The sequence below is a fragment of the Ponticoccus sp. (in: a-proteobacteria) genome, from assembly GCF_048381735.1.
Window position 1 is genome coordinate 1 of sequence record NZ_JBLXGL010000015.1, and the last position, 57671, is coordinate 57671.

Consider the following 57671-nt stretch of genomic DNA (forward strand, 5'->3'; position numbering starts at 1 on the left):
GGCGCTTGCCATGCGCACGCCTGCCGAGGCATTCAGATTAGCGGCCTAACCTGAGCAGATTCCGCTGGGTCGATACAATTCTGGGCGGCTGGACGACGAGAACCGGCTGCGTGACCTGGTTCACGCAAGCGGGAGTTGGTTCGCGCAGAAGACCGAACTCCGCCATCGCAGCGACCGGTATCTCTGCGCCACGCTTTGGACCAGCTTCGAGCTACTGGGGGATCAGGAGGCTGCCAAGAACTACGCACGCCGGTTCATGCGCGACTTCGACATGATCTCCATCGAAGCGTCTGGTCATGAGTTGCTTGACCCGGACGAGGTGCTGCCGCGCCGCATTGTCCCGGTTACACCTGAGGACATAATCGCCGTGCATGGGGAACACCGCGCTTGGCTGGAAGAAAGACTGGCGACCCCACATTTCGCCGGCAATGGCCGGACCTTTGTCGTCACGCACCACGGCCCGCACCCGTCCGCCGCAGGCCCGGTCGATGGTCTCACACCAGCCTTCCACTCAGACCTGACCGAAGTCATCGAGCGGAGCGACATCGACACATGGTTCTTCGGGCATTCCCACCGGCGGCTGTCCTCCGTGGTTGCAGGAACACGTATTCAGAACATCTCGATCGGCTACCCCGACGAAGATCATGGCGCCGACGAGGATGACCTGGCGGAGGTCTGCTTCATTGCAGCGGCGCTGGCCACGCAGCCCTCGAGTGAGCTTAGAGACCTGCCGGCTGATAGACAGGCACTCGAGCGAGACTTCGAGTACGCGCTTCGGTGCAGCGAAACCGTCATTCCTGTCCTGGTGGACAAGCTCACACCCTCAACGGGCACCTTTCTGGGCCACGCGTTGAGGGGGTGCGCCTGCCCTGTCGTGCCGGAAGGAGACGCGTACTACGCAACCGATGTCATCGTCGCGCTCGGCCGGACAGCGACACCCGAGCCTCCGGACGTAAATGGGGGCGATCAATGACCATGGGCGCCCTTCTAGGAATTGCAGGCATGGTGATCGGCGCGAGCGCCATCATCCGATCGCTGATGATTTACAGGGAGAGCATCGGCTCTGCCGAGACCGGTCCGGAACGCGTCCGTCGTTTCATCGAAACCGCTCCTCCCCTGCCGAAGCACCTCCTTCGGGTCGACCACGAGAGCGCTGGCACCGACGCGCAGGACCCTTCGACGACGAGAGCCGGCCCAGAAGCATATGGTCACGATCCTCAGGGCGGAAGTCGATGACTATGCTCTCACTGGCACGAGAGTGGTCCGGATTGTTGAGCATGGATGCACTGATCTCGATCACCGGGATGCTCGTCTGCCTGTTCGGCCTCGTCCGTGTCATAGTCGCCTATCGTGGGACTGCACGCTCGGCCGCCCCTGATCCGGACAGGGTGAAGCGCTTCATCGAAAGCGCCCCGCCAATTCAGGCTCCCCCGATCAACGACTCTCTCGCTCCCAGCCCCGGGGGGAGGCGCGCTCGGGCGCAGGACCCGGCCCGCACAAGGTCACAGCATTGCGGTAGATCTGAAACAAGATCCCGAAAAGCCTCCGGCAATCCTAATTCACCGCACCAAAAGCGCAAACCTCACTGAAATCTGCACCAGGCTCCATCCCTGGCCGACGGTGTCACACCCCCACATATCGCACTACCGAAAATGAACTATGGAGAAAACGAACATGGACTATTCACCTGACGACTGGGTGATCCTGAGAGTTTCGTTTGTGACGAGGGACAGAACTTTCACTCAACTCAGAGTGTTGGGCGGCTGGCGCGGGGGGGTATCTCAGTGGGGATGGCTGGCGCATAAACTCCGGCATCCAAGCCATTCATGCGGATGACATCGAATACCGCTTCCTCGGTCAATCAGGTTCCCTCTATCTATGCCGACGCGGCGGATATCGAATGTCACGCATCATGGCGTCTGGCCTGGAAGAGCTGAAGCGGCAACCGACCGTTGTCGACGCAGAGGTTCTGGAAGACCGGAATTGGTTTGAACCAGGGCTCCTTGAAGCACTTCTCTCGACGGCGGCTGACGATACAGCGGCGAAGTGACTTCGCCTCGAGACCTTCGCGAGTCGGCTAGGGGCTTGATGTGCAGGTGTGGGACCTCAGCCGGAAGCGCCGCTGCTCCCGGCCCGAAGGAGACCTTCAGTGCTGGTTCCAATACTGCGTTGCGACTTTCCCGAAAGCAGACATTGCCATGCCAGCGGTCGACTCCATTTTCTTTTGTGTGGAGATGAAGGATTTGAAAAGCTTTTTATAATCGGCTACTCAGTCCGTGGGGCAGCAGGACGACATGGTTTAAGGCGCGAGTCGCGTCTACCTATACGGGACCACTTGCTTTCGTGTGTTTTGCTGTCCCACCATTTCAGGTGCATGCCATGGCTTTCAAATATGATCTCACGCAGGTAGCAAATCGTGACCAGCTCCTGACATTCCTAGGAATAGACGAAGACGCGTTCGGTAAGGTGTTGGCGTTCGATACCGAAGACTATGCTCGAGCCATCAGCTCCGCCAATCTCGAAGCTTACCTTGCCTCTCCGTTTCACCAGCACAAAATTCCCAAGAAAGGTCGAAAAGACCTCTCGGACCGTACTCGGATCGTATGGGAAGCGACCTCGATCTTTGACCGTCAGTACAAATCTACTGCTCGAAGGTTGGACGCGTTTTTCACGTTTAGAGCCAACGGCTTTCCCCATGACAACGCATACGGTTACGTCCGCAGCAGAAACATCCGACAAAATGCAACGCGCCATCTTGGCCAGTCGAACATCTTGAAATGTGACATCAAGAACTTCTTCGGCTCGATATCAGCGCAAACAGTCGCGACGCTCTTCGAGCATTATGGCGTGAAACAAGAAGTTGCTGATACATTTTCTCGCTACCTTACGATTGGAGGGTTTCTACCACTTGGTCTTGCAACGAGCCCCATCATTACAAATGTCCTGTGCATTGGACTAGACAACGAAATGACCGATCTCGCAGGCCGATCTGAAGCGGTTTACACGCGATATGCGGATGATCTGACCTTTTCAGGAAATGGGGACCTTCCTGGTATTGCATCAATCCGTCAAATCGTCAGAAGTTACGGCTTTGATTTAGCTGAGGCCAAGACGCGATACACTAAAATTGGCCAATCGCACTACGTAACCGGCCTAAGTGTTTCAGATCCGTTGGCCCCGCATGCGCCTCGAAAGTTAAAGAAACGGCTTCGCCAAGAACTATATTATTCCAACAAGTTTGGTCTCCACGATCACTTAGCTCGTGTAGGAATTGAAAGCAGCGAACACCAATATGCGATCAACAGCATAGATGGCATGGTCAAATACGTTGCGCACCACGAGCCGAACCAGGCCACAGATCTGCATGATAAGTGGGCTAAAATTATGAAAGATAATGATGCAAGGCCATCATTCAAACCCAAAAACCGTTTCCAGGCCGCTGTCGATGTACTTGTGGATGAGACAGAGTTTATGTGGGGTGGCGAGAGCTACCTCGGGTTAGCTCTCTGTGTAACACAACACGCACAGACGATCGCTAACATCGTAAATGAGACGCTTGCAAATCACCTCGCGAACCCATTGGCTGATGGCGACTTGAACATGATCAGAAAGAACGGCCTCCATTTTAGCGATGCAACTGAGGACCTTCGCAAGACCTTTGTCTCAAGCATGCAGAAAATGCCGTTTAACGGGTATGTTGCTATCGCGCGATTGACAGATCTTGAGGCGTATCAAAAAACCTATCTGAGGTTACTACAATCACTTATCAGGCGGCGGTTGATCGGATGCGATGGTATGTTTGCGTCCTTCCAGTTTGAGAAAACCGACAAGGTTTCCGAATCCGCGATCAAAAGTGTTGTTGAGGATGCTTTCCAAAAGCTTGTTGCAGAGAATAACCGAAGGCCATTCGCGTACAATGTAGAGATGGTCTCAAAGCAGGATTTGTGTATAGCCCTACCCGACTTTCTGCTTGGTACACTTCGGCGGTTTTTGATGATGAAGCCGCGCAAGAACCCGAAAATCCCAGAGCGCCCGGAGATCATGTTCGAGCACCTGCGGGATAAACTGGTAACATTGCTAGACTTGGACGCGGGCGAGGAATTCTCGCGCCGTAAACCCGTTCGTCCACTGTTCGATCGCCAATAAGAAGCAACAGGCGTGACCTGCTCCCTTGCGCGCCCGGACCAAGGCTTCGCCGCCGTCTGTCCTGAATCCGCGCACTTGCCAAGCGCTACTAGCGCGTAGTGTCGGCCCACAGCGGTCTTCCAGTGCGACCGTCAGTGCTGCACCGCAGCTTCACCGGACCCGCCATTCGCTGCGCTTGCAAACCCTGCCGAGAGCGGGAGGGCCGGAGCGCCAGGAAAGCAGCCGCTCGCTCGAAGACGGAAAAGAACGCAAAGCGGAGCAAAAGCGCTTTCTTACTACTTGACGAATCCCCGTTGCACTCGGCTGATTTCTGCATGGATTATGAATATGTGCTTTATGTTGATGAGGCTGGTGATGACGGGCTCACAAAGGTCAAGCCGATTGACCAGAACGGTGCGAGCGAGTGGCTCGTCATAAGTGGATTGATGATCCGGGCACATGATGAGGGCAACTGCCGAAAATGGCTTGATCAGATTCGCCAGGACATTGCTGCTACGCAATCACCAACACTGCACTTCCGAAAGTTAAGTCCATCGAAACAACGACGCGCGGCTGAAATGCTCGCGACGTTTCCGATCAGGGTGTTTTCCGTCTGCTCGAACAAGAAAAACATGCGCGGATACAATAATCAGCGCGCCTCTCAGGCAGGAGGAAAGCAGTGGTTTTATAACTGGGTTGTCAGGATCATGATGGAACGCTCCACGAATTATTGCGCTGACAACTCCTTCCGAAAGCTCGGGAAGCACACCAAGATGAAAGTGGTCTTCAGCGCTAGAGGCGGACACTCCTACGGGCAAACGAAGGCCTATTGGGAGCTCCTACGCTTCCAGGAGATGACCGGACGAACTTACCTCAATTGGCACACTATGAACCACGAAGTGCTCAGTTTCGACTTGGTGGACTACGTCCCGCACTACATGCATGCGGGCCTCCAACTCGCTGACGTAGCGGCAAGCGCTTTCTATCAAGCCGTTGAAACCAGCTCGTCCAGATGGTCTCCCGAGCCAGCCAAGGCACTGTCGCCATGCATGGCAAGACATGAAGGTGAGGTCTGTGATGTCGGTCTTGTTCTTCAACCACATGCGATCGATAAGATTGGCCTATCACGCGATCAGCGATCGATATTCGAACACTATGGCTATAAATTCAGGAGTTAGGTGCGGGTCCCGGCTTGTGTTGATCTGCCGCTAAAGGCCGAAATCCGATGCCCGACCGTCAGCAAACCCGAGCTTCAGCTATCGTGTAGCTCACCAAGGCCCCGGCGCCCCCGCGCTTGCCAAGGTAGCTGTGAGATTTGACAAACTCAACAGGTTATCTACTTGCTTCAGGAAAGGAAGGAGAGCTTCCTCTATGCGTCAGAGCGGCCGCAACGCCTCCATGATCGAGCCTAACAACCAGTCTCGGCTTGGTTCCGGTCAAGCAGTTTCGCGCAGAAAAGGAATGGTTACCCTGCGAGACTACGCCGGGGCCTGGCGCCACGCGTCCGGCCCAAACCTGCCGTTCAGTCCTTGGCCGATCGCTGCGGTGCAGCTTCAACAAACCAGGCTTTCGTCCATCGCGCAGCATTTTCGGAGGATGAAGGTCGGCAGTGCGGACGACGCGGACGATCAATGGGCTAATAACGCTTAACCTGATACCCATTCACTGTCACATAGAAGATTCTCAGACACTTCTTGAATTGCATATTGTGGTCCTGAAACGTTCCAAAGATGTTCCCAGCCACCGGTTGAATATTCGGCAACAATGATCTGCCCTTGCCACCTTTCCAGCCAAGCAATTACCCACTCATAGTCTTCGGGATCCGCTTCATCGGATGGAGTTAAGAAGATGGTAGCTCTTTGAATCATGCATGTCATGACGAGTGAGCCTACATTACCCACGATCGTCCGCAACGGGCTCGAAGCCGACTTACGGCGGTGCAGCGTGCTGGACACCCTGGCGGGTGGGGCTGCCCGGCAGAGACGGCCCAGAGCCGACATTCGCGCCAGGCGCGGCGGATGACCGGTGTCAGCCCAAAGGGATGCTCGTAGAACTGCCAAATGCTGAAGAACGCGATCTATGGGGGGGGGGGGGGGGGCACCAAATGCGGGGACGGAACATCAAGCCCTATTCCCAGTTGTTTCGGGGTCGCAATCAGTTGGGGAGTAGGGCGGCGTTCGTTTCAGGCGCGACAACGTTATAGGGCTGGGCGATGATTTTCTCAAAAGCCGAACTCACACCCTTATCTAGCTCATCCCGTACTCACCCCTCCCTATACTCCCTATGGCAGTTGGCCCGGTATCTAAGCCAAGAGATTTGAGAGGAAAGTCTTTCCTAAATATCGCGAGATACAGCGCTGACAAACAAAAAATCACAGAAGAAACTGCGGCTTGAACGTCCACCTCCCGAAGCTGATGGATCTCCTTAGGGTGTACGAGCTTATTTCTCAGACTGATGGCCGAAGACAGTTCAGACCTCCAAGTTCCTTTCAGGGCATCGCGAAACCCTGAAAAGCGTACAATCAAAAAGTCAACCCTCTCTTCAAGACGGTAATATTTGTCTCTGTCTGTAAGCTTGAATTCCCCCTTGCGAAGGGAAACTTCCTTTTCTGACAGAATGGATCGCTCGCTCAGATCAAAATCGCGATTATCCTTGAAGTGTCCCGATAGATAGTTCAGCTCCGCCTCCAGAAAAAAGAACGCATGAGTTAATGAGGCGCGCAAAAGCTTCTGCCGATTGAATTCATCTAATCCTTCAGCCTTCGACTCCAAGAGAAAAGTTTTGGATGACAGCAACAACTCACGTGAGTACGCTTCAAACTCACTCATCCAAGTTTGGCCCTCATTGCCTTTGCGCGCAAGGAAGCCTGCTTCGCTTCGTAAGTCTGAATAGCCAAATCAACAGTCGGCTTCGAAATGCCCTGACCCTTCTCGGCTTGAAGCCAAAACAACTCCGCAAAACGCCCACGCTCTTTGGCGTCTGTTCGCATTCCAAGCCCACGATAATTTGCAGCATCGGTAGCGTGCCTTCCAGACGCCAGAACTTCCGCACGTAGCGGGTCTTTCGATTTTCCAGATTCTGCGAGAGCGAAATGACGTGCTAGCCGGATATTGTTGTCCTTTAAGCATCCGGCAACGAACGCCCATCCAGCCAATAGTGCTAGGTTCTTCGCTTTGTGACGAGCGTCTGGCGCGCCTTTGTACTTTTTTGTCTTTGCGTCATAAAACGCATTGAGCTGGTTCGTTCGGAGCTTTGCGAAAGCTGCACCGGCCGCTCGAAGCTTCTCATCGCTCCAAAGCTTGGGGTGCTGCCTTTTAACATCGCCCCACAGCTTGGGCTCGCGCTTTCCACTTTCCACCAACTGAGGAGTTGTGTCGACTTTTTCAAAGTCAGTGTCTTTAATCATACCCCCTAGGAAGTAGTTGACGATAAAGGTCCTGCATTCCTTAACAGTGAGAGGATTTGACCGTCCGGGCTTATCTGCGAAATCCTGACCTTCCTCAAGCAAGCCGCAATCTTGAGCCCAATCTCGCAACTCGGCTCCAGCTATTGTTTCAAACATCCTATCCAATAGCTCCTTCGAAACAGAGATATTGGTATTCGATATAATTTGAACATCAAGGCGCTGCTCGTTGTCTAGCTGAAAATACACCTTGACGCCATGCTGAGTATTTACTCCTTCCTCAAGAGCCTCCTCGATCGCCTTGAATCTGTGTTGCCCACCGATTATTTTTAGAGGGTTCTCCCCTGGGGAAAATTCCGCCACAATATTGCTAAAACGCCGTCCTTCATAGGCGTCAGAGCACATCTGTTCGAACGAAGCGTGGTCAGTAACTAAATCCCTATTGGCTCTATATTCTGAAGAATTTTCAGCATCCAATGACACATCCGCTGTTCCATGCTCAATCAGCTTATCAGCAGGTATATGACATTCTATAAAAATAGCTTGTGTTCGACGATCTCGGAGGATTGTCAAATTGTATCTCTCGAGTGGCTCAAAGATATTGGAGAATTTCTCGATATCTCCAGAGTAATCCTCCCAGTCCAAGTCAGCTTCAAAGACGGCCACTCTGAACCCGGTCGCTTCCAAGTCTGTGTCATCCATCGGCGTGCCTTACCCTTTCAGCTTTATAGCCTTTCATTGATGGCAGATGCTGCAGAAGGATGTCCAGCTAGTTTTAGGTATGAAACTCGCTGACTGGGCAGGACGAATATCACATTCGCGGCCTGACTAGCTGCACCGAAAGACAGTGCAAAGGTGGAGGCAGACGGCTGTGAAAGTCAGAAGGTCACAAAATTCAGCGCTGATCGCAAGCGTCCGCTTCATAGGTCACGGGACGACTGCCCCGTTCGCAGCAAGGCCGAGTCCGCTTCCTGCGCACCGCAGACCGTTCGCCCAAGGCGCAGCGAAGGGCGGCTCTCCGCCCTTCGAGCCAGGGCAGATCATCAGTCAGCGCCGGGCGTGAGCGGTGACTATGGCCCCTCGAAGCGAACCATGCGCTCCCAAGAGCGATGACACTTCGTGTATTCCTATCTGGTGTTGAGCCCAGTACCCCAAGAAAGCCTCGGGAGGCGTCACTCAGGTCTGATCTCGCGCTGATGGCGAGCAAGAAGCGTGACCAGTCTTCGGCCGGAAATCACCTTCTGGCGCTTGAGGTGGATGAGGCCCCTTTCAAACGGGTCGAGGTCAACTTCGTCTCCACAGACGCGAGTAATGGCGTCGGCGTAGGCATCTGTTGCTCTGAAGGGCACCTGACAATTTCTCCAACGCTGATATCGGTTCAGTATCGTAGCGACAGTGTGCGTTGACTGCATGGTCTTCATCGGAGTTCCCACCGCTTCCAAGCGACCTCGTGTCCAGGGGCTCACTATCGCAAGCCAGCCCCACTGCGCCATGCTAAGACTCATACGGGGAGAGCACAACGGCACTCAGCCGGATCCGTGGCCCCATGCCACCAGCCGCAGAACCCTCTCCATACGCGAAAGGCGCCGGAGCATCAGCGCCAGCGCCAGCGCCTCCATCACCGTCTTTCAGAGAGCAGCCCAGAGACACCAGGCGGTACGTTTCGCCCCTGACACCCCTTGCGCTGCGCAGACTTATGCTTCCGTTTGCGTATTCATTTGCTTTCTCTGACTACGCCTCGCCGAAGCGATCGGCCTCTCATTCCAGTGGCTTCAACGAGCGCAGCATGCGCACCGTCCAAGCCAGTCCATGCGAGAGCCGATGGTCGGTCGAAGCGTCTCACTGGACCAGATGCCGAAAGGAATAACCGCGAAGCTGACTGAAAGCGGGTGCATCAACGTCCTTCAAAATAGACCTCGGCCGGATCTTGTGGCCTATTCGGCCGCAACTTGATCCCGATTTACAACGGTCAGTGGGTCCAGGCAGAGCGCCGGTCCACGGCGAAATTCTCGGCGTAGCCGCGGGCACGGATGTTGGGCTTGCGGGTCTTCGGCTCCAACACCTGCGCGTCGATGCCCTTGTCCTTGGCATAGGCCAGCGCCGCCTCGCGGCTGTCGAAGCGCAGCCGGACCTGGGCCTGGGTGTCGTCTGACGAGGTCCAGCCCATCAGCGGATCGACCGACCGCGCGCTGGCGGGCGTGTATTCCAGGATCCAGTGCTTCGTCTTGCCCTGACCGGATGACATGGCGGTGCGGGCTGGCTTGTAGATGCGTGCTGGCAAGGCTCGGTCTCCCTTGAACGGGATATGTATCGGAGATTCCCGCGGGATACGCAACGGGGGCAGCGGGCAGGATGGCGCGAATTTTCGGCGCAGGCCTGGGGGCTGGGTGCAAGCAGCCGCGCGTCAGGTCCGACCGCGGGAGCGAGGGGTGGGCACTGACGGTCCGGACACGGTGCACAGGCTGCTTGCGACATCAAAGGTACAGGTCGTTTGTATCTTTCACCAAGTCAAAAACAGGTGTCCATGGCAGCAACGCCAAGACGTGACGTGGTCAAGCGCGCTTGGCCCCCTGCCCCTTCCGGGCTGCAAAGGTCTGTTCGGAACAGCGCCCCCGCGGAATAGACAGCCGTTGTTCCAATCGCTCGCCCCAGACACGACGCCGACGGGCAGACCGACCGGCACGCCACCGCCTCGGTCAGGCGGCCCACCTGCCCTATGACCCTGTCACAGGACACAGCCGCCGCCGCCCCCGCTGGTCCGCAACACGGGCCGGGCCGCCGCGCAGCCAGGCCGCCGGCTCGTGACATCCTGTCAAATTCTGTCGGCAAATGCCGCCGCGGCCTTTGCCCCCCTTGCATCCCCGGCCCCGCGCGACATCTTGGGGGGCAAGGAGTCGGCCGATGCACAACAATTCCCCCGAACAGATGCCCGTCCTGCACGCGCCCGCGCCGGATGTGCGCAGGCGCGAGAAACTGGAGGGCGGCAAGCGCTTCCGGATGCAGACGGAATTCGCCCCGGCAGGCGACCAGCCCACCGCCATCGTGGAACTGTCGCGGGGCGTGAAGGACGGCGAGCGCGATCAGGTGCTCTTGGGCGCCACCGGCACGGGCAAGACCTTCACCATGGCCAAGGTGATCGAGGAAACCCAGCGCCCGGCCATCATCCTTGCCCCCAACAAGACGCTGGCCGCTCAGCTCTACGGCGAATTCAAGGGCTTCTTCCCCGACAACGCGGTGGAGTACTTCGTCAGCTACTACGACTACTACCAGCCCGAGGCCTACGTCCCGCGCAGCGACACCTATATCGAGAAGGAAAGCCAGATCAACGAACAGATCGACCGGATGCGCCACTCGGCCACCCGGGCGCTTCTGGAACGCGACGATGTGATCATCGTGGCCTCGGTGTCCTGCATCTACGGCATCGGTAGCGTCGAGACGTACGGCGCCATGACGCAGGACCTGCATGTCGGGCAGGAATACGATCAGCGCAAGGTCATGGCCGACCTCGTCGCCCAGCAATACCGCCGCAACGACGCGGGCTTTGCGCGCGGCTCTTTCCGGGTGCGCGGCGACGTGCTGGAGATCTGGCCCGCCCACCTCGAAGACCGCGCCTGGCGCCTGTCCTTCTTCGGCGAGGAACTGGAGGCGCTGACCGAGTTCGACCCGCTGACCGGCAGCAAGACCGACAGCTTCGAGCGCATCCGCGTCTATGCGAACAGCCACTACGTCACGCCGCGCCCGACGATGAACCAGGCCGTCATCGGCATCAAGCAAGAGCTGCGCCAGCGGCTGGACATCCTCGTCGGCGAGGGCAAGCTGCTGGAGGCGCAGCGGCTGGAACAGCGCACCAACTTCGACATCGAGATGCTCGAGGCGACCGGCGTCTGCAACGGGATCGAGAATTACTCGCGCTACCTGACGGGCCGCGCGCCGGGCGAACCGCCCCCCACGCTCTTCGAGTTCATCCCCGACAATGCCATCGTCTTCGCCGATGAAAGCCACGTCAGCGTGCCGCAGATCGGCGGCATGTACCGGGGCGACTACCGGCGCAAGTTCACGCTGGCCGAGCACGGCTTCCGCCTGCCCTCCTGCATGGACAACAGACCCCTCAAGTTCGAGGAATGGGACGCCATGCGCCCGCAGTCGGTCTTTGTCTCCGCCACCCCGGCAACCTGGGAGATGGAGCAGACCGGCGGCGTCTTCACCGAACAGGTCATCCGCCCCACCGGCCTTCTGGACCCACAGGTGGAAATCCGGCCCGTCGAGATGCAGGTCGACGATCTGCTGGACGAGGTCCGCAAGGTCACCGCCGACGGCTTCCGCACATTGTGCACCGTGCTGACCAAGCGCATGGCCGAGGACCTGACCGAATACATGCACGAACAGGGCATCAAGGTGCGCTACATGCATTCGGACATCGACACGATCGAGCGTATCGAGATCCTGCGCGACCTGCGCCTTGGCGCCTTCGACGTGCTGATCGGCATCAACCTCCTGCGCGAGGGGCTGGACATCCCCGAATGCGGGCTGGTCGCCATTCTGGACGCAGACAAGGAAGGCTTTCTGCGCTCGGAAACCTCGCTGATCCAGACCATCGGCCGCGCCGCGCGCAACGCCGAGGGCCGCGTGATCATGTACGCCGACCGCGTGACCGGGTCGATGGAGCGCGCGCTGGCAGAGACCGACCGCCGCCGCGCCAAGCAGATCGCCTACAACGAGGAACACGGCATCACGCCCGAGACGGTCAAGAAGAACGTCGACGACATTCTGGCCGGTCTCTACAAGGGCGACACCGACCAGAGCCGCGTGACGGCGACGATCGACAAGGGCCTCGCCGGGGGCAACCTGCAAGCGGTGCTGGACGGCTTGCGCGCCGACATGCGCAAGGCCGCCGAGAACCTCGAATTCGAAGAGGCCGCGCGCCTGCGCGACGAGGTGAAGCGGCTGGAAGCGGTAGACCTTGCGGTCTCGGACGACCCTCTGGCGCGCCAGCAGGCGGTCGAGCGCGCCTCCGAGGCGGCGGTCAAGGCAAAGGGGCGCTCCACCGCTGGCAAGCCGGGACAGCGCGGCGGCAACGTAAAGCGGCGGGGACGGTAACCCCCCACCCTGCGCATGGGCCGGGCCCGGCTTCGTTCTGCCCGGCCCTGCCGACACGGCAGCGCCCCGGCCACCGGTGCGCCGCTGCAAGGCCGGCCCCTGCACCGGCGACCGGCCCGGCACGGCGTCCCATGCCGGACCTCTGGGCAACCGCATCCTGACAGGCTGCGGCCCGTCTTCCGACCGTCCTCCGCCTTGACCTGCCCCCCGCGACATCCCGCCCCGCGATGTCGCGACTGCCTCCCCCTGAAGACGTGGACGCATGCGCAGGGACCATTCTGTCGGGGCACCGATGATCCGCTGCCCGGCACGGCTTTGCGCAGCGATGTCCCGGGCGAGGGGGGCACGGAACAAGAGGCCGCCCCGCCGATCGCAGAGGCCTGCCCCGGCACAGGCGGCGGTTCAAATGGCACGCAACGCTCCCGTCTTGCGCCGGGGCCGGAATCCCATGTCAGCCACCGCGCCGTTTCGGCTAATTTCGTCGGGACCAGAAACCGGCGCCGCCAGCGGTGCGCGACGGAATCGTGACGGCTTTCCGAAAGCAGGCAGGCCAATGTCACAGATTTTCAGCGCAACCGTCACCGGCACGTCATATGCAGGCGGTAGCAGAAATTCATTCGGATGATTGAGACATGACCAGAGAACGCTGGCGCGAAATCCGCGCATTGATCGAACAGGACATCATGGACGGCCTGCTGCAACCGGGAGCCAAACTGCCCACCGAGCCCGAGCTCGCGGCGCTTTACGGCGCGGGCCGCCATTCCGTGCGCCGCGCGGTGACGGCATTGGCCAAGACCGGGCATCTCAGCGTCGAGCAGGGGCGCGGCACCTTCGTGCAGGCGCGCCCGATGATCGACTACGCCATTGGCAGACGCACCCGACTGCGCCGCAACCTCGACCCCAAGGGCATTGACGTGTCCGGCGAAACCCTTGGCTTCGAACGCATTCCCGCGCCGCGCCGCGTGGCGGAGCTGCTGCAGATCGCAGCCGGAGCCGAGCTGATCGCCACCCAGCGCCGGTCTCTGGCCGATGGTCTGCCGGTGAGCATCGGCACGATCTACCACGAGGCCGCCCGCTTCCCGGATTTCGCCGAGCGGCGGCGGGCCATGGACTCGACCACCGCGGTCTACCGCTCTTACGGGATCGACGACTATCTGCGCGGCGACACCCAGATCCACGCCCGCCCCGCCCAGGGCGACGAGCCGCAACGCCTGCACCAGCACCCGGACATGCCGGTCCTGGTGGTCCGCGCGGTGGACACGCTGCTGGATGGCACGCCCATCGCCACCTCCAAGGTGATCTGGTCGGCGGCGCGGGTCAAATTCACGATTTCACCCGGAGAGGATTGATGGATCCACAGGCCCTGCCCGACCACACGCACGAAGAGATGCTCTGCATCCTCGCCCGCGCCGATGCCGCCCGGCTGAAGGCTTTTGCCGAGCCGTTGATTGCGTCGCTTGGCGCGCTGGAGGTGCTGGAGAACCGCACCGGCCTTGTGATGCTGCCCATGCGCGACACCGCGCAGGGCACGCATTTCCACCTTGGCGAGGTGCTGGTGAGCGAGGCCCGGCTGACGGCCTGCGGCCAGGCGGGCTACGGTATGCGCCGGGGGCGCGACCTCGAGGCGGCTATGGCCATGGCGCTGGTGGACCTGTCGGTGGCCGCGGGGCTGAACCACGCCGCCTGCAGCGATTTCCTGTCAGAGGAAGCCGGACGGCAACGTGATGCAGACTGCGAAACCCTGCGCCGGGTCGAGGCCACCCGCGTCGACATGGAGACCTTCTGATGAGCGCCGCCCCCCTTCTGTCCGAGGCAGACAGCCGCACCATTGCCTGCTTCGACGCCCTGATGTGGGCCCTGTCGCGTCCCGGCCTGCCGCGTGACCTGCCGGTGCCCGACATGGCAGGCATCGCAGAGGCGCTGCTGGACCGCGAATGCGCTGCCTATAGCGACGATCCCGCGCTGGCGCAGGCCATCGCCCGGACCGGCGCGGCCCCGGCGGATGCCGCGGCTGCCGATCACGTCTTTGTCGCGGATTTCGTTCCGGCGAAGCTGCGCGCTCTGCGCCAAGGCTCGGACCTGCATCCCGAGGACGGCGCGACGCTGATCACCCGCGCCCGGTTCGACCAGGGCCCGCGCCTGCGCCTCAGCGGGCCGGGGATCGACGGACACGTGGACATCGCGGTCGACCTGCCCCCCGAGACATGGGCGATCCGCCGCGAGATCATGCGCTACCCCATGGGGTTCGAGCTGTTCATCCTGCATGGCACGCAGATCATCGGCCTGCCGCGCACCACGCATGTGGAGGTTCTTTGATGCCCTCAAGCAGCGAAGCGGTAGGGCACCCTGCGTCCTCAAGCAGCGAAGCGATCGGACAGACCGCGTCCTCAAGGAACCAAACCCCGGGACGGCTCCCGTCCTCAAAAAACGAAGCGATCGGACAAGCCTAATGGCCTACGTTGCAACCCGTGGCGGTGCCCGCGCCATCGAACAGTCCCAGCGTCTTTACCGCGAAGATCTGGGCGACATCACTCCTGACCGCGTGGCCGAGCTGCGCCGCGCCCTGCCCTACCTCGTGGATCGCGTGATGGGCGAGGCCTCGCTTTACGACGAGGACGTGGCCGCGCTGGCCCTCGCCCAGACCGGCGGCGAGCTCTACGAGGCGGTGCTGCTCTTGCGCGCCTGGCGCACGACGCAGCCGCGCCTTGCGGTGGCCGACCCGGTGACGCAGGAAAGCCTGTTCACCCATCGCCGCATCTCGGCGGCGTTCAAGGATATTCCGGGCGGGCAGGTGCTTGGCCCGACGCTGGACTACGCCCACCGCATCCTTGCGACAGAGGTGCTGCAGGGCGAGACGCACGCGCCCGTCCCGGTCGAACCGGCGGACGAACCGGCCCCGGCCCAACAGCCCTCTGTTGCCGCATGGCAGGCGGCCAATGGCCTGCTGAGCGCAGCCGACCCGGATGAGACCACCGGCAATGCGATCCCCGACATCACCCGCGAGCCCCTGCTGTTCCCGGCGAAACGCGCCCACAGCCTGCAATCGCTGGCCCGCGCCGAAACCGGCGGCGTGCTGGCGCTTGGATATGCCGCGCAGCGCGGCTACGGGCAGGCCCACCCCACGGTGAACGAGCTGCGGCTGGCAGAGGCCGAGGTCGTTGTCACCCATCCGCGCGGCACACGGTTCAGCGCCGGTCGGGTGAAGCTGTCCCAGGCCGAGGTGGTCTCGAAGAAGGGCACCCAGCTGGGGCTCGGCTTTGCCGCGACGCTGGGCTGGAACGAGGTCAAGGTCATCGCGGCCGCAACGCTGGACCTCAACGCCCCCGGCGCCAGCAAGGGGTCGGCGACGGAAGAGGAGTTCTTCCTCTATCACACTGAAGGCGTCGAAAGCTCTGGCTTCTGCATCCACTTCAAGCTGCCGCATTACGTCACCTTCCAGTCTGCGCTGGACGCCATGCGCGACGCCCGGGCGAAAGGCGCTGCGAATGGCCCGACCCCCGGCAGCGACGCGGCAAGACAAGACAAGCCCTCAGGCAGCGATGCTGCCCGGCCCATCACGAAAGAGCCCGCCGAATGACCCTCGCCAGCCTCACCAAGCCATGGCAGCCGATGTCCTATGGTTTTCTCGACGGATCGGCCAAGCGCGAGATCCGGCGCAAGATGCTCAAGGCCATCGCGGTGCCTGGTTGCCAGATCCCCTATGCCTCGCGCGAGGTGCCGATGGCACGCGGCTGGGGCACCGGGGGCTTGCAGATTTCCTGCACGTTGATCCAGCCGAAAACCCGTATCAAGGTCATCGACCAGGGTGCCGATGATAGCGTCAACGCGGCCTCGATCCGGCGGTTCCTCGCCCGTGTGTCCGGCGCCCCGACTACGACCGACACGCTGGAGGCCGACCTCATCCAGTCGCGCCATCGCATTCCCGAGGAACGGCTGCGGCAGGATCAGGTGCTGGTGTTGCAGGTGCCGAACCCGGAGCCGCTGCGCCCGGTGCAGCCCAATATGTCCATCGCCCGGCAGATGCACGCCGATGCCGACTACGGTCGGATGTGGCTGCAGCTTTACGAACAGATCGTGCGCGCCGGTCGGGTCATGCAGGGCGCGTCCTACCCCAGCCTCGTCAACGGGCGCCATGTCATGACCCCCTCGCCGATCCCGCGCTGGGACGTGCCCAAGCTGCACATGGCGCAGCACCTGACGATCCTGTCGGCGGGGCGGGAAAAGCGGCTGCACGCCGTCCCGCCCTTCACCCGGGTCGAGCCGCTGGTCTTCGACGATGTGCCCTATGCGGTCGAGGATCACGCGCGGCTGACCTGTCACCGTTCGGGGGCGACCGGGTTCTTCATGAACGAGATCCCGCAGGCGGACGGGACGTCGATCCACGAGGTCTCGGACAGCGATCTCGGCGTGAAGGTGATCAACCGCCGCGACGGCGATCCGGTGCACATCGGCGAAACCTGGTATCAGCACGGAGAAATGTCATGAGCCTGACCATGGAAGCGCCCCGGCTGGCGACGACCCAGCCCCTGCTGACGGCGCGCGGCCTGTCGCTGACCTATGGCGCGGTGCAGGCCCTGCGGGATGTATCGGCCACGGTCTACCCGGGCGAAGTGCTGGGCATCGTCGGGGAAAGCGGGTCGGGGAAATCGACCTTCCTGCGCTGCCTGAACCTGGAAGAAACACCCGACGAGGGATCCTATACCCTCGACCTGCCGGATCTGGACGGCAACCTCTTCGACCTCGACCGCTTTGCCCGCCGGATGCTCTGCGCCACGAGGATCGGCATCGTCTACCAGAACCCGCACCTCGGCCTGCTGATGAAGCACTCATCCTCGGGCAATGTGGCGGAACGGCTGCTGGTTGCCGGGGAACGGTCCTTTGCCACCCTGCGCGAAAAGGCCCGGGTGGCGCTGGACGCCTCCGAGTTCCCGCTCGATCGCATGGACGCGCCGCCGATGGAACTGTCGGGCGGGATGCAGCAGCGGGTCCAGCTGGCCAAGGCCATCGCGCTGGAACCGGCGCTGCTGCTGCTGGACGAACCGACAACCGGTCTCGATGTCAGCGTGCAGGCCCTGGTGCTGGACACGCTGAAGCGGCTGCAGCAGGAACGGCGCATCACCATGGTCATCGTCAGCCACGACCTTGGCGTGATCCGCACGCTGGCGGACCGCGTGATGGTCATGCGGCGCGGCCAAGTGGTGGAACAGGGGCTGGCCGATCAGGTGTTCCAGGACCCGCAACACGCCTACACGCAACAACTTGTACAGGCCAAGCTATGACCCGCATATTGGAGGTTCGCGCCCTGTCCAAGGGCTTTGACATGCATCACCTCGGAGCGTCCATGCAGGCGTTCGAGGCGATCTCGCTGACGCTGGACGCCAGCGAGTTCCTGCTGCTCAAGGGCCGGAACGGCGCGGGCAAATCGACGCTTCTGCGGACGCTCTACCGCAGCTACCTGGCGCAATCGGGCGAGATCCTGTTCCATTCCTCGCACGGGGTGATCGACCTCGCCCGCGCGGCGGACGTGGACATCACGCTGCTGCGCAGGACCGAGATCGGCTTTGTCACGCAGTTCCTGCAGGCCCGGCCCCGCGTCAGCGCCGAGGCGCTGGTCGCGGAACCGCTGCGGCTGGCGGGATGGACGGCGGAGGCCGCCCTGGACGAGGCCCGGCACTGGCTGGATGCCTTCGGGGTGAAACGCACGCTCTGGCCCGCCTATCCCGCGACATTCTCCGGTGGCGAACAGCAAAAGGTGAACCTCGCCCGCGCGCTGATCCTGCCGCAGCGGCTGTTGCTGCTGGATGAACCCACCGCCTCGCTGGACGCCTCGGCCCGTGCGGCGCTGATCGACCGGCTTGCGGCGCTGAAGGCGCAGGGCACGGCGATGATCGGCGTCTTTCACCACCCCGGCGACGTGGCGCAGCTGATCGACCGGACCATCGACCTGACCCCCGACACCACCCCCGACACCCCCCAACAGGAGGACCGCACAGATGTGGTTGTCTGATGCAACGCTTGTCCTGCCCCATCGCGTGACGCGCGGCTCTTTGTTGATCGAGGACGGGCGCATCGCCCGCATCACCGAAGGCCCGCAGGGCGGCTTCGACGCCAGCGGCCACACCGTCTTCGCGGGCTTCATCGACATGCATGGCGACATGATCGAGCAAGAGCTGGAGCCGCGCGCCAATGTCGACTTTCCCATGTCCGTCGCGCTCAATGCGCTGGACGCCCGGCTGGCGGCCAGCGGCGTGACCACGGCCTATGCCTCGGTGTCCTTCTCCCGCGGGGCCAAGGCCGGCGAGCGCCGGTCGTTCGAGCATACCTCGCAGATCATCCGCGCGCTGCATGCGGCGCGCGGCGATTGCCGGGTGGACCATCGCATTCACGCGCGTTTCGACATCACCTTCAACAATGCAGTCGAGGTGCTGGAACGGCTTCTGGACGACGGCCAGGTCGACCTGGTGTCGCTGATGGATCACACCCCGGGCCAGGGGCAGTACCGCAACCTCGAAATCCATATCCGCAACAAGGCCACGGCCTTGAACATCTCGGAAACCGAGGCGCGGCAACAGGTGGCCAGCACGATTGCCGCGCGCAGCCGCCCGCAAGAGGTCTTGCTGGGCAACATGCAGGCGGTGGCGCGCATGTGCGCGGCGCATGGCATCGCCATCGCCAGCCACGACGATGACACCCCGGACAAGGCACATCTGATGGCCGATCTCGGCGCGGTGATCGCCGAATTCCCGGTGACGCTGGAGGCCGCGAAGGCCGCGGTGGCGCGCGGCATGATGACCGCCATGGGCGCCCCGAACGCCATGCGCGGCCAAAGCTATTCCGGCAACCTCTCGGCCCGGGAGGCCCATGCGCGCGGCCTGCTGTCGATCCTCGCGGCGGACTATCACCCGGCCGCGATCCTGCCCGCGATCCGGGTTCTGTCGAGGACCGATCCCGAGGGTCTGGCAGGGGCGGCGCGGCTGGCCACGGTGAACCCGGCGCGGGCGCTGGGGCTGACCGATCGCGGCGCCCTGGAAGTGGGCAAACGCGCCGACCTGATCGTGGTGGATCCGCAGGATCGCGTCGGGCTGACCATGGTCGCGGGCCGCACGGTCTATTCCAACGGCACGCTGGCCCCGGTCGGACAGCCGCTTGATACCGTTGCCTAGGGTGGCTGGCCGATATGTCAACAAACCGTCACGTCCGGTTTGTGCGCCTGTTACCCGACTCTCCTAAACCTCTGGTCATAAATTCATTCGAATGAATCACACATTCGACCTCGACCAGAGGAGCCTGCGAGATGACCGCGACACTCAGCCTGAAAGGCGTCAGCCGCCAGTTCGGCACCACCCGCGCGGTGGACGATGTTTCCCTCGACATTCAGCCCGGCCAGTTCGTCGGCGTGATCGGACGCTCCGGCGCGGGAAAATCGACCATGCTGCGGCTGGTGAACCGGCTGATCGACCCAAGCGAAGGGTCCATCCACTTCGGCTCTGTGGATGTGACCGCGCTGAAGGGCCGCGCGCTGCGGCAATGGCGGCGCGACTGCGCCATGATCTTTCAGCAGTTCAACCTGGTGGACCGGCTCGACGTGCTGACCAACGTGCTGATCGGACGGCTGGCCGAGCATGGCTTTCTGTCCTCCATGGCCATGCGCTTCACCGACGAGGAACGCGCTCTGGCCATCGAGGCGCTCGACCGCTTCGACCTGGTCCCGCAGGCGCTGCAACGCGCGGGCACCCTGTCCGGCGGCCAGCAGCAGCGCGTCGCCATCGCCAAGGCGCTGCTGCAACGGCCCAGGATCATGCTGGCGGATGAACCCATCGCCTCGCTCGACCCCGCCAACGCCACGCGCGTCATGGACGGGCTGCGCCAGATCAACACCGAAGACGGGCTGACCGTGCTGGTCAACCTGCACACGCTGGATACCGCCCGCGCCTATTGCGACCGGATCATCGCCATGCGTCTGGGCCGCGTCATGTTCGACGGCACACCCGCGCAGCTGACCGATGACGTGGTGCGCGACATCTACGGGCTCGACGGCTTTGCCGAGTTCAACGAGGCCGTCACATCGACCAGCGCGCGGGCCACGGGCCGCGTGATGGAACAGGCCTGACACCCAACTGCCCCCCCGACAACGCGACCACAGGGAGACCCAGAATGCGTTTCGTCACCACCACCGCGCTGCTCGCGCTCATTGCTGCACCCGCTCTGGCCGAAGGCTGGAAGGACGACTACCAGGTCCTCAAGTTCGGCATCCTCTCCGGCGAGAACGAGAAGGATCGCCTGATGCGCAACGAACCGCTGCGCGTCTATCTCGAAGAGACGCTTGGCGTCGCGGTCGAGATCTTCACCGCCGGCAACTACGACGGCGTGATCCAGGCAATCTCTGCCGACCAGATCGAAGTCGCGCGCTTCGGCTCTTCGGCCTATGCCGCGGCCTTCACCGCGACCGATGGCGGCGTCGTGCCGACGCTGACCTCCCTGAAGCAGGACGGCTCTTCGGGCTACTACTCGATCGTCGTGGCGCGCTGCGACAGCGGCATCAAGTCGCTCGCCGATGCCAAGGGCAAGGTCCATGCCTTCGCCGACCCGGACAGCACCTCCGGCTATGCGGTGCCCTACTACAACATGATCACCCGCGAAGGGTTCGAGCCCGAGAACCACTTCGGCACCGTGACCTTCGGCGGCAGCCATGAGGCCGACGTAACCGGCGTGGTGAACGGCACCTTCGACACCGCCTCCGCCTACCAGAACAACGATGCGGATGGCGTTTACCAGCGCATGGAAGACAAGGGGATGATCGACAAGGGCATCATCTGCAAGATCTGGGAATCCCCCGAGATCACCTCTGGCCCCTGGACCTTCCGCAAGAACCTGCCCGCCGAGATGATCGAAGAGGTCACCGCCGCGATCGAGGCCTTCCCCGCCGCCGACCCCGAGGGCTACAAGCTTTATTCCTCCTGGACCGCCGACGACCCGAACCCGGAGACCGGTTTCAAGCGCGTCGATGCCGATCGCTACCAGTGGATCGTCGACATGCGCTCCTGGATCAAGCAACAGCGCCGCTCCGGCTCCTGACCTTTTGACTGTCGAAGGGGGTGGCGTGGCTGCCCCCTTTTGCCTTGTCTGCAAGGGGACGCGACATGACCGCCATCGACCAATTCGAAACAGACTACGCCGCACGACGCCGGCGCGCCCGCATCGGCTGGGCCGTCGGCACGGTGCTCTTCGTGGCGCTTTTCGCTGTCACCTCGTGGATAGGGGACTTTTTCAAGGTGACCCAGGTCACCCTGCCGGACGGATCGCGCGACTGGCGCTGGATCATCCCGGCGGGCCTGCCACGCCTTGGCGAATACATCGAAAAGACCCTGCCCGTGCTGCGCTGGGACAGCCTTGCCGCGGATCTCGGCAACTGGTTCTGGCGCTGGCAGATCTGGCTGGAGCTGCTGCTGGAAACCGTGCTGATCGCCTTCATGGCGACGACGCTGGGCGTCATCGGCGGGTTTCTTCTGTCATTCCCGGCGGCGCGCAACCTGTCGCCCAATGCCTGGGTGCTCTGGCTGACCCGCAGATACCTGGAAATCACCCGCACCGTGCCGGAACTGGTCTGGGCGCTGATCTTCGTCTTCTGCTTCAGCGTCGGCCCCATGGCAGGCGTCATGGCGATCGGGCTGCATGCCACCGGCGCGCTTGGCAAGCTCTACTCGGAAGTGAATGAAAACATCGACATGAAGCCGCTGGAAGGCGTGAAGGCCGCAGGCGGCACATGGTTCGACCAGATCCGCTACGGGGCGGTTCCGCAGGTGCTGCCCAACATCGTCAGCTACACGCTGCTGCGGTTCGAGATCAACGTGCGCGCCTCGTCGATCATCGGCTACGTCGGCGCGGGCGGGCTGGGCCAAGAGTTCCGCACCGCCATGTCCTTCCAGGAATACACCGACCTCTCGGCGCTGTTCCTCATCGTCTTCGTCACCGTGATGGTGATCGATTACGGATCGGAAAAGCTGCGCCACCGCATCATCGGCCTCGACCGGAACACCGCCCACCGCCGCGCGGCCAAAGCCGTCGCCGCTTGAGGAACATCGCCATGCAGATCACCGCAGACCGCATCGCCGCTGCCCGCGCCCGCGTGCCCGAGGCCTTTCAGGCACCCCTTGCCACGCGGCTTCGGCGCGCGCTCCTCTGGACCCTCTTCATCGGGCTCTTCGGCTGGTGCCTTGTCGACTTCAACATCAGCCCGGCGCGTATCTGGGAAGGGCTGGGCCGCCTTGGCCGGGTCTTTTCCTTCATGTTCCCGCCGCATGTCTGGACCAGCTGGGCCGAGTTTTCCGAGATCGCAAAGGGGCTGGGCGAGACCCTCGCCATTGCCTTCCTCGGCACGCTGCTGGGGGCGCTCTTTGCCTATCCGCTGTCCTTCCTCGGGGCCAGGACCATCAACCGCCTGACATGGCTGCGTCACGGAGCGCGGCGCGGTTTCGACCTGATCCGCGCCTTCGAGACGCTGATCCTTGCCCTGATCTTCATCCGCGCCTTCGGCCTTGGCCCCCTGCCCGGCATCCTCGCCATCGCCGTCTCCGAGATCGGCACCTTCGCGAAACTCTTCTCCGAGGCGCTGGAAAACACATCGGACAAGCCCATCGAGGGGGTCAAGGCCTCTGGAGGAACACGCCTGCAACAGATCCGCTTTGGCATCGCGCCGCAGGTGAACCCGGTGATCCTGTCGATCCTTTTGTACAACTTCGAATCCAACGTGCGCTCGGGGACCATCCTCGGCATTGTCGGCGCGGGCGGCATCGGCTTTCTGCTGTCGGACCGCATAGCGGCCTACAAGTGGGACGAGGCCTGGTCGATCATCTTCCTGATCATCGCCATGGTCTACCTGATCGACTGGCTTTCGGGCCTGATCCGGGCGCGGCTGATCGGCAAATCGGAACTGGCGAAATGAGCTTTGCCGTCCTCTGGCGCGCGCAGCGGCCCGCCGGCGCCACCGATCTGCTGATCCCCATGGGGCTCGACACACCGCAAGCCCGTATCGACGCGGTGAGAACCACCGGCGGCCCCGCGCGCATACTGCGCGAGGCCAGCACCGGCCAACGGGTGCGCCACATCCGGCTTGAAAGCGACGAGATAGAGGTGCGCTGGGACTTCGGCGAGCAGCCGGGGCGCTACGACGATGCGGTGTTCACGCCCCATCCCTCGCGCCACACCCGTGCCGCGCAGGCCCTGCTTGACGAGGTCGACCAGATCGCGCCCGGCCTCGACCCCCTGGACCGTGCCGAGGCCATCGCCTGCGCGACGGCCCGGCGTTTCACCTATGGCCATCCAGAGCATCGCTTCACCGACGGGCTGGAGGAAATTCCCGCTCTGGGCTGCGGCATGGCGGTGGGTTCCTGCGTCGATATCAACACCTATTTCCTCGCGGCGCTCCGCGCTGCCGGGATCGCTGCCGGCTACGTCACGGGCTTCTTTTTCCCACAGGAAAAGAACGGCTCCTGCGACGACGGCCATTGCTGGGTCGTCACCCGCATCGACGGGCAGGACCTTGAATGGGACATCGCGCATCACCTGAAAATGGGCACGCGCGTCATTCGCCCCGGCTTGAACCCGAAGCCGGGCTTCCGCGCCGCCTGCTTCCACGGCATGGGCCTTGGCTTTCCCGACCTGGGCCTGACCGACGTCAAGGCGTTGATCGAGCCCCTGTGCCTGTCGCAGGGCACACGCGTCCCCCTGACCGCCGAAATCCGGCTCAACCGCACAGAAGGAGCCAGCCGATGAAGCGCCTTTCCGAAGCCCCCACGATCCATCCCGAAGCCCAGGTCACCGACTGCTCTCTTGGCCAGTGGACCGAAGTCGGCGGCGGCACCCAGATGCGCGAAAGCAGCATGGGCGACTGGTCCTACATCACCCGCGACTGCCACGTGATCTGGACCGACATAGGCAAGATGTGTTCCATCGCCAATGCCACCCGCCTGAACCCGGGCAACCATCCGACCTGGCGGGCCGTGCAGCATCACTCGGTCTACCGGGCAGAGGCCTACGGGCTGGGAGACGACGACGACGCCTTCTTTGCCTGGCGGCAGGCCAACCGGGTGACCATCGGCCATGATGTCTGGATCGGCCACGGGGTGACGGTCACGGCGGGTGTCACCATCGGCACCGGTGCCGTCGTCGGCGCCGGCGCCGTGGTCACCCGCGACGTAGCCCCCTACAGCATCGTCGGCGGCGTGCCCGCGCGCGAGATACGCCGCCGGTTCACCCCCGCCCAGGCCGACGCCCTGCAGGAGATCGCGGTCTGGGATTGGACACACGACGCCTACAAAAAGGCGCTGCCCGACATCAGGACGCTCGCGATCGATCCCTTCATCGAGAAGTATCGTCGGCCCTGACAGGCATTTCCCAAAGGTCGCGAATTGTGGCACCGGTGCCGCCGGTGACATCGGTCGGCGCCAAGGGGGTTTGCCCAGATCATCTTCCGCACCCGGTGCTTCCTGCAATTCCGGCAGGTGCAGCGGCCCATCGATCCGTCAGCTCTCGTGCGGCATGTCGGCGGCCTGCGGCGGCAGATCGCTGACGACGTCCCGCTCAACCCCCTGCTAGGCCGTCCGCGACGGCGGCAGAAGGCCCGCCGCGCCACCATCAGGCCCCATGCAAGCCGCCGCAGGGCTTTTGCCACTCTCGTCCTGTCCCCCACCCATGGGGCTTCACCCGCCCAATGCCCGCAACAGTGCAGCCACCGCTGCCTCGAGCTGGGGGTCGCGACCGCTCAGCATCGCTTCGGGCGACGTATGGACAACCTCGTCCGGGACAATCTCCCGGTTCTCGAAGAAATCTCCCTCGACCGTCCGGAAGCCCAGCTGGGGCACTCCGAGAACGACCCGCTTCTCAAGCTGGTCGGGGCGCAGTACCGCAGTCCCTGTGCCGGGCACGCGGTCGCCGACCGCAGGGCCCATACCCTCGCGCATGTAGTAGTAGGGGAAAACCGAGGCATCCGAGTAGTTCCAGGTGTTCATCAACAGCGCGCTCGGCTTGGCCCAGCGAAGATAGGGCGTCGTTCCCAGATCGACGCCATTGCGCGTCACCAGCCCCGAATGGCGCGTGCCGGTGAGAAAGGCGCTCAGCTGGTCGTGCAGGTTGCCGCCGAAGTTGAAGCGGGTGTCGACGATGGCGCCCTCCTTGTCACGGTCGCGCCCCATCAGGTCGGAATAGACCTGCCGGTAAGAGTCATCCATCATGCGCCGCACATGGGTATACCCCAGCCGCCCGCCCGAGAGGTCCAGCACCATGGCCCGTCGCGTCTCGACCCAGGCGTGGTAGGCCAGCTCACCGTCACTGCCCGCAGCGGCTGCGCGCAGGGTGACGTCGACAGCGGCCCCGCCATCCGCCGGGGCGACGGTCAGGCGCAGCTTGCGCCCCGCCATGCGGTTCAGCAGCGGATGGATGTCCTGCTCGGGGCCGATTTCCACCCCGTCCACCGCGAGGATCACGGCGCCCGCGCCAAGCGGCCCGCGCGCCAGTGCCGCCGGTCCGCCGGGCAGCGTGGCTGCGATCTTCACACCCGCGCCCGCATGGGCCGTGTCGTAGTAGAGCCCAAGCTCTGCGGTGCTGTCCCAGCCGGGGTTGTCGTGATCGAAGCGCGCGCCCATGTGGGAGGCGTTCAGTTCTCCTTGGAGCTCGTTCATCAGGGTGACGAAATCTTCCCAATGGGTGAGGTGCGGCAGGTATTTCGCATAGGCGTCGCGCATCGCCGTCCAGTCGACGCCATGCAGCGCGGCATCGTAGAACTTCGACTGCACAAAGCGCCAGTGGTGGTCGAAGATGTACCGCATCTCGGCGACCGGATCGAAGCTGGCGCGCAATTGAAACGGCGTCTGGGTACTGGCGCCGCCGGCAACCTGCACCGTCTCGATGGACCCGGCCTTGATCAGGAAGAGCGTCGAGGCGTCCTTGCTCGCGATGATCTGCTCGATGCCCGCGGCGGGCTTGGCAAAGACCTGTCGCGGCCGACCGGTGGCAAGGTCGATCAGCTCGGCCTCGATCGTGCCGGATGTGATCTGCAGCGTGACCAGCAACAGCCCGCTGTTGTCGGCGGTCATGCGGGTCAGGATCGGCAGGACGGGGCTGCCCGTGATGCGCGACGTGCGGTAGGGCACGCCGTCGAAGTCCGGCTCCGCCCCCTCCTCTGCCGCCGTTGCCTCGCCCAGGTCGCGGGCGAGATACCCCTCCGCCGTGAGCCATGTCGCCATAATGTCGACCATCGCGGCTTCCGAGGACAGGTTGCGCTGCGAGAAACGGTCGCTCTGCCAGAAGACCACGCTGCCGTCGGGGCTGAACCCTGCCCCGCCGTCGCCGAAACCGCTGTCACTGAGGTTCTGGCGACGGTGCGCACCCGTGGTTTCGATCATCTCGATCTCGGTATTGGTCGAGATGAAGCCGGTCGTCGTCAGGATGTGCTTTCCATCCGGGGACCATTCGAAATCGAACTGGTCGACGGTGTAGAAATAGCTGGCGCTGTCGGGCAGGATCTCCGTGCTGGTCCCGGCGCCCGGGTCGAAGATGCGGATCGCGTTGCGGTCGTCGCGGTAGGCGATGCGCTGGCCGTCGGGCGCATAGGCCGGTTGCAGGGCGTCGCTTTGCGTGTCGATCACGCGCCGTTCGGTCAGCGTCACCGCCGTCAGAAAGCCCGTGTCCGCCTCGCCGAACCCGGTTTCGTAGATGTCCCAGTCGCCCGCACGCTCGGCGGCATAGAGCAGCCGCTTGCCGTCCGGCGCGTAGCTTACCGAATGCTCTGCCTGCGGCGTGTCGGTGATGCGGCGAACCTCGCCCGTCGCGGGCGAGGCGACGAAGACCTCGCCGCGGGCGATCAGCGCGATCTCGGACCCGTCGGGCGAGGCGACAGCCTCGGAGACCTGACCGGCCAGATCGATGAAGACCTCGCCGGTGTAGAGCGTGCCCTGACGGATGTTGACCGGCACCGGCACCGGCTCTTGCGCGCCGGGGTCCAGCCGCCACAGCTGCGTGTCCCAAGTGTAGACCAGCGTGCCGTCTTCCGCGACCGAGGCGAAGCGCACCGGCAGGGTGTCATGCGACGTCACCTGTTCCGGCGCACCGCCATCCAGCGGCCCGCGCCAGATGTTGAAGGTGCCCGGCGCGGCGTTGGGATCCTCGATACCGGCCTGCGGCATCTCGGTGGTCCAGTACAGGCTTTGCCCGTCCGGCGCGAAGGCCGGGCTGCGGTCGACGCCGCGATAGGTTGTCAGCTTGTCGTGGCTGCCGCTCTCGAGATCGTAGAGCCAGATATCCGGCGTGCTGTCCGACATCTCGCCCTTGCGCCAGGGGGTCTCGACCGTCTTGCGCTCGACATAGGCCAGTGTGCGCCCGTCCGGGCTCAGGTCGGCCTGCGCCATCGGCAGCGGCAGCACCATCCTTTCCCGACCGCCGTCCGCGGCCACCTTCATGAGCACGCCCACCGGCTGACCCAGCCCGTCGAGATAATCCGCCTCGGGCACCCCCTGCCGCGCCGCCCGGAAATAGACCTCTCGCCCGTCCGCCGAAAAGGCAAGCGGCGTATCCGCCGCCGAATGATGCGTCAGCCGCGTGATCTCGCCACCCTCGACCGGCATGACGAAGACATCCGAGACATTGAACCGGTCCGAGGCGAAGGCAATCCGGCTGCTGTCCGGTGACCAGACGGGCGCGGTGCTTCGGAATTGGCGCTCCGTCAGCGGAAGGGCATCGCCGCCCTCGCTTGGGACGATCCAGATCTGGCCGCGGTAGGTGAAGGCGATGGTGGCCCCATCTGGCGAGACCTGCGCGTCGCGGACCCAGAAAGGAGAGGCCGCATCGACCGCGCGAGGCATCGCCCCGCAAAGCAAACCTGCGACTGCAATGCCGAGTAGACTTTCGAAAAACTTCATCGAGCCACCGAAATTCTGCGCCATTCCGTCGCAGCATAGCAGGGTTTCACGATCAAGTCACCAAGCCCCCCCATTTGCCGCCTGTTGAACATGGCAGGCCGGACCGTCGGTTCACCGCCCCCGGGACAATGCTGCGCCCCGGCAAAATCACCTGCTTTGATGACACAACGCGGAAGATGGCGGCATATTCTGCCCTCTATCGTCTTGCTTGTGTCCGGGAATGATGCACAGAGGTGCAGGCTTTCGAGCTTGAGTAGAAACACTAACTTCATGAGAAGAAAAGACTATGAAGATTGTCTTCGCAGTGGCGCTTACTGCATTGATCTCTGCCTGCGGCACCGCTGACAAGGTTGCCGACACCACCAACACCACCGCCAAGACTGCCGGCAAGGTTGCAGTCATCGGTGCGGTTGCCGCTGGCGCCGCGACAGTCGCAAAAGCTGCTGCCGGCGGTTGATCAAGTGAACGCCCGGCGGGCTCTCTGAAGCCGGGCCAACGCAGCACCTGATCCTCCTGACCGTACAGCGATCCGCCTGCGCCGGGTGCCCCGACACATCCAAAAGAAGGGCATCCATGGCTGCGCCAACAGAGCAAGCGAGGATAGGTGGCACCATAAGGAAATATGGCCCGGTATCCGATGTGTCATATCCATCGGAAACCGCGCTGTCCAAATGGCAAGGCAAGACTGCCCGACAGGCTTTTGGCGTTCTGGCAGGAATTCGGATGGGGCGCATTCTCTGGCGGGCCATTCTGAACCTGCAACCCGGATCGGCCTGCCGCCGTTCTTGAAGCGGTCATTGCGGGGGATCCCGAATTCGGCCCCTCGGAATTGATCGCCATTGGCGACAATGCGCGCGGCATGATTGACCTCCATCCGGGCCGGGGCCGGACAATGACGGCGTAACTGCCCTTTGGCATCGTGACCCGGCGCGACCCGTCCATCACCAGCGCAACGGGCAAGCCCAACTCTGGGTTCAGGGGCATGTTCCGAAAGATTCGAAGCGGTGCGCACCGCCGCCAGCCATGCAGCCCCCATCCCGCTTGAGGCCTCGCGCTCGACCGCGCCTGCAAGCAGGCACTCAGGGACCGGCGGAGCGTTGCGACCCGTCACGACCGCTGCGCAAAAAGCCTTCCTCTCCGCAATCGCACGCGCGGCGACAGGCCACTTTCGGCCTTAAGACAGAACGGGCCCTGTCCCTGGCTGCCGCACGGTCTTGGCCCAAGGCGTCAGTCCATACGCCGAAAGACGCCAAGCTTATCGTCGTTCAGGTGCTCGATGCGCAGGGCCATTGCCGGGTCCGATGAGGTTTCCAGAAACTCGACCAGCGAAACCGAACCGGCGGGCTGGTTCTCGGTCACGGGATGGACCACGAATGTATCGCCATCCCAATGCCACATGGGCAGTTCCCGGCCTTCAGGCCCCAGCCTCAGGACCAGCGAACCGTCGACCGCCGCAACCGAGACCGGGCCGAAATACCCGTTGTCATAGGTGCCGACATAGTTTTCGGCCGGACCCGCCGGGGCCGGGTCAGCCGGTGGCTCTGCGCCCGCCAGATGCCCGACCGGCGCCGTAAGCGGGACCATGACCGGGGCGTAGGCTGACAGCCAGTCGCGGCTGTCCGCACCGAGTTCCGCCCGGTCAAGGAAACTGGCGGCAATGCCTTCCGCCGCACCGGTGGGGGGCGCATTGGTCAACACGACAATGCCAAGATCAAGGTCGGGGATCATCGCAACCCTGGTCGATGCCCCAAGCGAGAAGGCACCGGAGTGGCTTAGTATGACGCGTCCGGACAGCCGCGTATCGACACCGAAGCCGAACCCGTAGGCGCCCGGTCGCGCAGAGACACCCATCTGCGATCCTCGGGTCGTCTGCGCGGTGAGCGCGGGCACAAGCCCGTCCTCCGAGATCACGCGCTCCCCGTCCACCATGCCGCGCCCAAGGACCATCGCCATCCAGCGCGCCATATCCCGCGCGCTGGAGCTGACACCACCCGCCGGGCTTTGGGCGTCGGGCTGGCGCAGGTCCGCGACCGCATATCCGTCCTCGGCGGCGACATGGCTTGCGGCCCGGTTGTCCCGCGCCATGTAGTCGGCGTGTGTCGAGCTGGTAGCGCTCATGCCAAGCGGCGCATAAAGCGCGGCCTCCGACAGGCTGGCCCAATCCGTACCTGCTGCTGCCGCCACGGCTTCGGCGGCAGCGGTAATTCCGAAGTTGGTATAGGCATAGCTCACCCGAAACGGGCCTTTCGGCAGCAGCGCAAGCCGCTCCAGCACTGTGCTGCGGTCGAACCCGATATCCTCCAGGTCGTCGCCGGCATGGTCCGGCAGGCCGGAGCGATGCGCGTAAAGGTCACCGATTGTGACGTGATCGCTGATCCAGGGATCGCCCAGATCGAAAGAGGGCAGGAACTCCCGCACCGGGCTGTCCCAATGCACCCGTCCGGCACCCACCTGGGTTGCGACCACGGTGGCCCCCACCGGTTTTGACAGCGAGGCCAGCAGGAAGACCGTGTCGGCATCGACGCTCTCGGAACCGTCAACAGCACGTTTTCCAAAGCCACGGGCGTAGACTGTGCGTCCGTCATGAACGACGGCAATGGCCAGCCCGGGGATCCCCGTGCGCGTCAGGACATCCTGTCCCAGAACGTCCAGCGTCGAGAGCGCCGCCATGATCCGCTCGTCCGGGACGGGCAAGAGCACGGCCATCGGCGGAGGGGTCGTCGCCTCGGGCAGGACAAGTTCGGGCAGCGGGCCGTCTGTATCTGCCGTCGCGGGCGGCGTTCCGGCGAGCAGGCCCGCCACGAGCAGGGCACCGCCAGCCAGGCTGAGAAGCGCAGGTCTCGCGCCCTCCCTCGATTGTGTCCTGGCGGGCGTGGCCGGAAAGTCTGGGCGCGTATTCAAATGTCGTTCTCCCTGTGCCGACCGGATGGTCCCGGGCACATGTTTCTTACCAATCTTCTGCATACTGACAGATGTCCCGCGGATTGAAAGGAGCGGTCACCTGTCGCAACAGGGGGCGTCCGTTGAATACAGGTTTTGCAAATGACCGGTCGAAATGCCTGTCACAGGGTCGCGTGGCGCCGCGCGATCATCCGGCGCGCTTGCCCAACGCCCCACCACTCAGACCCGGACCACATCACGATCAACCCTGTGACGTGGCCCGTTGGCAGCCCTCTCGGCGAAGATACCTCCGGGACGCCCGGCGGCTGGTTTTTCGCCATGTCCGAGATGGAGCGAGCGTCACGGATGGCCGGTTCGGCAAAACTGCGCTGCGCCTTTTGAAGAGGCGGCGAAGGACGCTTGCGGACCGGTCACGGCGCGCCAGTCCCAGCGCACCCGACGGCCAGCCTGCCGCGCCGCGGCATGACCGCTCTGAGCCCTTATTTGTCATTCCGCCGTTATTTCTTGAAGGTATGCAGATTTTTTAACCACCGGGGCACCATGGGCGATTCTGAAAAACTAATGGCAGCGGCGCTAAACCTCGCGGATTCCGCGTTCGACCTTGCTGCCAAAGCATGGAGCGGTGATCTGGATGTGACCTACAAGCCGGACGGGTCTTCATTGACAAAAGCCGACCTGACTATCGAGGCGCTTTGGCGAGAAAAGATCAGGCAGCAGTTCCCCTCCCATGGCATTCTGGGTGAGGAGTATGGTTCAGAAACCGGAAGTAGTGCTTTCACATGGGTGCTTGATCCAATCGACGGAACCCGCCAGTTCGGGACGGGGTTGTTGAACTTTGCTTCGTTGATCAGCCTGTGCCGTGACGGGGAGCCCGTGCTCGGAATCATAGATTTGCCAATGCCGGGGGCTCGTTATGTCGCAGCCGAAGGTAAAGGCACTATGTTTGCAGGACGCGCTGTCCGCAGCAGTGCGTGCTCGGATATAGCCGAAGCCGTGATCAGCCTCGCCAACCCTGACAGCTTCCGGGGCGCTAGCTCTGAAGGGTACGACAACCTGCGCTCAGCTGGGCGTGTGCGCGTCTTCGATGGAGGCGCTGCGGCCTATGGTGCGCTTACCCGAGGACTGATTGATGTTTGCCTAAATGGCGACGATCTGGATGCATACGATATTTGCGCGCTGTGCCCGGTAGTTCAGGAGGCCGGAGGCGTGATCACCGATTGGAATGGACAGCCGCTGTCTCTGGCGTCAAGTGGCGCGATCATCGCCAGCGCATCCCCGGCGCTTCATCCTAAGGTTCTGGATCTTCTCAGGCTATCAGGGTGACCGGCAGAAAAGTCCCGCCACGCCGACCTTGTGCCGCCCAACCGTGCTGCACGCGACCCAGGTGACCGGGTTAAGGAAGCCCCAGCGCAGAGAAGTCGGCTTGGCGAACCGCCGGCCGGTCGCGACAGGCGCTTCGGCCCGCCAGGCCTGCGTCTCGCGGCACTGCCGCAAGCCTGTTCGGAGCCCCAGGCAGGAGCGCCAGTTTACCGCTGCGCCCGGCCAAAGTGCCGACGATGCCTCGGACACAGCCGGCGCGTGTTCGGTTCCGCCGCCGTGTCCCTTGCAGACTTCGCCCCCCTGCGTTCGGGCCTTATTGGGCGCTTTTCGGTCAAGACCCACGCTTCAGGGCGCAAGCGCCAGAGCCATGCCCCCTGCAAGCGCCATCTTCCGCGAGGGTCATAAAAGCTTCACTTGCCGGTGAGCGATATCGCTCGTTATGAACGAAATAGATCAAACGTAACACTCAGGGCCGCGATGCTTCAGGTAACCGAAAGCCGTCAGACCGAAATACTGGAGCTTCTCCGGGAGAAGCGCTTTGTCGACGTGCGCACCCTGACCGAGCGACTGGGCGTCTCGGTCGCGACCATCCGGCGCGATCTGGCAGAGCTGGAAGGCGCGGGCCAGTTGCGCCGCACCCATGGCGGCGCCGTGAGCGTCTCGCAGGTGGCCCTGGACCCCGGATATGCCGATCGCGCGGTGTCGAACCTGAAGGAAAAGACGCGCATCGCCGAGACCGCCGCGGCGATGGTGCAGGACGGTGATACGGTCATGCTGGACGCGGGCACCACCGCGCTGGAAGTGGCGCGCAAGCTGTCGCTGCGCAATGGGCTGACCTTCCTTTCCAACGGGGCGGACATCCTTGCGGAACTGACCGGCAATGACCGCAACCCGGTCTATGCGGTGGGCGGGGAATATGCCGCCATCAACCGCTCTTATCGCGGGCCCATGGCCGAACACTTCATCCGGCAGTTCCGCGTCGACAAGCTGATCCTGAATGCCGCCTCCGTCGACCTGGAGCGCGGCGTGATCTTCACCGGATCGCCCGCAAATGCCGCCGTGCAGAAGGTGATGATCGAGATGGCCGGGCAGGTCATCGTCGTTGCCGATCACTCCAAGTTCTTCAAACCCAGCTTCTCGGTCGTCGCCCCGATTGCCGCCATGGAGGCCGTCGTCACCGACGATGGCGCCGCAGAGGTGATCGCGGCGGCACCGCCGCCCCTGCGAAGCAAGTTCATCATCGCCCCCGCGCGGTGAGCCTCGTCCCTACCCCCCCTTGAACCACTGAGCAATTCCGGGAGAACCAAAATGCTCAAGGCAAACCTCAAGAACGCCCTTCTGGGCGCGGCCATTGTCGTGCCCGCAAACCTGATGTCCTCCACCGCCATGGCGGGGACCGACCTCAGCCTGATGATCTGGGATCCGGCACAGCTGGACGGTGTCCAGAAGGCTGTCGATGTCTTCGAAGAAGCCCATCCCGACATCGACGTGACCGTCGAGCAGGCCCCGCGCGATCAGTTCTACTCGCGTCTCGATGCGGCGCTCGGCGCGGGCGCAGGCCCCGACGTGATGTGGCAAAGCTCGCGCGCATCCTACTACGTCGACGGTGGCGTGATCGAACCGCTTGATGCCTATATCGAACGCGATGGCCTGTCCCTGGACGGGTACAACCCCACGATCACGGCGCTCTACAATTTCGGTGGCACGCAGTACGGCATACCGAAGGACTTCGACGCCTGGACCGTGGTCTACAACGCGCGCGTCTTCAGCGACCTGGGCATCCAGCCTCCCTCGGCCGACTGGACCTGGGACGACATGCTGCGCATCGGCGAGCAGGTCAAAGCCCGGTCCGAGGGCGCGGTGATGCCGCTTTACATCTACTACAACTGGAACAACGGGATCGTCAGCCTCATGCAGTCCATGGGCGGCAAGGCCGTCGATGGCCAGCAGGGCACCATGGACAGCCCCGAAGGCATCCGGGCGCTGGGGATGATGAAGGACCTGCAAGATCGCGGCCTGATCACCAAGGTCGCCGACAGCGCGGACCTGAACTCGGTCAACGCGCTGATCTCGGGCACCATCGCCATGGCGGAGGTGCCGTCCTGGAACCTCAGCCTGCTGTCGCGGGCCGATGTGCCCGAAGGCACCTTCCACGTGCTGCACCTGCCGGCGGTTGACGGCAAATGGGCCAGCGACACCAACGGGCTGTCCTACATGATGAACGCCAATTCCCGTCACAAGGACGCGGCCTGGGAGCTGATCAAGTTCCTGACCTCCGACGACGGCGCCGTGCTGCACGCCGAAGGCGGCGCGGGCCTGCCCGCCAACAGCGACCCCAGGGCGCTGCAGGCCTTCGTGGCCGCGAACAAGCCGCTGGCAGGCCTGGAGGACGCGCTGGCCGCACAGCAGCCCTACCCGCGCACCACCACCGCCTATCCGGCTGTCATCGCGGGCCAGCCGCGCATCAATACCGCCATCATGTCGGGCTTCTACGCCGGAGAGATCTCGGCCGAAGAGGCCGCCGCACAGATCGACAAGGTGCTCGACGAGGCGCTGAAGTAATGCTGACGCGCGCAGGCCAATCGCGCCGCGCGGAGCAGAGCGGGCGCCGTGCCATGGCATGGCGCTCCCTTGCCCGCCGGGACGCGCTGACAGGCTACCTGCTGCTGCTGCCCTTCCTTGTGGGCATCGCGCTCTTCCGGTTCTACGGCCTGGGCTACAACCTGTGGCTCTCTTTCCGGCAGGCCGGGGCCTTTGGCCGGCCGACATTCACCGGGCTCGACAATTACGCAAAGCTGGCGGGCGACGATCAGCTGTGGATGTCGCTGGGCAATACGCTGAAGTTCGCGGCCATCTCCGTTCCGGGGGTGATGATCCTGTCGATGGGTCTGGCCTGGCTGATGCAGCACCGCTTCAAGGGCGAAGGTCTTTTCCGCGCCGTGGTCTTCCTGCCCGCCGTCTGCCTGCCGACGGCGGTGATCCTGGTGTTTTCCTGGATGTTCCAGACGCAATACGGCATCGTCAACGCCGCGATCCAGGCCATGGGCGGCGACCCCGTCAGCTGGCTGGGCAGCTCTGCGGGCGTCACCACGCTGGTCTCGCTGCTGGTCGTCTACCTGTCCTTCAGCGTGCCCACGATCATCCTCTATGCCGGGATGCAGGACATCTCGCCCGACCTCTACGAAGCCGCGATCCTCGACGGCACCAGCGCCCTGAGACGGTTCTTCGGGATCACCCTGCCGATGCTCAGCCCGTCGCTGTTCTTCGTGCTGATCACCACCACCATCGGCACGCTGAAGCTGTTCGACGTGGTCTACGTGCTGCTGCCCCCGGTCGATCAGTCCATGTCGCTGAACCACGGGTTCACCTTGGTCTACTACTATTTCTACACCGGCTTCGTCGCCATGGGTGAACGCGGCTATGCCGCCGCCATCGCTCTGTTCATCCTGCTGGTGATCCTGCTCGTGTCTCTTGTTCTGCTGCGCCTGCAACGGCGCCTGGTTCACTACGGGGAGGACGGCTGATGGACCTGCAATACCGCGTCACATGGTGGACCTACGCGCTGGTCCTGATCGCAGCGCTTGTCATTCTCACCCCCTTCGCCTGGATGGTTGCAACCGGGCTGATGACCACCGGGCAGACCCTGCTGGTGCCGCCCGCGGTGCTGCCCGCCCCCGTCACGCTGGACGGCGCCCGCGAGGTCCTGGCCCGGATCCCCTTCGGCACCATGCTTTGGAACACGATCCTGGTGTCACTGGCCCGGGCGGCGATCACCCTGGTCATCTGCTCGATGGCCGCCTACGCCCTGGCGGTGATCAAGGTACCCGGGTCGCGCGCCATCCTCGTCATGGTGCTGGCGCTGCTGATGGTGCCGGGCGACATCTTCATCATACCCAACTTCTCGATCATCGCGTCGCTGCGCCTGACCGACACGCTGGCCGCGCTTGTCATTCCCAATGTCTTCGACGTCTTCGGTGTCTTCCTGCTCTACCAGTTCTTCCGCGGCGTCCCGCGAGAGCTGATCGAGGCCGCCCGCATGGACGGCGCGGAACACTGGCGCATCCTGGCGACGATCGTGGTGCCGGTGGCCCGAAGCGGCATCATCTCTCTCGCCATCCTGTCGGTCCTGGCAGAGTGGAAAGAGCTGCTCTGGCCCATCGTCGTCAACCGTTCGGCAGACAAGTTCACCCTCGGCCCCGGCCTCGCGCTGCTGCGCGGAGAGTTCATCACCGACTGGAACGTGGTCATGGCCGCGGGTGTCATGGCGGCCCTGCCGATGATCCTGATCTTCCTCCTTCTGCAGAAGCAATTCATCGCAAGCCTCGCGCGAAGCGGCCTGAAATAGAACCGCCGAAGCGGGCCCGCGCCCTCCCCCAAGGATACGACAATGCTTGATCTTCTCCCCTCCCGCCACGGTGCCGTCCTGGTCTGCGGTCATCGCGGCCATATCGTGGACGGTCACGAGAACACCCGCCCCGCCCTTGACCTTGCCGCCGCGCACGGCGCTTCGATGTGCGAGATCGACCTGCGCATGACCGCGGACAGGCGCCTCGTCGTGTTTCACGACGACATCCTCGACGACGCCTCTACCGGGACCGGGCTGATCTCTCACCTGACCTATGCCGAGGTCGCCCGGTCCCGGACCCGCAGCCGTCACGGGTTGCCGATCGAGGGGCAGCCGATCGCGCTTTTCGAGGATATCCTGGCCCATTGCCGCACCCTTGGCCTTGGCATGATCGTCGAGGTGAAGGACCGGTTCGCCGACACGGCCTACCTGGAACAGGTGGCCGCTTCGATCCGCGCCGCCGACATGGCGGGCGCGGTGCTGATCAGCTCCTTCGACTACGTGACCCTGCGCGAGATGAAGGCCATTGCCCCGGAAATGCGCAGCATGGGCATCAACTATCACCGGCTCGCCGACCCCGCAGGCGCCGCGCGCTCGGCGGCGATGGACGTGATGAACACCGACTACCCGCAATTCGCGCCCGATATCGCTCGCGCCCTGCACGAGGCCGACGTTGCCGTCAGCCACTACCTGCCCCGCCCCGACCACTTCGCCCGCCGCCGCGCCTACGGCGATGACTACCACGCCCGCCTTGCCACGATCCTGCAGGACGGCCTTGTCGACATGATCGTCTGCGACGACGTCGCCTGGGCCACCGGTTTCGTCCGCGACTGCGGCCTGACCATCGCCCGTGCGGGCCTTGCAACCGGAGCCGCCCATGTCTGAGATCCAGCTGACCCAGATCCGCAAGACCTTCGATCAAACCGACGTCATTCCCGGCCTCGACCTGACGATCCCCGAGGGCCATTTCACCGTGCTGCTTGGCCCCTCGGGCTGCGGCAAGTCCACCCTGCTGCGCATGATCGCCGGGCTCGAAAGCGCCTCGGCAGGCGAGATCCGCATCGGCGGCCGCCTGGTCAACGACGTCTCTCCGGCCGAGCGCGGCTGCGCCATGGTCTTTCAAAGCTACGCGCTCTATCCGCACAAGACGGTGCGCGCCAACATGGCCTACCCCCTGCGCATGGCCCGCACCCCCCGGCGCGAGATCGAGAAGCGCGTCGCCGAAACCGCCCGTTTCCTGGAACTGACCGATCTGCTGGACCGCTATCCCCGGCAACTCTCCGGCGGCCAGCGCCAGCGTGTCGCCATGGGCCGGGCGATGATCCGCCGCCCCGAGGTTCTGCTTTACGACGAGCCTCTGTCGAACCTCGACCTGGAACTGCGCGTCAGGCTGCGGCTGGAGATCGCGGAGCTCCAGCGCGAAATGAAGCGCACCGCCGTCTACGTGACCCACGACCAGACCGAAGCGATGACCCTTGCCGACAGCATCGTCGTGCTTCGCAAGGGGCGGATCGAGCAGGTCGGCGGCCCGGACGCGCTGTACAATGCACCCGCCAACACCTTTGTCGCGGGCTTCATCGGCACGCCGAAGATGAATTTCTTCGACGTGCAGGCCGTGGCGGGCGATGCCGGAACGTCCATCCTAACCCTGGGCGGCAGCCGCATCACCCTGCCCCGCGCCCTGTCCCGCCCACCGGCGCAAATCGGCATCCGCCCCGAGTACTGCGCGCTGACCTCCACGCCAGGCGAGGCCGCCGTGCCGCTGCACGACAGCCGTCTCGTGATCCGCGAGAACCTGGGCGATCGCAGCTTCGGCTTCCTTTCCAGTTCGCTTGGCAAGGTCACCTACCTGATGGACGAAGCCGCGCAGGCCCGGGACGGCGGCGTGCAGTGGTTGTCCTTCCCGGCGCAGAAAGTCCTTTGCTTCGACGCCCAGGGCGACCTGATCCACTGACCTCCCCAGACTGCGCCCCTTGGCGCATCCCAAGCCACGGAAAGATCCCCATGCGCCGCGCCCCCCCTCAATCGCTGGCCAGCCTTGTCGCCCCTCTCGAGGCGCTTGCCCAAGAGGCCGGCAACCTGGCCCTGTCCCATTTCTGCACGGCCAACCGGGCTTCGGTCGAGGAGAAGGGCCACCTGGATCTGGTCACCCGTGCCGACCGCGAGGTCGAGGCCCTGCTGCGGCGGCGCCTGCAGCAGCTCTGCCCCGACGATGCGATCTACGGCGAGGAAGGCACGTCAGTCGCTGGCACGTCCGGGCGCACCTGGGTTCTGGATCCGATCGACGGCACCTTCAACTTCGTCCGGGGCGGCGCCGACTGGGCCGTTTCCATCGGGCTTTACGAAGCCGACCGGCCCGCCTTCGGTGTGATTCATGCGCCGGTTCGCCAGACAACCCTTTCGGGCGGCGGAGCGGTCCCCGCCCACCTGAACGGCGCCCCCCTGCCGGCGCTGACCCCACCGATACCAGGACGCGGCAGCATCGGCGTGGGCTTTCACCCGCAGATGGCGACGGAGGCGCGCCTGGACATCCTGCGCTGCCTCTGGGACGACATGGGGGTCACGATCCGCTGTTCGGGTTCGTCCAGCATGTCGATTGTCGATGTGGCCCGCGGAGAAACCGACGCCTATGTCGCCCTCGGCGACGCGACCTGGGACGTCATGGCTGCCCTGCCGATCCTGCGGAGCCTGGGCGGCACCGATACAATCGACTGGAGCCGAACGCGTCTGACAGACAGGCTGCGCTTTGCATGCGGCAGGGTGCAGACAACACAAAGGATCCTGGACCTTGCCCGGATCTGAGGCCGGACATCCCCATGCGCCAGCGGACGCGGGCCGTTCCGGCCCCTCCCCGGTCAGCCGTTCCACCCGACGCCCCCGCCGCGCGTGTTGAAGCCCCGCCATAGACCTGTCACGGCGCGGCGACGTCTTGCGGCCTGCGCAGATTGAAGGCCCGCCGCAAGCGGCAGACCCGTCCGCCGCGACGCCGCCGTCCGCGAGGCTTGCGGTCGGCACCGCTCCGTCGCGGGCCCGATCACCGGTCGCGCTCAGCCAGCCGATGCGATGCTCCCTGCGGGTTTCGGAAACCGAGAGGCGCTCATGGCGTGGCGCCTTGCGCGATATCGGCCTGCCCGGAAGAGACAGCCTCTGGCTGCGGCCTGCCGGGCTGGTGCGGCGCGATGCGCAGCGCCCGAAGCGCATTCAGGATCACCGCGACGTCGATGACCTCCTGCAAGAGCGCCCCCTGCACCGGGGTGAGATACCCGTAAGCAGCCGCGATCATGCCCATGACCGACAGGCCAATCCCTGCCACGACGCTTTCGACAGCGATCCGCCGCGCGCCGCGCGCGATCTCGATCCCGGGCCCGAGCCGGTCGATGCGATCCACGAGAAGCACCACGTCCGCCGCCTCGGCCGAGGCAGCCGCGCCCCGTGCGCCCATGGCGACACCGACATCGGCCGCCGCCAGCGCAGGCGCATCGTTGACGCCATCGCCCACCATCATGACCGGCCCGTGCTTGCGTTCGGTGAGGACCAGCAGAACCTTCTGGTCCGGCGTCAGCCCGGCCCGCAGACCGTCGAGGCCAAGCCCCTCGGTCACGCGCTCGGCCACCTCTGCACGGTCGCCGGTGGCAAGCAGAATGCGCACGACCCCCTCGCGACGCAGACCGTCGAGCATGGCGCCCGCACCCTCGCGCAGCGGGTCGGACATCACCAGGTGCCCTGCCAATTGGCCGTCGACGGCGACGGCGACGAGGACCGAACCGGCGGCGATGACGGAATGATCGCCGGGCCGCCCTCCGACGCGCGATGCGACGAAGCCATCTCCGCCGACGAGGACCGTTCGGCCCTCGACATGGCCGACGACGCCTTCGCCCGGGATCTCCGCCACCTCTGACGGAACCGGCAGCGTGAAGCCCCGGGCCTGCGCGGCGGCAACGATGGCCTGCGCCACGGGATGCTTGGACGCCTGGTCGAGCGCCGCGGCAAGGCGCAGGATTTCACCCTCTGCCATGCCCCCGTGGCTGTCGATCGAGACGATCTGCGGACGACCGTCCGTCAGGGTGCCGGTCTTGTCGAGGATCAGCGTGCGGATGCGCGCCATCGTCTCGAGCGGCCCCGCGCCCTTGATCAGCACACCGAATTGCGCCGCGCGCGAGAGACCCGCGACCAGCGCCACAGGCACGGCGAGGATCAGCGGACAGGGCGTGGCGACGACAAGCACGGCGACGGCCCGGATCGGATCGCCAGTGAACCACCACGCGGCGACGGCGATGCTGACCGTGACCACCAGAAACCCCAGCGACCAGCGGTCGGCCAGCCGCGACATCGGCGCCTTCGAGGCCTGCGCCGCTTCGACCAGCCGGACGATCCCGGCATAGGTGCTGTCTTTCGCCGCGCGCATCGCCGTCAGATCAAACGCCTCGCCTGCGTTTGTAGAGCCGCTCATGGCCTCGGCGCCCCGGGTCAGGCGCACCGGCAGGGACTCGCCCGTCAACGCCGAAGCGTCGACGAAGGCCGTCTGGGAGGCCACCGTGCCATCCACCGGCACCACGTCGCCCTGCCGGATCAGAAGCCGGTCGCCCTGCGCAATGTCGTCGAGCGCGACCTCTTCCAGCCCGCCGTTGCGGTGCCGGGTCGCGGTCCGGGGTACGCGCGACAGCAGGTCGTGCATTTCACGCCGGGCCCGCCCCTCGGCGAAGGCCTCAAGGAAGGTGCCGCCGGAATACATCACCGCGACCACCGCCGCGGCGAGGGTTTCTCCGAAGACAAGGGCCGCCGACATGGAAAGCGCGGCAACGATATCGAGACCGACCTCGCCGGAGCGCAGGCTGCGCAGGATCTCCAGCAAGAGCGCCGCGAGCGCCGGGACAACGCCGGCAATCCAGAGTCCCCTCGCAAGGCCGGTTTCGCCCGCAACATGGGCCGCAAGTCCAGCAACAAGACCGGTCGTGGCAAGGAACAGGACAACGGTCTTCAAGCGGTCGGCCCGGGTCGCTTCCATGCGGCTCATCTCCTTTTGGCTGAGGCGGGTGCCGTTGGCTTTTCGGAACATGGTCGCCCGGCACCGACACCCCCTGCGCTGGCCGTATCATTGCGCAACGGGAACAGGGCGTCGAGGCCGCTTCGCCCTGCGAGGATCGCGCCCCTGTACGGCCCGGGCGGCATGGACGTTCCTGTCGCGCGGGAACGGCGCGACAGGATCATCGGCGCAAGGCTGGCTTCAGAGGGGCGCGGGGGAGGGTCCCCTGCGGTTTCCGGTTTCATCCATAGCCATCCGCCCGCCCTCTTTGACCTGTGGCCCGGGCGGGCGCTGATCGGGCAGGTCGAACAGGGTCTCGGAGGGGCGCAGGGGCGGATGCCCTTCGGCGCGGCAGACACTCGGGCGGCACGTGGCGCGGCGGTCCGCCGTCAGGAACGTGTTGGGTGACAACCAAGGCTCAGGCTCCGCGCTCGGCTTCGGGAAAGCGTGATCGGGTCCGATTGGCGAAGGCGACCAGGGACAGCATGACGGGCACCTCGACCAGCACGCCCACCACCGTGGCAAGCGCAGCCCCGGAGTCCAGTCCGAACAGGCTGATGGCGACGGCGACGGCAAGTTCGAAGAAGTTCGAGGTGCCGATCATCGCGCAGGGCGCGGCGATGCGATGCGGCACCCTGAGAAACCAGGCCGCGCCATAGGCCAGCGCAAAGATGCCATAACTCTGGATCACGATCGGCACCGCGATCAGGGCGATCACCCCGGGGCGCGACAGGATTGTCCCGCCCTGAAGACCGAAGAGGATTGCAACCGTCGCGATGAGACCGGTCATCGAAAGCGGCTTGATGCGGGCGGTGAAGGCCGAGATCGCCGCATCTGACCCCAGTACGCGGCGCGTAAGCAGCCCCGCGAGCAGCGGCAGGACGACGTAGAGCACGGTGGCCAGAACCAGCGTATCCCAGGGCACGGCGATCTCGGTCACGCCAAGCAGCAAGGCCACGATCGGCGCGAAGGCCACCACCATGATGAGATCGTTCACCGAGACCTGCACCAGCGTATAGGTGGCGTCGCCCCGGGTCAGCTGGCTCCAGACGAAGACCATTGCGGTGCAGGGGGCCGCGCCAAGCAGGATCAGCCCCGCGATGTATTGCGCCGCGTCCTCGGGCGCGATCCATGGGGCGAAGAGGTGCTCGAAGAAGAGCACCGCAAGCAGGGCCATGGTAAACGGCTTGATCAACCAGTTCACCACGAGCGTGACCAGCAGGCCCCTGGGCTGGCGCGCGACGCCGGCCACGGCGCCGAAATCGACGCTGACCATCATCGGGTAGACCATCGCCCAGATCAGCACGGCGACCACAAGGTTGATCGAGGCGACCTCGGCCTCGGCAATGGCTGCGACGGCACCCGGGGCCAGGCTGCCGATGGCGATGCCGACCGCCATGGCTAGCGCGACCCAGAGGCTCAGAAGTCTTTCGAAGCGGCCCATCGGGGCCGCGGCGGAGGTGTCGGACATTGTGGGTCTCCGGAACTGGGCAGCATCTTGAATTCGTCATTTCGCGTAATTGCGAATTGACTTCTGGGTAGACGGCAGGCCCGCGTCTTGTCAACATCCCTCATTTCGCGTAATGACGAATTATGGACCAGAACGATGCCGTCGACGCCTTCGGCGCCCTTGCCCACGACACACGGCTGCAAATCTTCCGCCTCCTGGTCCAGCGCGGGCCGAAGGGCACCCCGGCGATGGAGGTCGGCCGACAGCTCGACCTGAGGCCGTCGACCCTGTCCGGTCATCTCGCAACTCTGAAACGGGCGGGGCTGGTCCAGACCGAACGGCAACATCGCGAGGTGCTGTATTCGCCCCGGTTCGACGCCGTGAACGGGTTGGTGCGCTTCCTGATCGAGGACTGCTGCGGGGGCGACCAAGGCATGTGCGCCGGGATCGAACTGCCGAAGGTTCGAGTAGCGCCACGTCGGTGAGCCGCCCGGTCGAAAGGTCTTGCATCATTCCTGAGACCTCTGCGCAGCCCTTCTTTCTCGCGTTTCGGCAACGCTACATGCTGCCGGTCGGACAAGTCCGGTTTGATCCTATGGCATTTCAGATTGGTGATCCGCGTGAAGGGAGCGCCATGATCGGCGTAGTGTTTCGCCCAGCCGCGAGAGCCGCTTTTGATGAATGAGTTGAAAGATGCGGCAATGCGCATGGGCCGTTCGTCCGGCTGCTCTACGCTCGCGTCGGTAACCAGATCGCAAGCCGTCATCACGCGAACCCCATCGTTTCAAGATGCGCAAAGACCGTTGCGCTGAGCATCTCCACGTCGTCCGACACTTCCGGCAATATCTGCCCATACCGCTCTGTCAGCACCCGCACCCGGACCGTCATCCGCTCGGACCGCGCCACGATCTCGGCCTCGATCAGATCCGCGACGTCGCTCAACCATTTGTCATCCACCACCAGGGGCGGATCTCTTCCGCCGTCAGCTCGGGGTATTTCGCCAGCGTAGCCACGGTCAGCGCCTCCTCGGCTTCCTCGACCGCCTTCTTGACCACAGTCTCGGCTGCCATCCGCTTGGCCACCTGTTTCGGCAGCTCGGCCTCGCCTGATTTCTGGCGCGCCTTGACCAAGGCCGCGGTCAGCTTGCCCGCCTCGGTCAGGCCAACTGGAACGCTTGTGACCTTTGGCAAAACTCAAGTGGTCGCGCACCCATCGCCCGACCTCACGAACAGCACTGACTTACAATTCTACAGGTGCTCAGTTTCCTACGGTGGGCTGAACCAATTGTCGTGCAAACCATCCATCCAAGTAATCGGCGCAGATTTCAGCTCTTCAATACTTGCATCGTCGAGTGCCGCAATTGCCACAGTGACATAAGCGCCTCCCAATTAAGGGATGTCACCCTCACTAAACAACCGCACGCCGCATATTGAACAAAAACAGTGATAATTGCCTCCCTGATCAGTGGCATCATACTTCCGGATGAGCTTTCCACCTTGTGTGATCCGAAAATGCTCCGGAGTTGTTGGCGCAGTCCAGTTTCGTGTTTTCCGGCAGAATGTGCAATTGCATCGGCTAGTCCCTTCGGAAAAATCAATGGCGGCCTCGAACGCGATACCGCCACAATGGCAACCTCCACAATATGTCTTAAGCAAATCCAACATCCTCTACCGCCAGTCTATGGACGAAACTATGGTGTCGGCTGTGCTCAGAGCAAGCCAATGGCAAAATCTCTACCGACACTCACAGTCAGCAGAAACAAGAATGTCGTCATTCACGCCGCCGCAGCATCGGTCATTTCGGACTCGAAGCCGCTCTCCTCCGCCATCGCTTTCATCTCGGAAATCAGGCGCATCCATCCCGCCTTGTTTGGCCCGCCCCTTGTACAGGGTGGCCCTGCTCATCCCGTGCTCGCGGCCCAGCCGGACGGAAGGCACCTCGGCCTCAATCTGGCGCAGCCCCCCATGATCCGGGCTTCCGTGAAGCCGTGCCTTCTTCATCGGAGATTCCGCGTTCATCCTGCCCAGAAAACGCCACTTCCGCATCCCCCAAGATCGGGGGGTTTGCCACCGCATCCCGGAACAGCGTCTTGAAACACATCCAACCCGACCGACGACTGTCGCCCTCGACCTCTTGGGCCGAGACCAACCCGGCCCGCTCCAGAAGCTTCGGAACGAAACTGGAAAACACCGCCGGTTCCCACGATCCGGCAGTGTCCCAGACGAGTCCTTCGCTTTCTGTGTGGCCGGGCCGTGGAAGCTACTTCACGGCCAGAGCGGGTTTGACCACGCGCGCTTGCCGTCCTTGTCAACGACAACCAGACGGCACCATCCGCCGGAAAACCTGGCCAGCGGGAGCCGCGCGGCGGTTAGGCCGTCACCACGAACACCAACATTTGCGGATGCCTTGCCCAAGAGAATGATGGAGGTCGCGGGTGAGCATTCTATCACGATCTCGTCGCCATCCCGCTCGATGTGCATGATTTCAGGCCCTTGCGTCGCGTAGTAGCGCCCCGCTTTCAGCGCGGCGAGGAGCGCCGTATCGCTGTTCTCTTCCGCCTTCACCATGACCCAGCCGCCAAAGGCGTCGTCGGTTTTCCAATGGCTGTCATCGACGGCAATGCAGCCCAGGCGTTTGCCTTCGTTCAAAAGCGCGTCGCACAGTTCCGCGCCATCGCCCCGGTCAGCGTTCACGAGGCTTGTGTGGTTGTACATTTCAATCGCATGGGCGCAGTCCAGGTTCATCCCGTCGGCGAGCGAAAGCTGATACCACTGCGGATGCGCGATCGCCACAAAGGCCCCTGCCTCGACACAGCGCCTTGCCAGTTCGACGCCGGTTTCATTTTCGCCCGTTTGCGCAAAATCTATCGGCAAACCAACCGCGAGAATGTGCCAAATCTCTCCCAGTTCTGTCGCCGGCGCGTGGACCTCTGCGCCCAGAATGGTGGTGAAACCGTCAGTTCGAAGGGCCCGCGTGTCGGTGATCGGGAAATCATACGCGGGCAGGAAGTGATCGGTGAGCGCGATGAAATCATAGCCTGCGCCCTTGTAGCGGCGACAGACATCCTCAGGCGAAAGGGCCCCGTCTGACCTATTGGAATGGCCGTGGATGTTGCCTTTGAAAAAGCGGCCCTGTGCCTCGAATGCTGCGAGCATCGGTCTCTCCTGATGTTGCGGTGCAACCACGCTAACCTTCGCCGCGCACAGGGAAATCACAGGCGTCTGCAAAAGGGGCGGATTGTTCCAAAACCTTCGCGCACAGTGCCCGACTGTGTGTGCGATTGTGCGCGCGATTGTGCGTGCGGCCTGCCCCTCCCCGTCACACCGCCAGCGTCACCACATCGCCGCGACACACCGCCTCGGAAACCTCGATCCGCGCGCCGTATTTGTCGATGTTCACCCCACGCGTCACCAGAACAGGCTGCGCACGCCCGATCTCAAGCGCCATGCTCTCGGTCGGGCGGGGCAGGCGCGTGGCGATGGTGGTCTCGTCGCGGCGGAAATCTGTAACCTTAAAGGCAGCAAGCGCCTCAGTCACGCTGCCCCCTGCTTCCAGAATGTCGAGGATGCCCGCGAATTTCGCAGGGGCATAGTAATGGCGCGCAAACATCGCGGGGCGTCCGTCGATCTCGCGTAAAAGGGTCGCGCGCAGCACAGGATCGCCACTGCGCAGGCCGAGGCCCTTGGCCACGAAACCCGTCGCACGCACCTGACCCGTAGACAGGCAGCATGTGCCCCCACCGCGCCCAATCCTCTGGATATTCACGCAAAAACGGGTGCGCGAACTGATCTGGTAGACAACCTGCGGCTCGCAGACATAGCTCCCCCGCCCATGCCAGCTTTGCACATGACCTGTCTCGCGCAGGCGTTCGATGGCCCGCCGCGCCGCATGTCGGGAGACCCCATGCGTCCGCGCAAGCGCATTGAGAGACGGCAACGCCGTACCAGGTTTCAGCTGCTGCGCTTCGATTTGCTTGCGCAGAAGGGCTTCGACCTTTTTCCAGTCCTGAGGGGCCAAGACGATCCTCCGTGAACGCTGTCCGTGCATTGGCAAGGGCGCGCAAAGCACCCCGCTCCGCACAGTCAACAACTGTGTGCCAAGGCTTTGTAACGATCAGCATTCGGGAGGAGGGTTATTACAAAAACTTCATGCCGAGGGGGTGAGTGGACCCGCAACGTTCACACCTCACAGAGTTCGACATGACACAACTGACACGCCGACGTTTCCTGCAACAGGCCACCGCAGGCGCCACTGTGCTTGGCCTTTCCCACCTTCTCGACCCGACCAAGGCCTTCGCCTCGACCCCCTCGATAGTCTCCGACATGCTCGCAGGCCAGACGCCGAAGACGGGCGGCACGCTGGTCTACGGCCAGACCTACCCCAACTGGGCGCTTGGCCAGTCCAATCGCGGCGCGCACCCCTATTACTGGCTCGACCTCCTGACCCGTTCCGTATGGAACACGCTCACGTGGGTGGATGAGGATTTCAACCTGCAACTGGAACTTGCCCGCACGCTGACCGCCAATGACACGATGGATGTCTGGGACGCGACGCTGCATGAGGGCGTGATGTTCCATGACGGCACCGAGATGACGGCGGATGACGTTGTCGCCTCGATGAACCTGCACATGGGCGGCGGTGTCGGCCTGTTGCGCGCCAATGTCGCGCGCACCGAGAAGCTGGGCAAATACGGGGTCCGCTTTCATCTGGTGCAGCCGAACGCCGAATTCCCCTATGCGCTGGCCGAATACCGCGCGGTGGTCATGAAGGCGAAAGAGAACCCCGACGAGATCGGTTATGACGGCATCGGCACGGGGCCGTTCAAACTCGTCGAGATCGACAATGCGCGCCAGTTCCGCGCGGTGCGCAACGACGCCTACTGGATGGGTACGGGGCCGTTCCTTGATGAGGTCCGCGGCGTGATCACCCCCGGCAACAGCGCGATCAACGGCTTCCGCTCGGGTCAGCTCAACGCGGTGTGGAACATCGACCCAGGCCAGATCGAGCAATTCGAGGATGCGGGCGCGCGGATCCACGCCTCTGCGGCGGGCGACCAGTTCTACATCAACCTGCCCAAGAACCTGAACATCCCGTGGAACGACCAGCGCATCCGCAAGGCCATGTCGCTGGCCATCGATCGCAAGAAGGTCAACGAGATCGTCTATCGCGACGCAAGCGGCTGGACGGGCAATGACTCGCATATGTCGGGCGTGAACCCGGAATTCGTGGCCCGCCCCATTGAGCGTGACGTGAAGCAAGCCCGCGCGCTTCTGGCCGAGGCGGGCCATCCCGACGGCATCAAGTTGCCCGCGATTGCCTTCTGCCCGAACTTCCCCGAAGAGCCGCGCATCTATCCGATCGTCTCCGAAAGCCTCGCCGAAGCAGGGATCGAGATCGTCTTCGAAGAGCGCCCCTGCGACGGCTTCAGCCCCTATGTGGACTCGGTCAACGCCCCCTTCGGTCGCCCGCACCGCAACCTCGTCGGGCCGCGAAACCCCTTCATCAACCTCAGCCGCGCGGACTTCCAACGTAGCGAGAATGCCGATTGGGTGGGCGCAAGCGCAGAGGAATATTCGCGCCTCGTCAACACGGCCGTCGGCGAGAAGGACGCGAGCCTGCGCCTGAAGATGTATCAAGACGCACAGCGCATCCTTCAAGAGGAGGTGCCGGGCATCATGCTCGGAGGTCGCCGCAACATGGTCGCCCATGCCCCGAACGTCAAAAACGCGCGCAGCCACAGCCAGAACTGGTCCTCGCGTTTCGAATACATCTGGATCGACAGCTAAGGCCGAACCCTGCCGCCACCGCGCCTTCCGTGCGGTGGCGGCCCTTTGGCGTCACAGATCGGAAACAATAATGAACCGTATCCTTTCCATGATTTCGAGCCGAATGGCACTTTCGGGGCTGATCCTGTTCCTCGTTGCGGGGCTGGTGTTTCTGGGCACGGAAATCCTGCCAGGGGACGCGCTCGAAGCGACGATCCCCAAGGACGAACGCATCTATTACACCGCCGAGGACTTCGCCCGCATGCGCGCCGAGCTTGGCCTCGACCAACCCGCACTGGTGCGGTTTCTGGCCATGTTTCGCGATCTGGTCACATTCGACTTCGGGGAAACCATCCTCACTCGGGAACCCGTGGTGGACACGATCTACCATCCGGGCCTCAACTCGCTGCTGATGGCCTGCGTCGCACTTGTCATCACCCCGGCGGTGGCTGTCAGTCTCGGCGTGCTCGCCGCCCTCAATCCAGGGGGAAAGCTCGACGGCTTTGTGTCTGGCGCAACGCTGTTTACCTATTCCATGCCCGATTTTGTGGTGGCCAATATCTTCATCGTGGTCTTCGCCCTGCAACTGGGCATTGCGCCTGCGATCCTTCTCATATCCGAAAGCGATTCCGCCGCGCGTATTCTCGCCGTGTCGGTCCTGCCCGTGCTGGCGCTTGTTGTTTCGGGCGTGGCCTATCAGTTCCGCCTTGTCCGTGTCGGCATGGAGGACGCCCTGGGCAGCGAATACATCGAACGCGCGCGGCTCTCGGGCATTCCCGAATGGCGCCTGATCCTCGTCCATGCCCTGCCCGCAGCCCTCATCCCCATGCTCAACGGCACCGCGCAATTCGTCGCGGGGATCATTTCGGGCGTCGTCGTGATCGAGGCGGTCTTCAAGTTTCCCGGTATCGGGCTGGAACTGGTCCGCGCGATCTCGCAACGCGAAGTGCCGACCGTTCAGGCCATCACATTCCTCGCTGCCTTTGCGGTGATCTTCGGCAACCTGCTCGCAGATGTCTCCGTACTGGCGCTTGATCCACGCGCACGGAGGACGCGCCATGTCTGAGACAGCCCTGCCCCTTGTCGAGCCGGCCCTCTCCCCCCCGCCCAAGACCAACCTGCTTGCGCGCGCCGCGCAGTCGCGGATGACGATGATCGGCCTTGTTCTGGTTGGCATTCACCTTTTCATGGCGCTCATGGCGCCTATCATCGCCCCCTATTCGATCTCGGCCATCCACACCGACGGGTTGCATCCGCCCTCGTTCTCGCACTGGCTCGGCACCGACCAGATCGGGCGGGATTACCTCTCGCGCCTGATGTCGGGGGGGCGGGTCGCGCTCCTGGTCTCCCTGATCGGGGCGAGCGCGGCGGTGCTGATCGGCACGGCGCTCGGCCTCGTGGCGGGCTATCGGGGCGGCTGGCGCGACAATGCGCTGATGCGGCTTACCGATACGATCATGTCGGTGCCTGAACTGCTGCTGATCGCCATCCTCGTACTGACCTTCGGCAAGCAGATCTGGTCGCTCTCCATCGTGGTGGCGATTGTCTACATGCCCGGCGTTATTCGGGTGATCCGCGCAAGGACGATCGGCCTGTCGGCGCTCGACTTCGTGCGCGCCGCGGAATTGCGCGGGGAAAGCGCCGCCCACATCCTGTTCCGCGAGATCGGACCGAACCTCAAGGGCCTCATGGCGGTCGAGCTTGCCATCCGCACCTCCTCGGCACTGCTCAAGATCTCGGCCCTGTCCTTTCTCGGCCTCGGCATCAGCCAGCCCACGCCCGACTGGGGCCTGATGGTGCAAGAGGCCATGACGGTGATCTTTACCGACCCTTGGTTCCTCATCGCCCCCGCGCTGGCGCTTTCGTCGCTCATCATCGGCATCAACTTCGCGGTTGACGGGCTGGCGCGCGCCTATGGCATCTCTGAAACGGAGATTTCAGCATGACCCTTACCAGCAAACGCAATCACATCCTCATTGACCAACTGGACATTTCCTACCGCGCAGGTGGGGGACGAGAGTTGCCCGCGGTCCAGGGGGCCTCGCTTACACTGGCACGCGGCGACACGCTCGGCATCGTGGGCGAAAGCGGATCGGGGAAATCCACGCTGGCCCGGGCGCTGCTGGGCTATATGCGCTCTGGCGCGCGGGTGGCACACGGGCGCGTCATGGTGGGCGGCACGGATGTCTTCGCCCTGCCACCCAAGGGCCTGCGGCAGTTTCGCGGCAAGCGCGCGGCGCTGGTGCCACAAAACCCGCTGTCCTCGCTGACGCCACACATGAAAATCGGCCATCAGCTTCTGGAATTGATCCGCCAGCACACCGACCTGCGCGGCCCCGAGGCGCTGGCGCGGGTTGTCTGGCTGCTGAAACGCACGGGCCTGCCCGATCCGGGCACCATCGTCGGTCGCTACCCGCACGAGATTTCGGGCGGACAACGGCAACGGGTGGTCATCGCCGCCGCCCTCATTGGCACGCCCGAATTGATCGTCCTCGACGAGCCGACCACGGCGCTCGACAAGACCGTGGAGGCCGAAGTCCTGCAACTGGTCAAGGAGTTGCAACAGGAGATCGACGCAACGCTGATCTACGTCAGCCACGACCTGCATGTGATCAAGGCCATGTGCGCCAAGGTCGCCGTGATGCGGGCCGGACGGATCGTGGAACATGGGCGGCTCGCGCGTGTCTTTGACGCCCCGGAACACCCCTATACCCGCCAATTGATCGCCTCGATCCCGCGCATCTCGGACAGGGGGCCAGAGCCCCCTGCGGCGGACACATCCACGACCGGACTGGTCATCCGCGACCTGTCCTTCCGCTTCGAGACCGCTCGCGGGATCTTTGCGCGCAAGAAGACGACCCCGCCGACCCTGAACAAGATTTCCCTTGCCATTGATCGCGGCCAAACCATTGGCATTGTCGGAGAAAGCGGATCAGGAAAATCGACTTTGGCCAATCTGATCTCTGGCGTCATCGGTGGCCATAGCGGCGAGATCACCTTCGACGGCGTCGCGCTCGACGGCAAGGCAGTCACGCGCCCCCCTGCCCTGCGGCGGCGGGTGCAGGTGGTGTTTCAAGACCCTCTGTCCTCGCTCAACCCGTCCCAGCCCGTGCGCGACATCCTGACCCGTCCGCGCGAACTGTACTTCGGCGAGACCCGCCCCGCCGCGCAGGAGGCCGTGGTGGCGCTTCTGGCCGAGATGGACCTCGCACCCGACGTGCTGGGCCGCTTCCCCCGCGAACTGTCGGGCGGACAGCAACAAAGGATTGCGATCTGCCGCGCCCTGGCTGCCGAACCCGAGTTACTGATCTGTGATGAAGTCACATCTGCCCTAGACGTAACAATACAAAACAAAGTCTTGGACATGCTTCTTCGGGTTCAGAGACAACGTGGCCTCACCTGCGTATTTATCTCTCACGATCTCTCGGTGATCGGAAAGGTGTCCCATAAAATTGCTGTTTTGCAGCGTGGCGAGTTGAAGGAATTTGGTCAAAGAAACCACGTCATGCATGCGCCAAAGCACGCATATACGGGTGCACTATTGCAACATGCATAATGGTCTACCCGTCCCTAGGGTCAGGATGAATGGGCTTTCGATGTGCTGCGTGGCTCACGGCTCGGGAAACGGGGCAGTGATATGAGCGACCTTTACTGGCCGACCGACACGCAGATGGCCGGGCTTGCCCCTGTCTTCCCGAAATCGCGCGACAAGCCTGTTCCGGCCGCGATTACCTTCACCAATCGCAATGATCTGCGCTGGCGGGACGTCCCCATGTGAACCGGCGTGCAGTTTTGACCCCCTAGAGGGGTGATCGGCGTCCAGAAACGCCCCCTTTGCACTGATGCGGATAATGCCCCCGAAGTTGTCGGGGAGCACAGTGTGGGATGTTGGTCGTGGAGACGATAGCGAAGATCCGGCGGGCGTATTCTCAGGGCAGGACGTCGATCAAGCAGATCTGCCGGGCGCTGCGAGGATCGCGGAACACCGTGCGCAAGGTGAAGGGCCGCCGCGACCACTCTTTGCAGCAGTCGGCAACCGGGAGGCGAAGGAGGATCTGAAACTCAAGGATATCCTGGAGCCCATGCTCACCATACCCCCCACCCGAACCGTGCATGTCAAAGTCGCGGTCTTTTTCGGGGTCGGTTTCTCAAGCCTCGCCGGAAAAGGTGGCGGCACCGAGGGGTGCGATGCCGCCAGTTGGTCGCCCACAGGGAGGAAAAGGGCGAATTCTAAGCGGAAATTTTTGTCCCCTTACAATCGCATAGGCTGAGTTGTGAAAGCTCTACCTATCGGTCGCGCCAAGGCCGCCGATGCAGATATTCTTGATCTCAAGAAAATCCTCGATCCCGTATTTAGAGCCTTCCCGGCCCAGGCCCGATTGCTTGATCCCTCCGAACGGCGCCACCTCGGTGGAAATCAACCCGGTATTCACACCGACCATCCCGCTTTCCAACGCCTCGGCCACCCGCCAGACACGCGACAGGTCCTTGGCGTAGAAATACGCGGCCAGACCGAATTCGGTGTCGTTGGCCATATCGATCACATCGTCTTCGGTTTCGAACCGGACCAATGCGGCCAGCGGCCCGAATGTTTCTTCCCGGCAGACGAGCATGTCGCGGCTGACGTCGCGCAGCACGGTGGGTTCGAAGAAGGTATCGCCAGCCTTCATCCGATTGCCCCCGGTGATGACCTGCGCGCCCTTTCCGACCGCATCCGTGATATGTGCTTCCACCTTTTTCAGCGCGGCCCGGTTGATCAGCGGCCCCGTGGTCACACCCGCGTCGAAGCCATTGCCGACGCGCAGCGCCTGCACGGCTGCCCTGAGCTTTTCGGCAAAGACATCGTAGATTGCGGATTGCACGTAGATCCGGTTCGCGCAGACGCAGGTCTGACCGTTGTTGCGGAACTTAGCGATCATCGCCCCCTCGACGGCAGCATCGAGATCGGCGTCGTCGAAGACGAGGAACGGCGCGTTGCCGCCAAGCTCGAGCGAGACCTTCTTGATCGTGCTGGCGGCCTGCTCCATCAACAGCTTGCCCACGCGGGTCGAGCCGGTGAAGGTGATCTTGCGCACCTTCGGGTTCGCGCAAAGCTCTTTTCCGACGCCCGCCGCATCCGTCGAGGGCACAACGTTGAAAACACCCGCCGGAATGCCCGCGCGCTCGCCCAGCACCGCCATGGCAAGCGCAGACAACGGGGTCAATTCGGCCGGGCGCGCCACGAAGGTGCAGCCTGCGGCCAGCGCGGGTGCCACCTTGCGCGCGATCATCGCATTCGGGAAGTTCCAGGGCGTGATCGAGCCAACCACGCCGACGGGCTGTTTCAGCACGAAGATGCGCTTGTCGCGCTGGTGGCCGGGGATGACATCGCCGTAGACACGTTTGGCCTCTTCGGCAAACCACTCGATGAACGAGGCACCGTAGAGGATTTCACCGCGGGCCTCGGGCCAGGGCTTACCCATTTCGGCGGTGAGGATCGTGGCAAGATCATCGGCGTTTTCGATCATCAGATCGTGCCAGCGCCGCAGGATAGCCGCGCGTTCCTTGCCGGTCATCGCGGCCCAGCCGGGACCGGCGGCATGGGCGGCATCCACCGCCGTTGCCGTCGCCCCGACATCCAGATCGGCGACCCGTGCGATCAGGCGGCCCGTGGCCGGGTCGAAGACCTCGAACGTCCCGCTTCCGTCGATCCAGTTGCCATTCACGTAGGCGCGGGTTTCCAGCAGACTCGGGTCGTGCAGCGACAAAGACATCATGTCCTTCATGTCAGGCCCCTTTCACGGCATCGATCGATGCCTCGAGAATGTCGAGCGCTTCGACAAAGACATCATCCGGAATGGTCAGTGGCGCGAGAAAGCGGATCACGTTGCCGTAGACACCGCAGGTCAGCAGCACCAGCCCGCGCGCCAGCGCCTCGGCACGGATCGCGTTGGTCATCTCGGGGTTCGGCGCGGTGCCGTCTGCGGTATTGAACTCAGCCGCGATCATGAAGCCCGGGCCGCGCACGTCGATCAGCTCGGGCACGCGGCTCTGGATGGCGTTCAGGCGCTGTTTCAGCCGCGCGCCAAGATCGTTGGCGCGCTGGCAGAGGTCCTCTTCCTCGATCACGTCCAGCACGGCATGGGCGGCAGAAATCCCCAACGGGTTACCACCATAGGTGCCGCCGAGACCCCCGGGAGCGGCGGCGTCCATGACCTCTGCACGGCCTGTGACGGCAGCCAGCGGCAGCCCGCCCGCCAGACCCTTGGCCATTGTCGTGATGTCGGCGCAGACGTCATAGCCTTCCATGGCGAAGAGCCTGCCGGTGCGGGCGAAGCCGGTTTGCACCTCGTCAGCGATCAGCAGGATGCCATGGGTGTCACACAGGGAACGCAGCGCGTGCATCAGCTCGGCGGGCGCCGGGTAGAAACCGCCCTCGCCCTGCACCGGTTCGAGGATAATCGCCGCCACGCGCTCGGGATCGAGGTCGGCCTTGAAGAGCTTTTCGATCCCCTTCAGGGCATCGGTGGTGCTCACCCCATGCAGTTCGACGGGGAACGGCACATGGAACACATCGGGCATCATGGCGCCGAAGCCCTTTTTGTAGGGCGCAACCTTGCCGGTCAGGCTCATGCCCATGAAGGTGCGGCCATGAAAGCCGCCGCCGAAGGCGATGATGGCCGGCCGTCCCGTCGCGGCGCGCGCCACCTTGATGGCGTTCTCGACGGCCTCGGCCCCGGTGGTCACGAAAACCGTCTTCTTGTCGAAGTCACCCGGCACCTTGGCGTTCAGCCGCTCGGCCAGACGGATGTAGTTCTCGTAGGGCAGAACCTGGTGGCAGGTGTGGGTAAAAGCCTCGGTCTGCGTGCGGACGGCCTCCATCACCTTGGGATGGCAATGCCCGGTGTTGACCACCGCGATTCCGGCGGCGAAATCGATGTAACGGTTGCCCTCGATGTCCCAGACCTCGGCGTTCTTCGCGCGCTCGACATAGATCTGGGTCTGCATGCCGACGCCGCGCGAGATAGCGGCATCGCGGCGGGTGGAAACGTCGATGTTCTTCATGGTTTGTCCTCGGAGTGGTGCAACCGACCGGGTCTGGGTGCAGCTTGCATGGATCGGTTGCGATGAATCAAAGAGGGAGGGGGCAGCGTCGTTGCGCGCGCTGCTCCGCTGGCTGCGAGGCTTGCGCACGGTCAAGATCGGAGATCAGGTTGCGGAGCTTCACGAGACCGTCGTCGCGCTGATTGCACAGCCTCTGGAACGGCGCCCGGTCCAGCGCCTGCATGGCGCCTGCGGTGTAGCGTTGCAGTGTCGCCTCACTTGGCTCGAAGCTGCCGGGCGCGGCATACCCGTCGGCCAGTTCACCCAACAGAAGCTTCAGGAAAAACGACCAGCCTTCGCCGCCGCCGCTGCCGAGGCTGTAGATTTCCGTGGGCCCCATCAGCGCCCAGCGAAGACCGGGGCCGTATTTGATCGCGGCATCGATGTCTTCGGGTGACGCAACGCCCTCCTGGACGATGTGCAGCACTTCGCGAAACACCGCCGCCTGGATGCGATTGCCGATGTAGCCGCGGATTTCCCTGTTCAGGACAACGGGCCGCATTTCGGTCGAGCGATAGAATTCGGTGATGCGGTCAAGCACCCCTGCGGCAAGGCCGTCGGCGCCCGCAAGCTCGACCAGCGGGATCATGTAGGGCGGGTTGAACGGGTGCGCGATCAGGAAGCGGTCGCCGCCTGCCATCTCGGTGCGCAGACGCGCGGCAAGGAAGCCCGACGAACTGGAGGCGATAATGGCATCGTCTTTCGCCAGATCATCGATCCGCTTCAAAAGGTCGATCTTCATGGCCTCGTTCTCGACGGCGCTTTCCTGAACCAGATCGGCCTCCGGGATCGCGTCTTCCAGAGTGGTAGAAAAGCGCCAGCGGTCGGGCGATGCCCCGTCTGCCAGACCCAGCGATGTGACATGGGGCCAGGCATCCTCGATCATGGTGCGCACATAGGCCTCTTTGGAGGGGTCGGGGTCGCAGGCCACCACGTCAAGCCCGGCCCGCAGGAAATGCACGACCCAGCCGGCGCCGATCACGCCGCATCCCACGCATGTGACTTTCTCTATTGCTCCGGTCATCCGGCCCTCCCTTCTCTACACGCCCGAACGCTTGCTGCTCTGCGCAAGACGCCGCCCACAGCCGAGCCCCGCGACCCGACTCAAGACTCAATAATTAATTTTATTGACCCGAGAGTATAAATGAAAGATCATCAGGTCAATTGGGAATCGGGCGGAAGTTGAACCGGGCGGCGCAATCCACTCCGATGAGACCGTGTAGACATGCCAGCCACTCGGTTCAGACC

General features: G+C 63.5%; 49 protein-coding genes. 34 read left to right on the forward strand and 15 right to left on the reverse strand.

Features of this window, described 5'->3' with window-relative positions; all coding sequences use genetic code 11:
- Window positions 1–256: 256 nt before the first annotated feature.
- From ACN5KJ_RS19325 to ACN5KJ_RS19335, 3 genes are all read left to right on the forward strand, one after another.
- Window positions 257–973 carry a metallophosphoesterase family protein gene (locus ACN5KJ_RS19325; protein ID WP_418595697.1) on the forward strand — a complete coding sequence of 239 codons (717 nt, stop codon included), beginning with the start codon at window positions 257–259 and terminating at the stop codon, window positions 971–973.
- Window positions 974–2379: 1406 nt separating this feature from the next.
- Window positions 2380–4146 (forward strand): reverse transcriptase family protein, encoded by a 1767-nt coding sequence (locus ACN5KJ_RS19330; RefSeq protein ID WP_418595699.1) that lies wholly within the window; start codon window positions 2380–2382, stop codon window positions 4144–4146.
- 314 nt (window positions 4147–4460) lie between these two features.
- Window positions 4461–5303 carry a DUF3800 domain-containing protein gene (locus ACN5KJ_RS19335; protein WP_418595700.1) on the forward strand — a complete coding sequence of 281 codons (843 nt, stop codon included), beginning with the start codon at window positions 4461–4463 and terminating at the stop codon, window positions 5301–5303.
- Between the two features lie 1068 nt (window positions 5304–6371).
- Here the strand turns inward: ACN5KJ_RS19335 and ACN5KJ_RS19340 are convergent.
- The 3 genes from ACN5KJ_RS19340 to ACN5KJ_RS19350 all read right to left on the reverse strand — a co-directional run bounded on the left by ACN5KJ_RS19340 (window position 6372) and on the right by ACN5KJ_RS19350 (window position 9809).
- Window positions 6372–6953, reverse strand: a complete 582-nt coding sequence (locus ACN5KJ_RS19340; protein ID WP_418595702.1) for a hypothetical protein — start codon at window positions 6951–6953, stop codon at window positions 6372–6374.
- Window positions 6950–8230 (reverse strand): hypothetical protein, encoded by a 1281-nt coding sequence (locus ACN5KJ_RS19345; RefSeq protein ID WP_418595704.1) that lies wholly within the window; start codon window positions 8228–8230, stop codon window positions 6950–6952. Before ACN5KJ_RS19345 ends, ACN5KJ_RS19340 begins: the two co-directional genes overlap by 4 nt.
- 1267 nt (window positions 8231–9497) lie before the next feature.
- Complete coding sequence (locus tag ACN5KJ_RS19350) at window positions 9498–9809, reverse strand: ETC complex I subunit (protein ID WP_418595706.1); 312 nt, start codon at window positions 9807–9809, stop codon at window positions 9498–9500.
- Between the two features lie 620 nt (window positions 9810–10429).
- Here ACN5KJ_RS19350 and uvrB point away from each other — a divergent pair.
- The 15 genes from uvrB (at window position 10430) to ACN5KJ_RS19425 (ending at window position 25008) form a co-directional block, all read left to right on the forward strand.
- On the forward strand, window positions 10430–12625 hold the full coding sequence (gene uvrB / locus ACN5KJ_RS19355) for an excinuclease ABC subunit UvrB (RefSeq protein WP_418595707.1): 2196 nt from the start codon (window positions 10430–10432) through the stop codon (window positions 12623–12625).
- Between the two features lie 632 nt (window positions 12626–13257).
- Window positions 13258–13974 (forward strand): phosphonate metabolism transcriptional regulator PhnF, encoded by a 717-nt coding sequence (gene phnF / locus ACN5KJ_RS19360; RefSeq protein ID WP_418595709.1) that lies wholly within the window; start codon window positions 13258–13260, stop codon window positions 13972–13974.
- Window positions 13974–14411, forward strand: coding sequence for a phosphonate C-P lyase system protein PhnG (locus tag ACN5KJ_RS19365; RefSeq protein ID WP_418595711.1), 438 nt, complete (start codon window positions 13974–13976; stop codon window positions 14409–14411). The genes phnF (ACN5KJ_RS19360) and ACN5KJ_RS19365 overlap by 1 nt, the downstream gene beginning before the upstream one ends.
- Window positions 14411–14941: a phosphonate C-P lyase system protein PhnH gene (phnH, locus tag ACN5KJ_RS19370; RefSeq protein ID WP_418595713.1), complete on the forward strand. Its 531-nt coding sequence runs from the start codon at window positions 14411–14413 to the stop codon at window positions 14939–14941. Before ACN5KJ_RS19365 ends, phnH begins: the two co-directional genes overlap by 1 nt.
- Before the next feature lie 133 nt (window positions 14942–15074).
- The gene (locus ACN5KJ_RS19375) at window positions 15075–16202 is read left to right on the forward strand and encodes a carbon-phosphorus lyase complex subunit PhnI (RefSeq protein WP_347168199.1); all 1128 of its coding nucleotides are present in this window, start codon (window positions 15075–15077) and stop codon (window positions 16200–16202) included.
- The gene (locus ACN5KJ_RS19380; protein ID WP_347168198.1) at window positions 16199–17110 is read left to right on the forward strand and encodes an alpha-D-ribose 1-methylphosphonate 5-phosphate C-P-lyase PhnJ; all 912 of its coding nucleotides are present in this window, start codon (window positions 16199–16201) and stop codon (window positions 17108–17110) included. Before ACN5KJ_RS19375 ends, ACN5KJ_RS19380 begins: the two co-directional genes overlap by 4 nt.
- On the forward strand, window positions 17107–17904 hold the full coding sequence (locus tag ACN5KJ_RS19385) for an ATP-binding cassette domain-containing protein (protein WP_418595716.1): 798 nt from the start codon (window positions 17107–17109) through the stop codon (window positions 17902–17904). The genes ACN5KJ_RS19380 and ACN5KJ_RS19385 overlap by 4 nt, the downstream gene beginning before the upstream one ends.
- The gene (locus ACN5KJ_RS19390; RefSeq protein ID WP_347168196.1) at window positions 17901–18632 is read left to right on the forward strand and encodes a phosphonate C-P lyase system protein PhnL; all 732 of its coding nucleotides are present in this window, start codon (window positions 17901–17903) and stop codon (window positions 18630–18632) included. The genes ACN5KJ_RS19385 and ACN5KJ_RS19390 overlap by 4 nt, the downstream gene beginning before the upstream one ends.
- Window positions 18619–19788 (forward strand): alpha-D-ribose 1-methylphosphonate 5-triphosphate diphosphatase, encoded by a 1170-nt coding sequence (locus ACN5KJ_RS19395; protein ID WP_418595718.1) that lies wholly within the window; start codon window positions 18619–18621, stop codon window positions 19786–19788. Before ACN5KJ_RS19390 ends, ACN5KJ_RS19395 begins: the two co-directional genes overlap by 14 nt.
- Before the next feature lie 131 nt (window positions 19789–19919).
- Complete coding sequence (gene phnC / locus ACN5KJ_RS19400; RefSeq protein WP_347168195.1) at window positions 19920–20735, forward strand: phosphonate ABC transporter ATP-binding protein; 816 nt, start codon at window positions 19920–19922, stop codon at window positions 20733–20735.
- Window positions 20736–20779: 44 nt separating this feature from the next.
- Window positions 20780–21700 carry a phosphate/phosphite/phosphonate ABC transporter substrate-binding protein gene (gene phnD, locus ACN5KJ_RS19405; RefSeq protein ID WP_347168194.1) on the forward strand — a complete coding sequence of 307 codons (921 nt, stop codon included), beginning with the start codon at window positions 20780–20782 and terminating at the stop codon, window positions 21698–21700.
- A 65-nt stretch (window positions 21701–21765) separates the two neighbouring features.
- On the forward strand, window positions 21766–22698 hold the full coding sequence (gene phnE / locus ACN5KJ_RS19410; protein ID WP_347168193.1) for a phosphonate ABC transporter, permease protein PhnE: 933 nt from the start codon (window positions 21766–21768) through the stop codon (window positions 22696–22698).
- An 11-nt stretch (window positions 22699–22709) separates the two neighbouring features.
- Complete coding sequence (phnE, locus tag ACN5KJ_RS19415) at window positions 22710–23567, forward strand: phosphonate ABC transporter, permease protein PhnE (protein WP_418595720.1); 858 nt, start codon at window positions 22710–22712, stop codon at window positions 23565–23567.
- Window positions 23564–24397 carry a transglutaminase domain-containing protein gene (locus ACN5KJ_RS19420; protein WP_418595722.1) on the forward strand — a complete coding sequence of 278 codons (834 nt, stop codon included), beginning with the start codon at window positions 23564–23566 and terminating at the stop codon, window positions 24395–24397. The genes phnE (ACN5KJ_RS19415) and ACN5KJ_RS19420 overlap by 4 nt, the downstream gene beginning before the upstream one ends.
- Window positions 24394–25008, forward strand: coding sequence for a DapH/DapD/GlmU-related protein (locus tag ACN5KJ_RS19425; RefSeq protein WP_418595724.1), 615 nt, complete (start codon window positions 24394–24396; stop codon window positions 25006–25008). Before ACN5KJ_RS19420 ends, ACN5KJ_RS19425 begins: the two co-directional genes overlap by 4 nt.
- A 315-nt stretch (window positions 25009–25323) precedes the next feature.
- On the opposite strand, the gene ACN5KJ_RS19430 is transcribed toward ACN5KJ_RS19425, so the two are convergent.
- A complete protein-coding gene (locus ACN5KJ_RS19430; RefSeq protein WP_418595726.1) occupies window positions 25324–28479 on the reverse strand; it encodes a S41 family peptidase in 3156 nt (1051 codons plus the stop codon).
- Window positions 28480–28822: 343 nt separating this feature from the next.
- Between ACN5KJ_RS19430 and ACN5KJ_RS19435 the strand changes: the two genes are divergently transcribed.
- A complete protein-coding gene (locus tag ACN5KJ_RS19435; protein WP_347168187.1) occupies window positions 28823–28993 on the forward strand; it encodes a hypothetical protein in 171 nt (56 codons plus the stop codon).
- Window positions 28994–29173: 180 nt separating this feature from the next.
- Window positions 29174–29290, forward strand: a complete 117-nt coding sequence (locus ACN5KJ_RS19440; protein WP_418595814.1) for a GAD-like domain-containing protein — start codon at window positions 29174–29176, stop codon at window positions 29288–29290.
- Window positions 29291–29763: 473 nt separating this feature from the next.
- Here the strand turns inward: ACN5KJ_RS19440 and ACN5KJ_RS19445 are convergent, their stop codons facing one another.
- Complete coding sequence (locus ACN5KJ_RS19445; RefSeq protein WP_418595728.1) at window positions 29764–31338, reverse strand: serine hydrolase; 1575 nt, start codon at window positions 31336–31338, stop codon at window positions 29764–29766.
- 561 nt (window positions 31339–31899) lie between these two features.
- Between ACN5KJ_RS19445 and ACN5KJ_RS19450 the strand changes: the two genes are divergently transcribed.
- The 8 genes from ACN5KJ_RS19450 to ACN5KJ_RS19485 all read left to right on the forward strand — a co-directional run bounded on the left by ACN5KJ_RS19450 (window position 31900) and on the right by ACN5KJ_RS19485 (window position 39904).
- Window positions 31900–32760 (forward strand): inositol monophosphatase family protein, encoded by an 861-nt coding sequence (locus tag ACN5KJ_RS19450; protein ID WP_347168184.1) that lies wholly within the window; start codon window positions 31900–31902, stop codon window positions 32758–32760.
- Between the two features lie 474 nt (window positions 32761–33234).
- On the forward strand, window positions 33235–34014 hold the full coding sequence (locus ACN5KJ_RS19455; RefSeq protein ID WP_418595731.1) for a DeoR/GlpR family DNA-binding transcription regulator: 780 nt from the start codon (window positions 33235–33237) through the stop codon (window positions 34012–34014).
- A 51-nt stretch (window positions 34015–34065) separates the two neighbouring features.
- The gene (locus ACN5KJ_RS19460; RefSeq protein WP_418595733.1) at window positions 34066–35319 is read left to right on the forward strand and encodes an ABC transporter substrate-binding protein; all 1254 of its coding nucleotides are present in this window, start codon (window positions 34066–34068) and stop codon (window positions 35317–35319) included.
- Window positions 35320–35372: 53 nt separating this feature from the next.
- On the forward strand, window positions 35373–36281 hold the full coding sequence (locus ACN5KJ_RS19465) for a carbohydrate ABC transporter permease (RefSeq protein ID WP_418595734.1): 909 nt from the start codon (window positions 35373–35375) through the stop codon (window positions 36279–36281).
- Window positions 36281–37102 carry a carbohydrate ABC transporter permease gene (locus ACN5KJ_RS19470; protein WP_418595736.1) on the forward strand — a complete coding sequence of 274 codons (822 nt, stop codon included), beginning with the start codon at window positions 36281–36283 and terminating at the stop codon, window positions 37100–37102. The genes ACN5KJ_RS19465 and ACN5KJ_RS19470 overlap by 1 nt, the downstream gene beginning before the upstream one ends.
- Before the next feature lie 42 nt (window positions 37103–37144).
- Window positions 37145–37987 (forward strand): glycerophosphodiester phosphodiesterase, encoded by an 843-nt coding sequence (locus ACN5KJ_RS19475; RefSeq protein WP_418595738.1) that lies wholly within the window; start codon window positions 37145–37147, stop codon window positions 37985–37987.
- Window positions 37980–39056, forward strand: coding sequence for an ABC transporter ATP-binding protein (locus tag ACN5KJ_RS19480; protein WP_418595740.1), 1077 nt, complete (start codon window positions 37980–37982; stop codon window positions 39054–39056). Before ACN5KJ_RS19475 ends, ACN5KJ_RS19480 begins: the two co-directional genes overlap by 8 nt.
- A gap of 50 nt (window positions 39057–39106) precedes the next feature.
- Window positions 39107–39904, forward strand: a complete 798-nt coding sequence (locus ACN5KJ_RS19485) for an inositol monophosphatase family protein (RefSeq protein WP_418595742.1) — start codon at window positions 39107–39109, stop codon at window positions 39902–39904.
- A 295-nt stretch (window positions 39905–40199) separates the two neighbouring features.
- Here the strand turns inward: ACN5KJ_RS19485 and ACN5KJ_RS19490 are convergent, their stop codons facing one another.
- The gene (locus tag ACN5KJ_RS19490) at window positions 40200–42107 is read right to left on the reverse strand and encodes a heavy metal translocating P-type ATPase (RefSeq protein ID WP_418595744.1); all 1908 of its coding nucleotides are present in this window, start codon (window positions 42105–42107) and stop codon (window positions 40200–40202) included.
- A gap of 436 nt (window positions 42108–42543) precedes the next feature.
- Window positions 42544–43596: an ACR3 family arsenite efflux transporter gene (gene arsB / locus ACN5KJ_RS19495; protein WP_418595746.1), complete on the reverse strand. Its 1053-nt coding sequence runs from the start codon at window positions 43594–43596 to the stop codon at window positions 42544–42546.
- Between the two features lie 122 nt (window positions 43597–43718).
- Between arsB and ACN5KJ_RS19500 the strand changes: the two genes are divergently transcribed.
- Window positions 43719–44060 carry an ArsR/SmtB family transcription factor gene (locus ACN5KJ_RS19500; protein ID WP_418595748.1) on the forward strand — a complete coding sequence of 114 codons (342 nt, stop codon included), beginning with the start codon at window positions 43719–43721 and terminating at the stop codon, window positions 44058–44060.
- 280 nt (window positions 44061–44340) lie between these two features.
- On the opposite strand, the gene ACN5KJ_RS19505 is transcribed toward ACN5KJ_RS19500, so the two are convergent.
- The 5 genes from ACN5KJ_RS19505 to phnF (ACN5KJ_RS19525) all read right to left on the reverse strand — a co-directional run bounded on the left by ACN5KJ_RS19505 (window position 44341) and on the right by phnF (ACN5KJ_RS19525) (window position 47592).
- Window positions 44341–44517 (reverse strand): hypothetical protein, encoded by a 177-nt coding sequence (locus tag ACN5KJ_RS19505; RefSeq protein WP_418595750.1) that lies wholly within the window; start codon window positions 44515–44517, stop codon window positions 44341–44343.
- Complete coding sequence (locus tag ACN5KJ_RS19510) at window positions 44514–44765, reverse strand: hypothetical protein (RefSeq protein ID WP_418595752.1); 252 nt, start codon at window positions 44763–44765, stop codon at window positions 44514–44516. Before ACN5KJ_RS19510 ends, ACN5KJ_RS19505 begins: the two co-directional genes overlap by 4 nt.
- 198 nt (window positions 44766–44963) lie before the next feature.
- Window positions 44964–45239, reverse strand: coding sequence for a GFA family protein (locus tag ACN5KJ_RS19515; RefSeq protein WP_418595754.1), 276 nt, complete (start codon window positions 45237–45239; stop codon window positions 44964–44966).
- Window positions 45240–45839: 600 nt separating this feature from the next.
- Window positions 45840–46730 (reverse strand): CehA/McbA family metallohydrolase, encoded by an 891-nt coding sequence (locus ACN5KJ_RS19520; RefSeq protein ID WP_418595756.1) that lies wholly within the window; start codon window positions 46728–46730, stop codon window positions 45840–45842.
- 163 nt (window positions 46731–46893) lie between these two features.
- On the reverse strand, window positions 46894–47592 hold the full coding sequence (phnF, locus tag ACN5KJ_RS19525; RefSeq protein ID WP_418595758.1) for a phosphonate metabolism transcriptional regulator PhnF: 699 nt from the start codon (window positions 47590–47592) through the stop codon (window positions 46894–46896).
- A 182-nt stretch (window positions 47593–47774) separates the two neighbouring features.
- Between phnF (ACN5KJ_RS19525) and ACN5KJ_RS19530 the strand changes: the two genes are divergently transcribed.
- From ACN5KJ_RS19530 to ACN5KJ_RS19550, 5 genes are all read left to right on the forward strand, one after another.
- Window positions 47775–49361, forward strand: a complete 1587-nt coding sequence (locus ACN5KJ_RS19530; protein WP_418595760.1) for an ABC transporter substrate-binding protein — start codon at window positions 47775–47777, stop codon at window positions 49359–49361.
- A 70-nt stretch (window positions 49362–49431) separates the two neighbouring features.
- On the forward strand, window positions 49432–50406 hold the full coding sequence (locus tag ACN5KJ_RS19535; RefSeq protein WP_418595762.1) for an ABC transporter permease: 975 nt from the start codon (window positions 49432–49434) through the stop codon (window positions 50404–50406).
- Complete coding sequence (locus tag ACN5KJ_RS19540; RefSeq protein ID WP_418595764.1) at window positions 50399–51286, forward strand: ABC transporter permease; 888 nt, start codon at window positions 50399–50401, stop codon at window positions 51284–51286. The genes ACN5KJ_RS19535 and ACN5KJ_RS19540 overlap by 8 nt, the downstream gene beginning before the upstream one ends.
- The gene (locus tag ACN5KJ_RS19545) at window positions 51283–52896 is read left to right on the forward strand and encodes a dipeptide ABC transporter ATP-binding protein (protein ID WP_418595765.1); all 1614 of its coding nucleotides are present in this window, start codon (window positions 51283–51285) and stop codon (window positions 52894–52896) included. Before ACN5KJ_RS19540 ends, ACN5KJ_RS19545 begins: the two co-directional genes overlap by 4 nt.
- 81 nt (window positions 52897–52977) lie before the next feature.
- Window positions 52978–53118 carry a hypothetical protein gene (locus ACN5KJ_RS19550; protein ID WP_418595767.1) on the forward strand — a complete coding sequence of 47 codons (141 nt, stop codon included), beginning with the start codon at window positions 52978–52980 and terminating at the stop codon, window positions 53116–53118.
- Window positions 53119–53623: 505 nt separating this feature from the next.
- On the opposite strand, the gene ACN5KJ_RS19555 is transcribed toward ACN5KJ_RS19550, so the two are convergent.
- The 3 genes from ACN5KJ_RS19555 to ACN5KJ_RS19565 all read right to left on the reverse strand — a co-directional run bounded on the left by ACN5KJ_RS19555 (window position 53624) and on the right by ACN5KJ_RS19565 (window position 57447).
- Window positions 53624–55105, reverse strand: a complete 1482-nt coding sequence (locus ACN5KJ_RS19555; RefSeq protein WP_418595769.1) for an NAD-dependent succinate-semialdehyde dehydrogenase — start codon at window positions 55103–55105, stop codon at window positions 53624–53626.
- Between the two features lies 1 nt (window position 55106).
- Window positions 55107–56384: a 4-aminobutyrate--2-oxoglutarate transaminase gene (locus ACN5KJ_RS19560; protein WP_418595771.1), complete on the reverse strand. Its 1278-nt coding sequence runs from the start codon at window positions 56382–56384 to the stop codon at window positions 55107–55109.
- 67 nt (window positions 56385–56451) lie between these two features.
- Window positions 56452–57447, reverse strand: coding sequence for a 3-hydroxyacyl-CoA dehydrogenase NAD-binding domain-containing protein (locus ACN5KJ_RS19565; RefSeq protein ID WP_418595773.1), 996 nt, complete (start codon window positions 57445–57447; stop codon window positions 56452–56454).
- Window positions 57448–57671 lie beyond the last annotated feature (224 nt).

Coding starts and splice junctions, on each gene's coding strand:
- ACN5KJ_RS19325 (WP_418595697.1), top strand. CDS start 257: ATGCGCGACTTCGACATGATCTCCATCGAAGCGTCTGGTCATGAGTTG.
- ACN5KJ_RS19330 (WP_418595699.1), top strand. CDS start 2,380: ATGGCTTTCAAATATGATCTCACGCAGGTAGCAAATCGTGACCAGCTC.
- ACN5KJ_RS19335 (WP_418595700.1), top strand. CDS start 4,461: ATGGATTATGAATATGTGCTTTATGTTGATGAGGCTGGTGATGACGGG.
- ACN5KJ_RS19340 (WP_418595702.1), bottom strand. CDS start 6,953: ATGAGTGAGTTTGAAGCGTACTCACGTGAGTTGTTGCTGTCATCCAAA.
- ACN5KJ_RS19345 (WP_418595704.1), bottom strand. CDS start 8,230: ATGGATGACACAGACTTGGAAGCGACCGGGTTCAGAGTGGCCGTCTTT.
- uvrB (WP_418595707.1), top strand. CDS start 10,430: ATGCACAACAATTCCCCCGAACAGATGCCCGTCCTGCACGCGCCCGCG.
- phnF (WP_418595709.1), top strand. CDS start 13,258: ATGACCAGAGAACGCTGGCGCGAAATCCGCGCATTGATCGAACAGGAC.
- ACN5KJ_RS19365 (WP_418595711.1), top strand. CDS start 13,974: ATGGATCCACAGGCCCTGCCCGACCACACGCACGAAGAGATGCTCTGC.
- phnH (WP_418595713.1), top strand. CDS start 14,411: ATGAGCGCCGCCCCCCTTCTGTCCGAGGCAGACAGCCGCACCATTGCC.
- ACN5KJ_RS19375 (WP_347168199.1), top strand. CDS start 15,075: ATGGCCTACGTTGCAACCCGTGGCGGTGCCCGCGCCATCGAACAGTCC.
- ACN5KJ_RS19380 (WP_347168198.1), top strand. CDS start 16,199: ATGACCCTCGCCAGCCTCACCAAGCCATGGCAGCCGATGTCCTATGGT.
- ACN5KJ_RS19385 (WP_418595716.1), top strand. CDS start 17,107: ATGAGCCTGACCATGGAAGCGCCCCGGCTGGCGACGACCCAGCCCCTG.
- ACN5KJ_RS19390 (WP_347168196.1), top strand. CDS start 17,901: ATGACCCGCATATTGGAGGTTCGCGCCCTGTCCAAGGGCTTTGACATG.
- ACN5KJ_RS19395 (WP_418595718.1), top strand. CDS start 18,619: ATGTGGTTGTCTGATGCAACGCTTGTCCTGCCCCATCGCGTGACGCGC.
- phnC (WP_347168195.1), top strand. CDS start 19,920: ATGACCGCGACACTCAGCCTGAAAGGCGTCAGCCGCCAGTTCGGCACC.
- phnD (WP_347168194.1), top strand. CDS start 20,780: ATGCGTTTCGTCACCACCACCGCGCTGCTCGCGCTCATTGCTGCACCC.
- phnE (WP_347168193.1), top strand. CDS start 21,766: ATGACCGCCATCGACCAATTCGAAACAGACTACGCCGCACGACGCCGG.
- phnE (WP_418595720.1), top strand. CDS start 22,710: ATGCAGATCACCGCAGACCGCATCGCCGCTGCCCGCGCCCGCGTGCCC.
- ACN5KJ_RS19420 (WP_418595722.1), top strand. CDS start 23,564: ATGAGCTTTGCCGTCCTCTGGCGCGCGCAGCGGCCCGCCGGCGCCACC.
- ACN5KJ_RS19425 (WP_418595724.1), top strand. CDS start 24,394: ATGAAGCGCCTTTCCGAAGCCCCCACGATCCATCCCGAAGCCCAGGTC.
- ACN5KJ_RS19430 (WP_418595726.1), bottom strand. CDS start 28,479: ATGCCTCGCGCGGTCGATGCGGCCTCTCCTTTCTGGGTCCGCGACGCG.
- ACN5KJ_RS19435 (WP_347168187.1), top strand. CDS start 28,823: ATGAAGATTGTCTTCGCAGTGGCGCTTACTGCATTGATCTCTGCCTGC.
- ACN5KJ_RS19440 (WP_418595814.1), top strand. CDS start 29,174: ATGTGTCATATCCATCGGAAACCGCGCTGTCCAAATGGCAAGGCAAGA.
- ACN5KJ_RS19450 (WP_347168184.1), top strand. CDS start 31,900: ATGACCGCTCTGAGCCCTTATTTGTCATTCCGCCGTTATTTCTTGAAG.
- ACN5KJ_RS19455 (WP_418595731.1), top strand. CDS start 33,235: ATGCTTCAGGTAACCGAAAGCCGTCAGACCGAAATACTGGAGCTTCTC.
- ACN5KJ_RS19460 (WP_418595733.1), top strand. CDS start 34,066: ATGCTCAAGGCAAACCTCAAGAACGCCCTTCTGGGCGCGGCCATTGTC.
- ACN5KJ_RS19465 (WP_418595734.1), top strand. CDS start 35,373: ATGGCATGGCGCTCCCTTGCCCGCCGGGACGCGCTGACAGGCTACCTG.
- ACN5KJ_RS19470 (WP_418595736.1), top strand. CDS start 36,281: ATGGACCTGCAATACCGCGTCACATGGTGGACCTACGCGCTGGTCCTG.
- ACN5KJ_RS19475 (WP_418595738.1), top strand. CDS start 37,145: ATGCTTGATCTTCTCCCCTCCCGCCACGGTGCCGTCCTGGTCTGCGGT.
- ACN5KJ_RS19480 (WP_418595740.1), top strand. CDS start 37,980: ATGTCTGAGATCCAGCTGACCCAGATCCGCAAGACCTTCGATCAAACC.
- ACN5KJ_RS19485 (WP_418595742.1), top strand. CDS start 39,107: ATGCGCCGCGCCCCCCCTCAATCGCTGGCCAGCCTTGTCGCCCCTCTC.
- ACN5KJ_RS19490 (WP_418595744.1), bottom strand. CDS start 42,107: ATGGAAGCGACCCGGGCCGACCGCTTGAAGACCGTTGTCCTGTTCCTT.
- arsB (WP_418595746.1), bottom strand. CDS start 43,596: ATGTCCGACACCTCCGCCGCGGCCCCGATGGGCCGCTTCGAAAGACTT.
- ACN5KJ_RS19500 (WP_418595748.1), top strand. CDS start 43,719: ATGGACCAGAACGATGCCGTCGACGCCTTCGGCGCCCTTGCCCACGAC.
- ACN5KJ_RS19515 (WP_418595754.1), bottom strand. CDS start 45,239: ATGTTGGATTTGCTTAAGACATATTGTGGAGGTTGCCATTGTGGCGGT.
- ACN5KJ_RS19520 (WP_418595756.1), bottom strand. CDS start 46,730: ATGCTCGCAGCATTCGAGGCACAGGGCCGCTTTTTCAAAGGCAACATC.
- ACN5KJ_RS19530 (WP_418595760.1), top strand. CDS start 47,775: ATGACACAACTGACACGCCGACGTTTCCTGCAACAGGCCACCGCAGGC.
- ACN5KJ_RS19535 (WP_418595762.1), top strand. CDS start 49,432: ATGAACCGTATCCTTTCCATGATTTCGAGCCGAATGGCACTTTCGGGG.
- ACN5KJ_RS19540 (WP_418595764.1), top strand. CDS start 50,399: ATGTCTGAGACAGCCCTGCCCCTTGTCGAGCCGGCCCTCTCCCCCCCG.
- ACN5KJ_RS19545 (WP_418595765.1), top strand. CDS start 51,283: ATGACCCTTACCAGCAAACGCAATCACATCCTCATTGACCAACTGGAC.
- ACN5KJ_RS19550 (WP_418595767.1), top strand. CDS start 52,978: ATGAGCGACCTTTACTGGCCGACCGACACGCAGATGGCCGGGCTTGCC.
- ACN5KJ_RS19555 (WP_418595769.1), bottom strand. CDS start 55,105: ATGAAGGACATGATGTCTTTGTCGCTGCACGACCCGAGTCTGCTGGAA.
- ACN5KJ_RS19560 (WP_418595771.1), bottom strand. CDS start 56,384: ATGAAGAACATCGACGTTTCCACCCGCCGCGATGCCGCTATCTCGCGC.
- ACN5KJ_RS19565 (WP_418595773.1), bottom strand. CDS start 57,447: ATGACCGGAGCAATAGAGAAAGTCACATGCGTGGGATGCGGCGTGATC.